Annotated in this window: 57 protein-coding genes and 3 tRNA genes (2 of these 60 cut by a window edge); 10 read left to right on the forward strand and 50 right to left on the reverse strand. The window is 32.1% G+C overall.

What is annotated here, in order from left to right; translation table 11 throughout:
* Window positions 1-128, forward strand: partial view of a tyrosine-protein phosphatase gene (locus tag ACQY6M_RS11265; protein ID WP_428741999.1) — the 3' end only. Its footprint begins 610 nt before the window's first position; 128 of the gene's 738 nt are visible here — the last part of the coding sequence; its start codon lies beyond the left edge, outside the window; the stop codon is at window positions 126-128.
* Between the two features lie 40 nt (window positions 129-168).
* Here the strand turns inward: ACQY6M_RS11265 and ACQY6M_RS11270 are convergent, their stop codons facing one another.
* The 13 genes from ACQY6M_RS11270 to ACQY6M_RS11330 form a co-directional block, all read right to left on the reverse strand.
* Window positions 169-2,544, reverse strand: coding sequence for a GumC family protein (locus ACQY6M_RS11270; protein ID WP_428742000.1), 2,376 nt, complete (start codon window positions 2,542-2,544; stop codon window positions 169-171).
* A gap of 7 nt (window positions 2,545-2,551) precedes the next feature.
* Entirely contained in the window at window positions 2,552-3,319 is a 768-nt protein-coding gene (locus ACQY6M_RS11275) for a polysaccharide biosynthesis/export family protein (RefSeq protein ID WP_428742001.1), read from the reverse strand.
* A gap of 28 nt (window positions 3,320-3,347) precedes the next feature.
* Window positions 3,348-5,252 (reverse strand): polysaccharide biosynthesis protein, encoded by a 1,905-nt coding sequence (locus ACQY6M_RS11280; protein WP_428742002.1) that lies wholly within the window; start codon window positions 5,250-5,252, stop codon window positions 3,348-3,350.
* A gap of 64 nt (window positions 5,253-5,316) precedes the next feature.
* A complete protein-coding gene (locus tag ACQY6M_RS11285) occupies window positions 5,317-5,832 on the reverse strand; it encodes a DUF2892 domain-containing protein (protein ID WP_428742003.1) in 516 nt (171 codons plus the stop codon).
* A 60-nt stretch (window positions 5,833-5,892) separates the two neighbouring features.
* Window positions 5,893-9,033 carry a cytochrome c biogenesis protein CcsA gene (gene ccsA / locus ACQY6M_RS11290; RefSeq protein WP_428742004.1) on the reverse strand — a complete coding sequence of 1,047 codons (3,141 nt, stop codon included), beginning with the start codon at window positions 9,031-9,033 and terminating at the stop codon, window positions 5,893-5,895.
* Between the two features lie 106 nt (window positions 9,034-9,139).
* Window positions 9,140-10,018 carry a phosphatidylserine decarboxylase gene (locus ACQY6M_RS11295; protein ID WP_428742005.1) on the reverse strand — a complete coding sequence of 293 codons (879 nt, stop codon included), beginning with the start codon at window positions 10,016-10,018 and terminating at the stop codon, window positions 9,140-9,142.
* Between the two features lie 6 nt (window positions 10,019-10,024).
* Complete coding sequence (scpA, locus tag ACQY6M_RS11300) at window positions 10,025-12,088, reverse strand: methylmalonyl-CoA mutase (RefSeq protein WP_428742006.1); 2,064 nt, start codon at window positions 12,086-12,088, stop codon at window positions 10,025-10,027.
* Window positions 12,081-13,427, reverse strand: coding sequence for a methylmalonyl-CoA mutase subunit beta (locus ACQY6M_RS11305; protein ID WP_428742007.1), 1,347 nt, complete (start codon window positions 13,425-13,427; stop codon window positions 12,081-12,083). The genes scpA and ACQY6M_RS11305 overlap by 8 nt, the downstream gene beginning before the upstream one ends.
* A complete protein-coding gene (locus ACQY6M_RS11310; protein WP_428742008.1) occupies window positions 13,427-13,744 on the reverse strand; it encodes an FtsB family cell division protein in 318 nt (105 codons plus the stop codon). Before ACQY6M_RS11310 ends, ACQY6M_RS11305 begins: the two co-directional genes overlap by 1 nt.
* The gene (gene udk, locus ACQY6M_RS11315; RefSeq protein ID WP_428742523.1) at window positions 13,744-14,349 is read right to left on the reverse strand and encodes a uridine kinase; all 606 of its coding nucleotides are present in this window, start codon (window positions 14,347-14,349) and stop codon (window positions 13,744-13,746) included. Before udk ends, ACQY6M_RS11310 begins: the two co-directional genes overlap by 1 nt.
* 97 nt (window positions 14,350-14,446) lie before the next feature.
* Window positions 14,447-14,520 (reverse strand) — tRNA-Thr (locus tag ACQY6M_RS11320).
* Window positions 14,521-14,671: 151 nt separating this feature from the next.
* Window positions 14,672-14,746, reverse strand: a tRNA-Pro gene (locus ACQY6M_RS11325).
* A 155-nt stretch (window positions 14,747-14,901) separates the two neighbouring features.
* A complete protein-coding gene (locus tag ACQY6M_RS11330) occupies window positions 14,902-15,132 on the reverse strand; it encodes a hypothetical protein (RefSeq protein WP_428742009.1) in 231 nt (76 codons plus the stop codon).
* Between the two features lie 366 nt (window positions 15,133-15,498).
* Between ACQY6M_RS11330 and ACQY6M_RS11335 the strand changes: the two genes are divergently transcribed.
* A complete protein-coding gene (locus ACQY6M_RS11335) occupies window positions 15,499-16,107 on the forward strand; it encodes a DUF1684 domain-containing protein (protein ID WP_428742010.1) in 609 nt (202 codons plus the stop codon).
* A gap of 30 nt (window positions 16,108-16,137) precedes the next feature.
* On the opposite strand, the gene ACQY6M_RS11340 is transcribed toward ACQY6M_RS11335, so the two are convergent.
* The 5 genes from ACQY6M_RS11340 to ACQY6M_RS11360 form a co-directional block, all read right to left on the reverse strand.
* The gene (locus ACQY6M_RS11340) at window positions 16,138-16,842 is read right to left on the reverse strand and encodes a crotonase/enoyl-CoA hydratase family protein (protein ID WP_428742011.1); all 705 of its coding nucleotides are present in this window, start codon (window positions 16,840-16,842) and stop codon (window positions 16,138-16,140) included.
* A gap of 73 nt (window positions 16,843-16,915) precedes the next feature.
* A complete protein-coding gene (gene crcB, locus ACQY6M_RS11345) occupies window positions 16,916-17,308 on the reverse strand; it encodes a fluoride efflux transporter CrcB (protein ID WP_428742012.1) in 393 nt (130 codons plus the stop codon).
* Window positions 17,309-17,447: 139 nt separating this feature from the next.
* Entirely contained in the window at window positions 17,448-17,996 is a 549-nt protein-coding gene (locus tag ACQY6M_RS11350; protein WP_428742013.1) for an SRPBCC family protein, read from the reverse strand.
* 51 nt (window positions 17,997-18,047) lie between these two features.
* Window positions 18,048-19,019 (reverse strand): DoxX family protein, encoded by a 972-nt coding sequence (locus tag ACQY6M_RS11355; RefSeq protein ID WP_428742014.1) that lies wholly within the window; start codon window positions 19,017-19,019, stop codon window positions 18,048-18,050.
* Window positions 19,020-19,036: 17 nt separating this feature from the next.
* Window positions 19,037-19,582 carry a DUF1599 domain-containing protein gene (locus tag ACQY6M_RS11360; RefSeq protein WP_428742015.1) on the reverse strand — a complete coding sequence of 182 codons (546 nt, stop codon included), beginning with the start codon at window positions 19,580-19,582 and terminating at the stop codon, window positions 19,037-19,039.
* Between the two features lie 80 nt (window positions 19,583-19,662).
* Here ACQY6M_RS11360 and folP point away from each other — a divergent pair, with 80 nt between their 5' ends.
* Both folP and cdaA read left to right on the forward strand, forming a co-directional pair.
* Window positions 19,663-20,481: a dihydropteroate synthase gene (folP, locus tag ACQY6M_RS11365; protein ID WP_428742016.1), complete on the forward strand. Its 819-nt coding sequence runs from the start codon at window positions 19,663-19,665 to the stop codon at window positions 20,479-20,481.
* 61 nt (window positions 20,482-20,542) lie between these two features.
* Complete coding sequence (gene cdaA / locus ACQY6M_RS11370) at window positions 20,543-21,325, forward strand: diadenylate cyclase CdaA (RefSeq protein WP_428742017.1); 783 nt, start codon at window positions 20,543-20,545, stop codon at window positions 21,323-21,325.
* A 46-nt stretch (window positions 21,326-21,371) separates the two neighbouring features.
* Here the strand turns inward: cdaA and ACQY6M_RS11375 are convergent, their stop codons facing one another.
* The 3 genes from ACQY6M_RS11375 to truA form a co-directional block, all read right to left on the reverse strand.
* Complete coding sequence (locus tag ACQY6M_RS11375) at window positions 21,372-21,839, reverse strand: hypothetical protein (RefSeq protein ID WP_428742018.1); 468 nt, start codon at window positions 21,837-21,839, stop codon at window positions 21,372-21,374.
* A gap of 71 nt (window positions 21,840-21,910) precedes the next feature.
* A complete protein-coding gene (locus ACQY6M_RS11380) occupies window positions 21,911-23,626 on the reverse strand; it encodes an ABC transporter ATP-binding protein (protein ID WP_428742019.1) in 1,716 nt (571 codons plus the stop codon).
* Window positions 23,627-23,676: 50 nt separating this feature from the next.
* Window positions 23,677-24,411, reverse strand: a complete 735-nt coding sequence (gene truA / locus ACQY6M_RS11385; protein WP_428742020.1) for a tRNA pseudouridine(38-40) synthase TruA — start codon at window positions 24,409-24,411, stop codon at window positions 23,677-23,679.
* A gap of 287 nt (window positions 24,412-24,698) precedes the next feature.
* Here truA and ACQY6M_RS11390 point away from each other — a divergent pair, with 287 nt between their 5' ends.
* Window positions 24,699-25,196 (forward strand): metallophosphoesterase family protein, encoded by a 498-nt coding sequence (locus ACQY6M_RS11390; RefSeq protein WP_428742021.1) that lies wholly within the window; start codon window positions 24,699-24,701, stop codon window positions 25,194-25,196.
* On the opposite strand, the gene ACQY6M_RS11395 is transcribed toward ACQY6M_RS11390, so the two are convergent.
* The 4 genes from ACQY6M_RS11395 to ACQY6M_RS11410 form a co-directional block, all read right to left on the reverse strand.
* Window positions 25,179-27,026 carry a tetratricopeptide repeat-containing sensor histidine kinase gene (locus ACQY6M_RS11395; protein ID WP_428742022.1) on the reverse strand — a complete coding sequence of 616 codons (1,848 nt, stop codon included), beginning with the start codon at window positions 27,024-27,026 and terminating at the stop codon, window positions 25,179-25,181. The genes ACQY6M_RS11390 and ACQY6M_RS11395 overlap by 18 nt on opposite strands.
* A gap of 12 nt (window positions 27,027-27,038) precedes the next feature.
* A complete protein-coding gene (locus tag ACQY6M_RS11400; RefSeq protein ID WP_428742023.1) occupies window positions 27,039-27,707 on the reverse strand; it encodes a hypothetical protein in 669 nt (222 codons plus the stop codon).
* Between the two features lie 291 nt (window positions 27,708-27,998).
* Window positions 27,999-28,652 carry a response regulator gene (locus ACQY6M_RS11405; protein WP_428742024.1) on the reverse strand — a complete coding sequence of 218 codons (654 nt, stop codon included), beginning with the start codon at window positions 28,650-28,652 and terminating at the stop codon, window positions 27,999-28,001.
* Between the two features lie 217 nt (window positions 28,653-28,869).
* Window positions 28,870-29,307: a DUF4293 domain-containing protein gene (locus ACQY6M_RS11410; protein ID WP_428742025.1), complete on the reverse strand. Its 438-nt coding sequence runs from the start codon at window positions 29,305-29,307 to the stop codon at window positions 28,870-28,872.
* Between the two features lie 200 nt (window positions 29,308-29,507).
* Between ACQY6M_RS11410 and rho the strand changes: the two genes are divergently transcribed.
* On the forward strand, window positions 29,508-31,130 hold the full coding sequence (rho, locus tag ACQY6M_RS11415) for a transcription termination factor Rho (RefSeq protein WP_428742026.1): 1,623 nt from the start codon (window positions 29,508-29,510) through the stop codon (window positions 31,128-31,130).
* A 48-nt stretch (window positions 31,131-31,178) separates the two neighbouring features.
* Here the strand turns inward: rho and ACQY6M_RS11420 are convergent, their stop codons facing one another.
* The 5 genes from ACQY6M_RS11420 to ACQY6M_RS11440 all read right to left on the reverse strand — a co-directional run bounded on the left by ACQY6M_RS11420 (window position 31,179) and on the right by ACQY6M_RS11440 (window position 35,196).
* A complete protein-coding gene (locus tag ACQY6M_RS11420) occupies window positions 31,179-31,727 on the reverse strand; it encodes a 5-formyltetrahydrofolate cyclo-ligase (RefSeq protein ID WP_428742027.1) in 549 nt (182 codons plus the stop codon).
* A gap of 6 nt (window positions 31,728-31,733) precedes the next feature.
* On the reverse strand, window positions 31,734-32,099 hold the full coding sequence (locus ACQY6M_RS11425; RefSeq protein WP_428742028.1) for an MmcQ/YjbR family DNA-binding protein: 366 nt from the start codon (window positions 32,097-32,099) through the stop codon (window positions 31,734-31,736).
* Window positions 32,099-32,710 (reverse strand): DUF4230 domain-containing protein, encoded by a 612-nt coding sequence (locus ACQY6M_RS11430; protein ID WP_428742029.1) that lies wholly within the window; start codon window positions 32,708-32,710, stop codon window positions 32,099-32,101. The genes ACQY6M_RS11425 and ACQY6M_RS11430 overlap by 1 nt, the downstream gene beginning before the upstream one ends.
* Window positions 32,711-32,922: 212 nt before the next feature.
* Window positions 32,923-34,593, reverse strand: a complete 1,671-nt coding sequence (locus ACQY6M_RS11435; RefSeq protein ID WP_428742030.1) for a tetratricopeptide repeat protein — start codon at window positions 34,591-34,593, stop codon at window positions 32,923-32,925.
* Between the two features lie 525 nt (window positions 34,594-35,118).
* Window positions 35,119-35,196: transfer RNA gene (locus ACQY6M_RS11440), tRNA-Pro, on the reverse strand.
* Between the two features lie 173 nt (window positions 35,197-35,369).
* Here ACQY6M_RS11440 and trxB point away from each other — a divergent pair.
* Window positions 35,370-36,308 (forward strand): thioredoxin-disulfide reductase, encoded by a 939-nt coding sequence (trxB, locus tag ACQY6M_RS11445; RefSeq protein WP_428742031.1) that lies wholly within the window; start codon window positions 35,370-35,372, stop codon window positions 36,306-36,308.
* Window positions 36,309-36,379: 71 nt separating this feature from the next.
* Here the strand turns inward: trxB and ACQY6M_RS11450 are convergent, their stop codons facing one another.
* From ACQY6M_RS11450 to ACQY6M_RS11545, 20 genes are all read right to left on the reverse strand, one after another.
* The gene (locus tag ACQY6M_RS11450; RefSeq protein WP_428742032.1) at window positions 36,380-37,000 is read right to left on the reverse strand and encodes an aspartyl/asparaginyl beta-hydroxylase domain-containing protein; all 621 of its coding nucleotides are present in this window, start codon (window positions 36,998-37,000) and stop codon (window positions 36,380-36,382) included.
* A gap of 102 nt (window positions 37,001-37,102) precedes the next feature.
* Window positions 37,103-37,225, reverse strand: coding sequence for a hypothetical protein (locus tag ACQY6M_RS11455; protein ID WP_428742033.1), 123 nt, complete (start codon window positions 37,223-37,225; stop codon window positions 37,103-37,105).
* Between the two features lie 65 nt (window positions 37,226-37,290).
* Window positions 37,291-37,812, reverse strand: a complete 522-nt coding sequence (locus ACQY6M_RS11460; RefSeq protein WP_428742034.1) for an STM3941 family protein — start codon at window positions 37,810-37,812, stop codon at window positions 37,291-37,293.
* Between the two features lie 2 nt (window positions 37,813-37,814).
* Window positions 37,815-38,306, reverse strand: a complete 492-nt coding sequence (locus ACQY6M_RS11465) for a hypothetical protein (RefSeq protein ID WP_428742035.1) — start codon at window positions 38,304-38,306, stop codon at window positions 37,815-37,817.
* Window positions 38,307-39,239: an arginase family protein gene (locus tag ACQY6M_RS11470; RefSeq protein ID WP_428742036.1), complete on the reverse strand. Its 933-nt coding sequence runs from the start codon at window positions 39,237-39,239 to the stop codon at window positions 38,307-38,309.
* Between the two features lie 230 nt (window positions 39,240-39,469).
* Window positions 39,470-39,691, reverse strand: coding sequence for a heavy-metal-associated domain-containing protein (locus tag ACQY6M_RS11475; RefSeq protein ID WP_428742037.1), 222 nt, complete (start codon window positions 39,689-39,691; stop codon window positions 39,470-39,472).
* A 133-nt stretch (window positions 39,692-39,824) separates the two neighbouring features.
* On the reverse strand, window positions 39,825-42,248 hold the full coding sequence (locus tag ACQY6M_RS11480; RefSeq protein ID WP_428742038.1) for a heavy metal translocating P-type ATPase: 2,424 nt from the start codon (window positions 42,246-42,248) through the stop codon (window positions 39,825-39,827).
* Window positions 42,249-42,334: 86 nt separating this feature from the next.
* Window positions 42,335-42,895: a helix-turn-helix domain-containing protein gene (locus tag ACQY6M_RS11485; protein ID WP_428742039.1), complete on the reverse strand. Its 561-nt coding sequence runs from the start codon at window positions 42,893-42,895 to the stop codon at window positions 42,335-42,337.
* A 78-nt stretch (window positions 42,896-42,973) separates the two neighbouring features.
* Entirely contained in the window at window positions 42,974-43,513 is a 540-nt protein-coding gene (locus ACQY6M_RS11490) for a hypothetical protein (protein WP_428742040.1), read from the reverse strand.
* 90 nt (window positions 43,514-43,603) lie between these two features.
* On the reverse strand, window positions 43,604-44,173 hold the full coding sequence (locus tag ACQY6M_RS11495; RefSeq protein WP_428742041.1) for a hypothetical protein: 570 nt from the start codon (window positions 44,171-44,173) through the stop codon (window positions 43,604-43,606).
* A gap of 747 nt (window positions 44,174-44,920) precedes the next feature.
* Window positions 44,921-45,931, reverse strand: coding sequence for an OmpA family protein (locus tag ACQY6M_RS11500; protein WP_428742042.1), 1,011 nt, complete (start codon window positions 45,929-45,931; stop codon window positions 44,921-44,923).
* Between the two features lie 65 nt (window positions 45,932-45,996).
* Window positions 45,997-46,371 (reverse strand): YdeI/OmpD-associated family protein, encoded by a 375-nt coding sequence (locus ACQY6M_RS11505; RefSeq protein WP_428742043.1) that lies wholly within the window; start codon window positions 46,369-46,371, stop codon window positions 45,997-45,999.
* Complete coding sequence (locus tag ACQY6M_RS11510; RefSeq protein ID WP_428742044.1) at window positions 46,371-46,793, reverse strand: VOC family protein; 423 nt, start codon at window positions 46,791-46,793, stop codon at window positions 46,371-46,373. The genes ACQY6M_RS11505 and ACQY6M_RS11510 overlap by 1 nt, the downstream gene beginning before the upstream one ends.
* Window positions 46,794-47,090: 297 nt before the next feature.
* A complete protein-coding gene (locus ACQY6M_RS11515; RefSeq protein ID WP_428742045.1) occupies window positions 47,091-47,519 on the reverse strand; it encodes an META domain-containing protein in 429 nt (142 codons plus the stop codon).
* Window positions 47,520-47,528: 9 nt separating this feature from the next.
* Complete coding sequence (locus tag ACQY6M_RS11520; RefSeq protein WP_428742046.1) at window positions 47,529-48,527, reverse strand: PliI family lysozyme inhibitor of I-type lysozyme; 999 nt, start codon at window positions 48,525-48,527, stop codon at window positions 47,529-47,531.
* A 249-nt stretch (window positions 48,528-48,776) separates the two neighbouring features.
* Complete coding sequence (locus ACQY6M_RS11525; protein WP_428742047.1) at window positions 48,777-50,585, reverse strand: acyl-CoA dehydrogenase family protein; 1,809 nt, start codon at window positions 50,583-50,585, stop codon at window positions 48,777-48,779.
* A gap of 45 nt (window positions 50,586-50,630) precedes the next feature.
* A complete protein-coding gene (locus tag ACQY6M_RS11530) occupies window positions 50,631-50,993 on the reverse strand; it encodes a four helix bundle protein (protein ID WP_159493710.1) in 363 nt (120 codons plus the stop codon).
* Window positions 50,994-51,032: 39 nt separating this feature from the next.
* Window positions 51,033-52,223: an acetyl-CoA C-acyltransferase gene (locus ACQY6M_RS11535; RefSeq protein ID WP_428742048.1), complete on the reverse strand. Its 1,191-nt coding sequence runs from the start codon at window positions 52,221-52,223 to the stop codon at window positions 51,033-51,035.
* 4 nt (window positions 52,224-52,227) lie between these two features.
* Window positions 52,228-54,633: a 3-hydroxyacyl-CoA dehydrogenase NAD-binding domain-containing protein gene (locus ACQY6M_RS11540; RefSeq protein WP_428742049.1), complete on the reverse strand. Its 2,406-nt coding sequence runs from the start codon at window positions 54,631-54,633 to the stop codon at window positions 52,228-52,230.
* Between the two features lie 28 nt (window positions 54,634-54,661).
* On the reverse strand, window positions 54,662-55,108 hold the full coding sequence (locus ACQY6M_RS11545; RefSeq protein WP_133537296.1) for a MarR family winged helix-turn-helix transcriptional regulator: 447 nt from the start codon (window positions 55,106-55,108) through the stop codon (window positions 54,662-54,664).
* A 189-nt stretch (window positions 55,109-55,297) separates the two neighbouring features.
* On the opposite strand from ACQY6M_RS11545, the gene ACQY6M_RS11550 reads away from it, so the two are divergent.
* The 3 genes from ACQY6M_RS11550 to ACQY6M_RS11560 all read left to right on the forward strand — a co-directional run.
* Window positions 55,298-56,227 carry an ABC transporter ATP-binding protein gene (locus ACQY6M_RS11550; protein WP_428742050.1) on the forward strand — a complete coding sequence of 310 codons (930 nt, stop codon included), beginning with the start codon at window positions 55,298-55,300 and terminating at the stop codon, window positions 56,225-56,227.
* Between the two features lie 4 nt (window positions 56,228-56,231).
* On the forward strand, window positions 56,232-57,554 hold the full coding sequence (locus tag ACQY6M_RS11555; RefSeq protein WP_428742051.1) for an ABC transporter permease: 1,323 nt from the start codon (window positions 56,232-56,234) through the stop codon (window positions 57,552-57,554).
* Between the two features lie 68 nt (window positions 57,555-57,622).
* Window positions 57,623-57,671: the 5' end (the start) of a mechanosensitive ion channel family protein gene (locus tag ACQY6M_RS11560; RefSeq protein WP_428742052.1), read on the forward strand. 797 nt of this gene lie beyond the right edge of the window; 49 of the gene's 846 nt are visible here — the first part of the coding sequence; its start codon is at window positions 57,623-57,625; its stop codon lies beyond the right edge, outside the window.

The following is a 57,671-nucleotide window of genomic DNA, read 5'->3' on the forward strand; positions in this document are numbered from 1 at the left end:
GTTTATATGATTTTGTAGGAACAGATACACATCATCATAATCATTTAAAACTTTTACAGAAGATTGGAACTGTAAAAACCAAGAAGCAAATTGAAAACTTATTAGAAAATAATAAAAAGTTCAAATAAAAAAGGAAGCTGTTAAAGCTTCCTTTTTTTGTTATTTATATTAACTAAATAGTTTTTTATACCAAGGTTTGCCGTCATCTTCTGCCACACCATAGCCATAGCCGTAACCATAGCCATAACCATAACCATAACCTCGTTTTAAATCAGTGTCATTTAATATAATAGCTAAGTTTGGTAATTTTTTATCCTTATATAAGGTTTCGGGTATCATTAGCATACGTTTATCCAAATAATTTGCTCTAGCAACATACAACACAATATCAGCATATTTGGCAATTAATAAGGTATCGGTAACCAAATTTACAGGTGCGGTATCGATGATTACATAATCATATTGCGATTCTAACTCAGCAAATATTTCTCCAATTTTATCCGCCATTAACAATTCGGCAGGGTTAGGAGGAATAGCTCCAGAAGAGATAATATCTAAACTAGGAATTTCATCAATAGAAAATTTTAAAGAATCTAAGGAGATATTATCATTAGAAATAAAATTAGTAATTCCTTTTCTATTAGGTATTTCTAAATACTCAGTAATTTTAGGAGCTCTCAAATCCATTCCTGCCAAAACTACTTTTTTGCCAGATAAAGATAAAGAGGCTGCTAAATTGATTGATGTAAAAGATTTACCTTCTCCACTTGTGGTTGAAGTGACAAAAATAGTTTTAGCTTTATTTTCCCCCTTATTAGGTAACATAAAGTCAAGATTTGTTCGTATCAATCTAAATGCTTCAGCAGTACTAGAACGAGCATTTGTGTTAATAACAATCTTTTCTTTCGTTTCTGAATGAGGAATATCACCTAAGAAAGGAATTGAAGTTAAATCCTTAATATCTTTTCTAGTATGAACTTTTGTGTCTAGTAAATCTCTTATATATATATAAATAAAAGGAATTATTAACCCTAATAATAAAGCAGCTAAATATATAATTTTTCTTTTGGGACTAACAGGAATGTCAGGTCCATATGCTTTATCGATAATTTTAGCATTTGGTACTGCCGTAGCTGTAAGAGAAATAGCTGTTTCTTCTTTTTTCTTTAATAAATATGAGTATAAACCAGCTATAATTTCTTGTTGACGAGCAATGTCTAAAAATTCTCTTTCTTTATTTGGAATTGAGGATATTTTTGAGTTAAACCTATTCGCTTCACGTTGTAAGCTATTTACTTTTATTTGTAAAGAGTGGACAGTGTTTTCAAGACTTCTTTTTAAAGAACTTTTTAAGCTTGATAAGTTTTCCTGTATATCAATAAGGATCGTGTTTTTAGCACCAGCACTTTTCTCTAAACGTTTTTGTTGTGCCAAAAGTTGATTATATTCATTAATTGAAGTAGCAATATTACTATCCGATAAACCTAAGTTAGCAGGTAAATAATCATCATTGTCTAGTTCTTTATTTAAAGATTTAGCCAAACTTAATTCAGTGCTAGCTTCAATTAGTTTTTTACGATTTTCTGTATTGGTTTGAAGTACTAATTGTGCTTCAGATTCAATATCGGTAATGTTGTTTTTGTCTTTAAAAGTTTCAACATTATCGTCCAATTTTCCTAGTTCTTTAGCAACATTACTTAAACGATTAGCGATGAAATCATTGGTTTTTTCTGAGACTTCTTTTTTGTCATTTATTGCATCTAAGTTATACTGTCTTACTAGCTCATCTAGGATATTTTCAGCTTTTTCTTTAACCGAAGATTGTAATGATAATCTTAAAACACTAGATTTTTTGCTAATAGGAGAAATATTAATGTTTTTTTGATACCCATCAATAATTTTATCAATTGGGTTTATTAAGATTTTGATATTCTTGTTTGTGCTTTTTTTATCAAAACCTTGGCTTTTTACAATTTTAAAATTACCGAGGGAAGCATCATTTATTAGTTGATTAAATAAGTTTTCAGAAATAGTATTTCCTTCACTATTTTTTAAACGAAATTTTTCGGCAGACAAAATCTCAATATTGATGATAGTGTCTAATTCGTTTAATCTTTTTGAAGTAGAATCAATTTTAACAAAAGTAATAGGTTTGTTTTCGTAAATTTCAGATTCTTTAATTCTACCTTCTGTAAGGTATTTGATATTTAAATCTAGTTTTTGAATAACATCATTAATTAGTTTACGAGATTTTATAATTTCTATTTCATTATCAATGTTCTTACTAGATCCTCCAACTATACCTAGGTCTTCAAATGCAGCTAACTCATCTGAAATACCCCCTTGTTTATCATTCTTTATTAAGATAGTGGTGGATGCACTATACACTGGTGTACTATATCTTAAATACAAATATGCACTTATTATAGCGATTAAAATACCTAAAGCAAACCATTTCCAATGAATTAAGTACTTTTCTAACTCAGCCCTAATATTAATAGTATCGTTGTTATCTATTTGAGGAGAATATTGTTCGTTATTCATAGCAATATTATCTTGTAAGAATTGAAATTAATGAAATAATCACGGATCCTAAGGAAATAAAGAGTCCTGTGTTTTTATTGTAAGCAGCATCCTGTGAAGTTGCTTTATTTGGTTCAACATATACCACATCGTTCTGTTGTAAATAATAAGCAGGAGAATTAAAAATTTTATTAGAACGTAAATCCAATTTATAACTTTTAATTTGATTGTTCTCTTCTCTTTTAACTTCAATAGTCCTAATTCCTGACATATTTAAATCACCTGCTAAACCAATAGCTTCTAAGACAGAAATACGCTCATTAGGAATGGTAAATCTTCCTGGATTTTTTACATCACCTAACACAGTAACTGAAAAATTGGTGATTTTGATATTAATAGTTGGATTTTTAATATAATCGGGTGATAGTCTGTTTTTTAGTAAGTTAATCGCTTCCGTTCTCGATAATCCTGCTAATTTTATTTGTCCTAAAACAGGAAAGTCAATAAAACCATTACTATCTATTAAATAAGATTGCTGTTGTGGTGTTCCAACCGCTCTATCTGTAGTAGCAGAAAAGGTGACAGCAGGAAGGTTAAAAGGTTTAACAGCTTCTAGGTCTAAAGCAGAAATTGTTATCTGAAGTAAATCGTCTGGCTTAAAAACAGTTTTATAAGAGGTATTAGTTTTTGATTGGTTAACTTCATCATTTTGAAAATATACAATATCTTTTTTTGATGCACATGAAGTTATGGTTAGAATAATAATAGCTAAAACAATTTTTGTAACTCTTTGCATTGATTATTTTTTTGGCGAAAGTACTAATTTAATTTTTAGAAGAAATATCTAATTTTTCGTAGATAGAATTGTTTGAAATATATTCAGGAACAATTTCTTTGATAAGTCGTACTGTTTTTTGGTTATTATGATTTTGGTTGGACATGCACAACTCTTCTATTTTATAACTAATATATATATAATCTATAGGCTGATTTTTAGCAATCATGATTTTTTCATGGTATGTAGGAGTTGTATTTTCTCCATTTGCTAAAAGTTCTTCATAGAGTTTTTCTCCTGGACGTAGTCCAGTAATCTTTATATCGATATCTTCTGGAAATTGTAAGCCTGATAGATGAATCATTCTTTTTGCAACGTCATAAATTTTAACTGATTTTCCCATGTCAAAAATGTAAATTTCACCACCATTCCCCATTGTTCCGGCTTCCAAAACTAATCGGCAGGCTTCTGGTATCGTCATAAAATAGCGAGTAATATCTTTATGAGTAACTGTTAAAGGTCCTCCATTTTCAATTTGACGCTTGAACAAAGGAATAACAGATCCATTTGAGCCCAAAACATTACCAAAACGTGTAGTGGTAAATTTAGTAGTGTGACCTGTTGAGTTACTCAAGCAGCTAATATACATTTCTGCTACTCGTTTTGTAGCCCCCATAACATTGGTAGGATTTACAGCTTTATCTGTTGATACCATTACAAAACGTTCAACATGGTGTTTTATTGATAAATCAGCAATGTTTTTTGTTCCGCCAATGTTAATTTTTACGGCTTCATAAGGACTCATTTCCATTAAAGGAACATGTTTATACGCAGCTGCATGGAATACCTTTTGAGGTTTAAACTCTTCAAAAATCTGATTCATTCGTATTTGATCTCGTACATCAGCAACAATAGTTGTAAAGTTTTTTCGTCCTTGTTGTATTAATTCTTGTTGTAGATCGTACAAAGGAGATTCAGATTGATCAATTAATACTAAGTGTTTATGATTATAGAAACTTAATTGCCGTGAAATTTCAGAACCTATTGAGCCAGCAGCACCAGTAACCAAAATAATTTTATCATTAACATCTCTCTTTACAATCGGATTGTCTATAGAGATAGGTTTTCTATCGAGTAAATCCTCAATTTTAACCTGTTTTATTTGGTTGGCTTCTAAATCGCCATCAATCCATTTTGATAACGGAGGAACAATCTTTACTTGAACTCCTAAGATTAATAAACGGTCTGTTAAGTATAAAAGTTTTTCAGACTTGATGTTTTGAATAGAAATAATAATTTCATCAATCTTTTTACTGTTGATGAATTCTTTGTTTATTCTCTTTCCTTCGTAGATTTTTATCCGATCTAATTTTTTTCCAATTTTTTTAGGGTCATCATCCGCAAAACCAATTATTTCATATTTGTTTTTTGTATCTCTATTTAAAGCCCCATAGGTTATTAAACCAGAATCTCCAGCACCGTATATAAGAACATTAGTAATAGAGCTTAATTCGGTAGAAATAATTTCGTAAAAAGCTTTAAAAACAAATCGACTAATTACCAAAACAAGAATAGAAATCAAATAATGGATAATTATTATTGACTTAGGAATTGTAAAGGTTGGAAAAATTCTAAAAAAATTATTGATTAAAACAATACTTGCAGTAATGGTCGAGAGTAACGTTGCGCCCACAAAAACATTAAAAGCATCTCGTGTTCCTGTATGTCGAATAATACCTCTATAAGATCCAACAGCAAGGAAGCTCACAAATGCAACTATGGCTATAAAAGGGAGTTGGTAATATAAGTTGTCAAAGTCAAAGTTTAAACTAGCATTAAAACGTACAGAATACGCTAAAACAAAAGATATACAAACTAAAATGATATCTATAATTAATACTAACCATTTAGAAGTGTGCTTGCTTAAAGCTTTTAAAATTAAACTTTTAATCATTAATTTTTTTGTTAGCAACTAAAGTAAAGTTACGAAATAATAAAGAGAACTTGTAAAAGAAGAATTAAATCTTCTTCATCTGTTGTTTCATCATTTGCATCTGCTCTTTAAGCATTCCGTGCTTATCTAATTTTTTAGCTTCAGCCATTAAGGTTGTAGCTTCTCTTTTTCTACGTTTTGTCATGGCTATTCCCGCTAATTGTAACTTAGCCATTGCTAAATCGTGATCCATAGCTAAACCCAATTTAACAGCTTTTTTTAAATATTTTTCCGCTTGAGTTATATTAGTTTGTGATAACATAATACCGTGCAGATAATTGTAATACCCTTCTTGTTTTATAGTTAACGCAGCAGTTGGATTTTTAATATATCCTAACCATTTTTGAGCGCCTTCAAAATTTTGCTTACGTAATTGTAAAAAGGCTAAAAGAATAAATTCGTTTTTGAAATAAAATAAAATGAAAAGTCCAGCTAGCAAAAGTATTGATATTCCATTCATAATATGTCCTTGTATAAATTCATATACAGACCATGCGGTTACTAAAGCGGCTAAAACTAATTTTATATTTTTATTGAACATAGTTGTTTTTTCTTCTTATCGGTTTGCAAAAATACATTTTTTTAACAGAAAAAGTAGTAACTATTTCTTGTAATACTTTTTGTTTTTGAACCAAGCTAAAATTCCTATAATGGTTACAAAAACAACTGAATAATATACTGATGTTGGAGTAATTACTTTATCACCACTAGCGTACGAGTGTAAGCCGGATAAATAAAAGTTTACTCCAAAGAAAGTCATCATAATAGAAGCATAGGCAATTATTGACCATAAGTTAAAAGTAAATCTACTTCTTAATCCTGGAATTAAACGCATGTGTAAAACAAAAGCGTATATCATAATTGAAATTAAAGCCCAGGTTTCTTTAGGGTCCCATCCCCAATAACGTCCCCAACTTTCATTTGCCCACATACCACCTAAAAAGTTACCAACGGTAAGCATTGTTAACCCAACAGTTAACGCCATTTCATTAATAACGGTAAGCTCTTTAATGTGTAGTTTCATTTTCTTTTTATTCTTTTTATTGGTCAAAATAATTAAGAATAAAGTAAAGATTCCTAAAATCATTCCCATAGAAAAAGGCCCATAACTTGAAACAATTATTGATACATGCACATATAACCACCATGAATTTAATACAGGTTGCAAGTTGGCAATTTCTGGGTCTAACCAATTTTGATGAGCAAACATTAAAATAATAGAGACTAAAAATGTAGTAGCAGCAATTGTTAAGGATGATTTCTTACCAAGAAGTAAACCAAACAACATTGTCGCAAAACCAACAAATATGATAGATTCGTATGCATTACTCCATGGAGCATTTCCGCTTATATACCATCTGGCAGCTAAACCTAGTGCATGAAAGACAAATAAAACAATTACTACGGCAATTAATCCTTTTACAATAGTATTAACCCAAGGTTTGTTGTTGAAGATTTGTAAGAAAACAAACACAATTAAAAGTAAGCTAACATATCCGTAATATTCAGAAAGCCTCACAAAAACATTTAATTTGTTATATGCAATTTCTAAATCAATTTTGTCTTTGCTAGGAATAACTTCTGCTCCAAATTTTCGTTGGAATTTTTTAATTCCGTCTAAAACTTTGTTCGTTTCTGTATAATCTCCCGATTTTTTTGATGCTTGCAATAATTGTAAATACACAGGTAAAGATTGACGAACAAAAACAGAATCTGTTCCTTTAAAATTTGCCTGTAACGTTTCTGGTTGAGAAACCCATTTGTTGTTTTCGTCATTAGGTATTGGGTATATACGTAACATTCCACCTCCTAATGCTTGTGATAATAACCAAACTCTGCGTTCAATTTTTATAGCATCTTGTTCAAATTTATTTTGAATTTTTTTCTTTTGAGCATCAACAACTAGTGGGCTAATTTTTGAAGAATTCCCATCGTAAAAATCTATAAAACGAGCATATTTAGCATCTTTAGGTAATCCTAGTAGTTCTCGTATTTGTGTGTTTCCTCTTTCTAAGTATATACAAGGGACATTTACCCATAACATAGGGCTTTCAGTAATAGAAAGTAAAACTTGACTAGGATCCATACCTTTAAATTGATCACCGTGAGTTACTTTTCTAACAAATTCAGAAGCAAAAGTATGTGCTGGTTTCATGCGCCCGCCTGTATCTTGGATAACAAGAGAGCTAAATAAATCAGCATGTTCTTTAGCCACTTTGTTTGCTTGCAAAATAGAATCTATTTGCGCTTCTGTAATTTGTTTTGGTTGGTGAGAATTGTGTTGCCCAAAACTTACTAAAGAAAATAGCAAAGCAATTACAGATAATTTGGCTTTTTTGTTACGAATTTTCACCAACGATTGTTTTAGGTCATCAAAACGAGTGCCTCTTACAAAGAAAGAGCTAATAAGGCCAAAGAATAATAAGAAGTAACCAAGATAGGTAATAGATGTTCCCCAAAAATCGTGGTTAACAGAAAGATGTGTTTGTTCGTGTTGACCATCAATTTTATAACTAGACTGGAAAAATTTATAACCCTTATAATCTAAAATATGATTCATGTAAATTCTATAATCAAAGGTTTCGTCTGGAGCAATTACGGTAATTTCACTAGCATAAGCAGCAGCACTTTCAGATCCTGGATATTTTTCTAGTTGAAAGTCATTTAGTTTAATACTGAAAGGTGTTTTTCTTAGTTTTGCTCCATACCAAGCTCTAAAGTTTAAGTCGCCTATGCTGAATTGTTTTGTTCCGTCAACATTGTATTGCCCTCCAGTTAATTCTATACGTTCAGTTTTTCCTTCAGAAGTAACATCAAAAACGACCATATCAAACTTTTTTTTGTCTTTTTTACCACTAACTGTTTTCACTTCTCCTTTTACAGGGTATTGAGGAACTACAAAAGGTAAACCAGATACATTGTAAAGTGATCGTAGTTTAAAGTTTTGAATAGTATCTTTTTTTACAAAACCTTTTTCTTGTGTAGCCATTACCTGAAAGTTTCCTTCAGATTTTGTGGTAATTTTTAAAGAGTCATTTCTTTTAAATATATTAATGTTAGCTCCACTTTCTTCAGAGTTATAACCAACTAATATATTATGTATATTTTGTACTGTTCCACTTTTGATATAATGTTCGTGTCTACTGCCACTTGAACTTTCTACAAATAGAATGTGTTCAGTACCGTTTTCATCTTCAATAAACTTTTTTTCAACCCAAGGGATATAGTTTATTAGATTAAAGTCAATTTTATAATTTATACCTTCTTTTTTTGGTTGAAAGTATTCAGTAAAGTTTGCTGAATTTGTTCCCCAAGCAGATAGTAATAGTTTATTGTTTGTTTCTTTTTGAAATTCATTATTGTCAATGACAACATTTAAGTAATTGGTGTCGGATAAAAAAGTATTAGTAGTTTCCCCTTCATCAATAACCATTAAACCTTCATAACTAATATATCGAGTAATACCTGCTCCAATTATAATAAATAAAAAGGCAACGTGAAATAATAGTACCGACCATTTTTCTTTTTTATATAATTGGTATCTGAAAATATTTCCAAAGAAGTTTATAACAAAGAACACCATAATTAGTTCAAACCACCAAGTGTCATATATTAGTGCTTTAGAAGTTTGTGTTCCGAAATCATTTTCAATAAAAGTGGCAACTCCCATGGCGATGGCAAAAGCAAAAAATAACACAGCCATTAAACGGGTAGAGTAGAGGGTATCTAAGATTTTTTTCATTAGTTAAATCTGCTAAGTGTAAAACGACGCAAATTTACGGATTAAAGCTTTAATCACCCTATGAAATCCATCATTTTTAAGAAGTTAATTGTTAAAATTAAAGGTGTTATTTGCCAATTTTTTCACCCATTTTAACAAAGGTTTCCATTTTGTTTTTGGTATTGTCTAAAATATCTTGATCAATAGTAATTTTAGAGTTGTTTACTAAAATAACAATAGTAGATCCGCCAAAAGCAAAATACCCCATTTCATCACCTTTTTTTACAGGTGTGTTGGGAGTGTAAGTTTCTATAATGCTTCCTACCATAGTAGCTCCAACAGGGGCAATTAAAATATCTCCTTTGTCTTGGGTCGTCATTTCACAGTATTCACGTTTGTTTTCGCAAAAGACCTTAGTGAAGTTAGAGGCTAATGCATATGGTGATACAGAGAAATAACTTCCTTTAATTTTAGTCATCTCAGAAGGAATTCCATCATAAGGAAAATGGTATCGATGATAATCGTTGGGAGCTAATCGTAATATAATTAAGGAAGAGTTTTGATATTTTTTAGCTAGTTCCTTGTTTCCTAAAAACTCCTCAAGTGTAAATTTTCGTCCTTTAATAAAAAAATCGTGAACATCAGCTACGTTTTTAAACGCAAGCATTTTTCCGTCACCAGGAGAAACAAAACCGTTTTCGATTTCTCGAGCACTTGGTTTTAGTTTTCGATAGAAAAAATCATTGAAAGAAATATAATCTTCAGAAGGTCTTTCAGCTTCGTTCATGTCTATTTGAAGCTCCCTGACGAAGTTGTTTATCTTATTAATAGAACTAGGTTTGTTCATTAGTTTTCCGTACCAAGATGATAAAAACTTACGTTTTACCAAGGGTAATAAAGCCATTTTTCCAAACGGATTGTTGTATAGCAGTTTTAAATACCCTTCTCCTGGAGGGGTTTCGGTAATAATTTTACCTGATTTTCTATCAATGAATTTTATTTGCATAATTTTTTATTCCTCAATACTATCAATTAAAATAGTTAACATATCTATAGCGGCTTGCGCAATTTTAGTTCCAGGGCCAAAGACACCTACAGCACCAGCGTCAAATAGGAATTGATAATCTTGTGCGGGAATTACACCACCAACAATAACCATGATATCTTCACGTCCATATTTCTTAAGTTCAGCAATTACTTGTGGAACCAATGTTTTATGTCCAGCAGCTAAAGATGAAATTCCTAAAATATGTACGTCGTTTTCTATAGCTTGTTTGGTAGCTTCTTGTGGTGTTTGGAACAATGGGCCAATATCTACATCAAAACCTAAATCGGCATAACCTGTTGCTACCACTTTTGCTCCACGATCATGACCATCTTGTCCTAATTTGGCAATCATAATTCGAGGACGACGTCCTTCTAATTCAGCAAACTTATCGGCTAACTCGGTTGCTTTTTTAAATAACTCATCGTCTTTTATTTCTTTACTATACACGCCTGAAATGGTTTTATGTACTGCTTTATGACGTCCGAAAACAGTTTCAAGAGCGTCTGAAATTTCACCTAAAGTAGCTCTATTTCTTGCAGCTTTTACAGCTAAATCTAATAAATTTCCGTCACCTGATTTAGCAGATTCAGTTAAATCGTTCAAAGCTTTGTCGACTTCAGTTTGATTTCTTTTTGATTTTAATTCATTCAATCGATTGATTTGTGATTGACGAACAGCTTCGTTATCTACTTCTAAAATATGTAAAGGGTCTTCTTGTGCTAGTTGATACTTATTAACGCCAACAATTACATCCTGACCACTATCAATTTTTGCTTGTTTTTTAGCGGCAGCTTCTTCAATACGCATTTTCGGAATACCTTTTTCAATAGCTTTGGTCATTCCGCCTAATTCTTCAACTTCCTGAATTAATTCCCAAGCTTTGTTGGCAATTTCTTTGGTGAGTTTCTCTACATGGTAACTACCTGCCCAAGGATCAACAGTTTTGGTAATATGTGTTTCTTCTTGTAAATAGATTTGCGTATTACGAGCAATACGTGCAGAAAAATCAGTAGGTAAGGCGATTGCTTCGTCTAAAGCATTAGTATGTAAACTCTGAGTTCCTCCAAAGGCAGCAGCCATTGCCTCGATGGTAGTTCTGGCTACATTATTAAAAGGATCTTGCTCTGTTAAACTCCATCCACTAGTTTGACAGTGGGTTCTTAATGCTAGTGATTTTAAATTTTTAGGATTGAACTGTTTAACCATTTTCGCCCATAACATTCTTCCTGCTCGCATTTTGGCGATCTCCATAAAATGATTCATTCCAATAGCCCAGAAAAAAGATAAACGAGGAGCGAAAGTATCAATATCCATTCCTGCTTCCAATCCTTTTTTGATGTATTCCAATCCGTCAGCTAACGTGTAAGCTAATTCAATTTCGGCAGTAGCACCAGCTTCTTGCATATGGTATCCTGAAATTGAAATAGAATTGAATTTTGGCATATTTTCAGAAGTATATTCGAAAATATCTGCAATAATTTTCATTGATGGAGTAGGTGGGTAAATATAGGTGTTACGCACCATAAACTCTTTTAATATGTCATTTTGAATTGTTCCTGATAATAACTCAGGAGCGACACCTTGTTCTTCTGCAGCTACAATATAGAAAGCTAAAATAGGTAAAACGGCTCCGTTCATAGTCATAGAAACCGACATCTTATCTAGTGGAATTTGATCAAATAAGACTTTCATGTCTTCAATTGAATCAATAGCTACTCCTGCTTTTCCAACATCACCTTGAACGCGTTCATGATCAGAATCGTATCCTCTGTGAGTAGCTAAATCAAAAGCTACAGACAGCCCTTTTTGACCAGCAGCTAAATTTCTGCGATAAAAAGCATTACTTTCTTCAGCAGTTGAAAAACCTGCATACTGACGAATGGTCCAAGGTCTACGAACATACATGGTAGAGTAGGGACCACGTAAATTAGGAGCAATACCCGCAACAAAATCTTCATGTTTAAAAGAGTTGTTTGCTTGTACTTGGTTTTTAGGTAACTGTATGTTTGATATGTCTTTTCTACTCATCTTGTAAACGTTCTTGTTCTAGCTTTTCAGCTAGTCGTTTTTGAATAATTGGCTGAATCAAGGTCTTTTCTTTACGTGCTTCCAGGAAAGGAGAAACTTCTAAATCTTGTTTCATTTTATCATTCTCATTCTGAATTTTATTAGTGCCTAGTAAGACTAATTTTCCAGAGTTGAATAATTCTTGCTCTCTATTAGCAGATTCTTTAATTTTTCGTTGAATAATGCCTTCTTTAAGTTGTTTTAAAAAGCCACCACCTTGTTCTATTTGTTTAAAGATTTCTAGCGCTTTTTGTGCTAGTTGTTGTGTAATGGTTTCAATATAATAAGCTCCTTCAGCAATGTTTTGAGCTTCTGCTAATTCACTTTCTTGTTGCAGTATCAATAATTGATTTCTTGAAATGCGTTCACCAAACTCATTTGGTTGGTGGAATATTTTGTCATATGAACTATTTGCTACAGTATTTGCGCCTCCTAAAATGGCACTCATGCACTCAGAAGTTGTGCGAAGCATATTTACATTATAGTCATATATTGTTTTGTTTCGTCTGCTAGGTTCAGCAAAAATATGAGCGGTTGTATTGGTGTTGTATTCTTTTAATAAAGAATCCCATAAAATTCTAAAAGCTCTTAGTTTGGCTATTTCAAAAAAGTAATTACTTCCTACAGAAAAATTAAAATGGATGTTATTAGCGACAGAACTTCCGAAGTGATTCAAATACTCATTTGCATGTGCTAAAGCATATGCTAATTGTTGTGTAATTGTAGCTCCGGCGTTTTGATAAATTGAAGCATTGACACAAATAGCATTTTTAGTTGCTTTTACTATTTCATCTAGTTGAGTATGGTCATTTTTAAGATTTGAATACCAGTTTCCAGAGCTTGCTAAATGACCAATAATATCTGTGTTAAAGTAACATTTGCTTGAGTTGATAAAACTAGATGCCTCTTTGATAAATTCAGAAGATAGAAAATCTAATGAAAAATAGATTGTGGTATTTTCTGTGTCAAACCCATTTAATAAAGTTTTGTAATCGAACTCTTTTTTTGCTAAAAACTGGATTGATGAAGCACCTCTTTTAAGTGAGTCAATAGCAAAAGCGTTGGCTTTTTTTTCATCGTCAATAAAAATTGACTGACAAATAGCAAAGCCTTTTTTTGGAGTATTAACTTTTGCGTTAGTTCTGTCTTCTTTAGTGTAAAAAGGTCTTACAGTAATACCTTCTTCGGTTTTCCATAATAACGTTTCGTTATAATCGGCTCCCTTTAGGTCTACTTGTATCTGTTGTTTCCATTCAGCAGAACTAACACCTTGAAATTCGTCAAATAAATAATCGCTCATTACTTTTTTATGGTATCAAATTCTATAATATAAATATCTTCATCATCTTTCTTCATTAAGTATTTTTCTCTTGCGTAGCGTTCTAGTTGAAGAGAGTCTTGGAGTAGCTGTATTGTTTTTTTATCTTTTTGAATTTTCTTTTCATGATAGTCTATCCAGCTTTTTAACTCATCAATTTCTTTGTTGAACTCTCTGTGAGTAAGGTAAGAATTTTCATCAAAAAAAAGCATCCAAACCACAAATACAGTTAGTATAATAACATAAATGTTAGTGGCAATTTTAAAGGACGGTTTATTTTTTATTGATTTAAAATTCATTATAAACGGTCGTTGATTACAGTTCTTACAATATCAATAGCAACAGTATTGTACCTGTCGTTAGGGATAATAATATCTGCGTAATTTTTAGTTGGTTCAATGAACTGTTGATGCATAGGTTTTAATGTAGTTTGATATCTATTTAAAACTTCTTCAACATTTCTTCCTCGTTCTTTAATATCTCTTCGAACCCTTCTTATTAATCGTTCGTCTGCATCTGCATGTACAAAAACTTTAATATCACACAAGTTACGAAGTTCCTCGCTATTAAAAATTAAAATTCCTTCAATAATAATAACTTTACGTGGGTGAGTTTTTATAGTGTCTTTGGTTCTGTTGTGAGCAACGAATGAATATACAGGTTGTTCAATTATGTCTCCGTTTTTTAATTCGGTTAAATGTTGAACCATTAGATTGAAGTCAATAGCTCTTGGATGGTCGAAATTTATTTTTGTGCGTTCTTCGTAAGTAAGGTTGTCTGTTTGTTTGTAGTAAGAGTCTTGAGATATAACACAAACTTCATCTGCTGGAAGTTCGTTGATTATCTGGTTTACTACTGTGGTTTTTCCGCTTCCTGTACCTCCAGCAATACCAATAACAAATATATTTTTCATTAAGTTTATGTAAAAATAGTGTGTGACAAATTTAGCAAAATAAGCGCATAAAAAAAGCGCTAACTTTAGTTAGCGCTTTTGGCTTTAGAGCCGATGGAGGGACTCGAACCCACGACCTGCTGATTACAAATCAGCTGCTCTAGCCAGCTGAGCTACATCGGCGTTTTCCTTAAAAGCGTGGCAAATATATAATGTTTTTTAATACTGCAAAAACTTTTTTTTACTTTTTTGAATAAATTTTTTCACTGTTTTTTTTAAGTGATTGATTTATAGTTTGTTCTTGGTAAAGTTTTTTTGTAGAAAAAATAAAAAGTCGGGATGAGTGGATTCGAACCACCGATCTCTGGTCCCCCAGACCAGCACTTTAACCGGACTAAGCTACATCCCGATGGTGCAAATATATTTAAAAAAGAAAAAGTTCTAAGTAAATTACTTAGAACTTTATCAAGAATAAATATTATAATGAGAGCGATAGTTTGAGTTAAAGAAACTACTATCCATTATTCATATTGTTTAATAACGGAATAAATACACGATTTATTGTTAAGCTGTTAAAGGTTTTCCTTTTAAACGTTTTTCTATACGTTGTTTTACAGCGGTTAATCTTTTCATAATGTCCATTAGGGCACTATCCTTGGTTTCTTTATAGACCTCATTAATCTCTAAAATTAAAGCTTTTGCTTCTCTAGAGGCTAGTATTCTATCGCTAGTAGTCACAAATTTGAATTTTCTGTTTTCAAATTCTTCTGCTTTATTTATTAATTCTGAATTCATAAAATATTTACCAATTTTTAAATTAAAATTATCTTTTAGGTTCGTCTGGTAATTGACTTGACTTAGAAGATTTTTCCCTAAAATAATTGGGGGGACAAATATAGGCGAAACTTTTAGGTTACTAATAGCTTATTTAATCAATTTGTTTTATTAATGTATAAGTTTTTTTTATGTGTTTACAAAATCTTCTTTGCGATCAATTATAGATTTAATCGATAAGATTAAATATAGTGATTTTTGGTTGTTATTTAAAATTTATTAGCAAAATATTAACAGTTTTGGCTGGTTCGTTTAATGATTTCTTAATGAATACCAGTGTTTTACTAAGAATACAGTATTTTTGTATGTAATTGTAAATAAAAAAATATGCAAAAAATATTGTTGTTAGCTTTTGCTATTATGTTTTTATCATGTAATAGCCAAGGTAAAAGAAGTGTTCAAGGAAAGTCGGATTTTCAAAAGAAAATGAATGCTGAGTTTAAAGATGCGTCTACTTCTCCTTTGACAAAAAAGGGATTAAAAAACTTCAAAGGGCTAGAGTTTTTTCCTATTGATAATAAGTATAACGTCAAAGCTAAATTAACAAGAACACCTGATGCACCAACTTTTAATTTCCCTACAACTACGGATAGGGTAGTGGTATATCAAAAATATGGGGTAGTGTCGTTTGCTATTGATGGTGAAGATTATGAATTAGCAATTTATCAAAATGAAAACCCTAAACCAGAATATCAAGATTACTTATTTTTACCTTTTTTAGATAATACTAACGGGAAAACTTCGTATAAAGGAGGAAGGTTTATAGATGTGTTAACTACTGATGTGGCTTCTGATGGTACATTGATGATTGACTTCAATAAGGCGTATAATCCTTATTGTGCTTATAGTGATCGTTATTCGTGTCCTATTACTCCAAGAGATAATTATTTAGATACTGAAATTAAAGCCGGTGTTATGGCTTACAAGAAAGACTAAAAATAAAAATCCTGCTGCTGCAGGATTTTTTTATTTTGATGGAGGTGTTAAACCTTCTTTGCAATCTTGTTCAATAGCTTCTTGTAATGAAGTTAAATATGGTTTTCTTACTTTTAATTTTGTTTCAGTATGTGCCTTTTTATTCAATTTTGAAAACATTTCAGCAATTTTAATAGCAGTAGGTAACAGGTGCTCTTGTGGAACTACTTTGTCTAAAAATCCAGCAGTAACAGCATCTTTAGGGTTGTATATTTCTGAGCAGTTCACGCTTCTTTCAAAGTAAATAGGTGTTAAACGAGCTTTGGCTATCTCGATACCAGCATTGTGCATGGTCATACCAATCATTACTTCGTTTAGCCCAATCTTAAAATCTCCTTCAACACCTAATCTGTAGTCTGTAGAGAGTAATAAAAAAGCTCCTTTTGCAATTGCGTGTCCAGAACAAGCAGCAATTATAGGAAAAGGAAAAGAAAGCATTCTGTATGATAACTTAGAACCTTTAGTTACTAGTTCTAAAGCTGATTCAGGAGATTGAGTCATGCTTTTTAAATCGTAACCGGCAGAGAATATTCCTGATTGACCAGTTAAAATGACTGGTTTTTCTTCTTTTTCTGCTTGATCTAAGTGGATGTTTAAAGCATCAATTACTTCATGAGAAATAGCATTGGCTTTTCCATTGGTAAGTGTAATAATTACATGATTATCTGTCGATGTATATTGTATAAGTTCGTCCATTTGTTATATATGTTTAACTCAAAAGTGAGGGTTTAATATTTTAAGAGTTGAATTAAGTCAAAGCTTTTTCAAATTAAATACCCTTAGGGGTAGCCCAAAAGTAATTGACTAAAAAGATTCCTGCGAACACAGCTAAAAAACCTAGTATGAAACTGGCTATGGTGTAAAATGCAAAAGAAATAAAATCTCCAGATTTTAAAAACACATGAATTTCATATGCAAAAGTTGAAAAAGTGGTAAATCCACCACAAAAGCCTGTAGCTAATAATAAAGTATAGTTTTGGTTTAATGCTTGATTTTTGGCAGCAAGTCCTAAAATAAAGCCAATAAGTAAACTTCCTAAAATATTGGCGGTAAAGGTTCCGTATGGAATTCCTGTTTGCGGGCTATTTAAAAATTTTCCAATTAAAAATCGAAGGACGCTACCAATTCCACCACCTATAAAAACTAATAAAAATTGTTTCACCAAAATTGTTTTAAGTTAATAGCTTTTTTTCTTGTAGAGAATTTGAAAGAATTACTCTAAAAGAGTATTATGTGCTATGCGAAAATAAGAAAACCTCACAAACTTTGTGAGGTTTTGGTTTTATAATCACAATCAAGAATTATTCTTGTTGTGAAGAAATTGTTTCTAATATTATTTTTTCGAGATTGTTGAGTCCTTTTTCTTCCATAGGACCTAACATGTTATCCCAACCTCCAGACATAGCTGCAAAAAATTTAAACCCAAAAGGAGAATTTTCAGCTTTCATTCCCCAGGTTACTTTTGTACCATTAGAAGTCTCTTCAAAATACCAGTAAATATCACCAGGTTCATTGTCGGTAAAAGATATTTTTTGGTTTATGGATTTGTTTGGAACTACAGCTATAGTTTCCATTTTTCCTGGACCATCTTTACTTGTCCAGCTGTCAGAAGCTCCAATGCCTACTGTTTTCTCTCCATATGTAACAACAATAGTACTGTCTTCATCATGCCAAGGTCCCCATTTTTCCCATGTTTTTATATCGTTTACGGTATTAAATACATGGCTAATTGGAGCGTCAATAATTTTACTTCTGCTAACATCATAATTACCAGAGAAGCTGGCTACATAAATTAGTGTTAATATAAATAAGGTAACTATCAGTAATAAAAAATACTTTATAAATTTCATCGCTTTAATTTTTTGGTTGTATTGTAAAATTACTGATTTTTAATTTGTTATCTATAATTTTATGTCATCTGCATCTGTCCAGTTCCATTTTCCTACAATAACTCCATTTTTAACAGTAACAATACCAGGGTTGGCTCTTATTACTGTTTTTAAAGCAGTTTCATCACAAAAACCAAAAGTATAAGGAAGTCCAAACTCTTTTTGTGTAGTTTCTAAATCTTCTATATATGAAGCTGTTAGTACATATATTTCATACCCTTGGTTTTTAGCTTTTTCAGCAGCTTTAGCTACCTCAGCAATACCTTCTTTTTTTGTCTTTTCAAAATTGTACATAATGATTAGCATTGCTTTTTCGTTTGCTAACATTTCTTCCAATTTGTCACCATCATCTGTGCTAATTTCAAAGTCGTGAATAGGAGGTATTTCATCACTTCCTTCTTGATATTTCATCCCTTTGGCAATGTCAGTTCCTACAGCATAAGCTCTAAAATCAATAATAGGTAAATGTTGTAAAACATAATACACTATAATTAGTGATATAAACACAGCAGTATAAGAAGATAAAGAGGCAATCTTATTTGAAATAAGAGGTTTGATGTGTTTTAGTCCAAGGATTAGAATTACAATAAATATCATAAAAATAACATTCTTGTAAAAAGTTTCCTTTGGAGTAAGTTTTAAAGCGTCACCAAAACACCCACAATCGGTAACTTTATTATAAGTATAAGAGTACCATGTTAAAAATAAAAAGATAAGGTTTAAGCTAAATAAACTCCAAACAGTAAATTTAGGTTTGAATCCAACTAAAAGCATAACACCTAGTGCTAACTCTGCAACAATTAAAAGAATAGCAAAAGGTAATGTATATGGGATTAAGAATTCTAAATTTAGAACACCTTCACTAAAGTATTCTTGAAATTTATATTGAGATCCTATTGGGTCTACTAGTTTTACAAATCCAGAGTAAATAAAAAGAAGTCCTACAAGTACTCTTGAAATATGAGTTAAAATTTTTAAAATCATACAGGGGTGTATTTGGGTTAATTATCTGATTCCGAAAGATGAATCATGGCAAAAATAGCATAATTAATCATATCTTGATAATTTGCATCAATTCCTTCTGAAACTAAGGTTTTACCTTGATTATCTTCAATTTGTTTTACACGAAGTAGTTTTTGTAAAATTAAATCGGTTAACGATGAAACTCGCATATCTCTCCATGCTTCACCATAGTCATGGTTTTTATTTTCCATTAACTCTTTGGTGATTTTTATATGTTTATTGTATAAATCTGTAGCTTCTTTTGTTGTTAAATCAGGTTGTTCAACAACTCCTAATTCTATCTGAATTAACGCCATTACCGAGTAATTGATAATGCCAATAAATTCTGATTTTTCTCCTTCATCAACTTTTCGCTCAGTATTTTCTTGCAGTTGACGAATTCGTTGAGCTTTGATAAATATTTGATCGGTTAATGAAGGAAGACGTAAAATTCTCCAAGCACTACCATAATCACTCATTTTTTTAATAAATAAACTTTTACATTCTTCAACTACAGCATCATACTGTTTCGAGGTTTCTTGCATCTTTCTTATTTAAAAGTATTCGACCAAAAATAGTAAATATTACAAGCTTTTCGTTTATTTTTACTTAGAAATTTAGAGTGATGACGATTAACTGCAAAGGAACTTTAATAGATCTAACTAAGCCTAAGGTTATGGGGATTTTAAATGTAACCCCAGATTCTTTTTTTGACGGAGGAAAGTATAAAAATGAACATGATATACTAGCACAAACAGAAAAAATGTTAAACGAAGGTGCAACTTTTATTGATGTTGGCGCGTATTCTTCCAGGCCTGGAGCAAAACACATTACTGAAGAAGAAGAGTTACAAAGAATGCTTCCTGTTGTTGAGTTATTGATGGAACATTTCCCTGAAATCTTAATTTCTGTGGATTCTTTTAGAAGTAGGGTAGTGGAAGAGTCAATAAATGGAGGAGCGGCTATTATCAATGATATTTCTGGAGGGAAAATGGATGAAAAAATGTTTGAAATGGTAGCAAAACTCCAAGTACCATACATTATGATGCATATGCAAGGAACCCCACAAAGCATGCAGCAAAATCCGCAGTATGAAAATGTAGTTACTGATGTGATTTCTTTCTTTGCTGAACAGCTCTTTAAATTACGTCAGTTGAAAGTGAATGATGTGATTATAGATGTTGGTTTTGGCTTTGGAAAAACAATAGAACAAAACTACGAGTTACTTAAAAACTTATCGTTGTTTAAAAATTTAGAAGTTCCTATTTTAACTGGTGTTTCACGAAAATCAATGTTATATAAACTGCTAGGTACTACACCACAAGAAGCTTTAAATGCTACTACAGTTGCAAATACCATCGCATTATTAAACGGAACTCAAATTTTAAGGGTGCATGATGTTAAAGAAGCAGTTGAAGCCGTTAAGATTGTAGAGCAGTTGTAATAAAATGCTTACATTTACTTGTTCAGTTAATTCTAAGCATTAAAAAACTTCAAAAAAATTAATGAATCTAGATTTTATCGACTTTTCGTTTTTGGATGTGTTAGATATTTTTTTAGTAGCTGTGTTACTTTATTATATCTATAAATTGCTAAAAGGAACAGTAGCTATTAATATTGTTATAGGTATTGCGCTTATTTTTTTAATATGGAAAATAACACAAGCATTACACATGGAAATGCTTAGTGGCATTTTAGGCTATTTGCTTTCTGGTGGAGTTATAGCTTTGATTATTGTATTTCAGCAAGAAATACGAAAGTTTTTGTTAATGATTGGAACCACTAATTTTTCTACAAGAAGAGGTTTTTTAAATCAGTTAAAATTTTTGAAAACTGAGATTCATTCAGAAATAGATATAGAAACTATTTTGAAAGCTTGTGTCAATTTATCAAGAACAAAAACAGGAGCATTGCTTGTAATTGAAAAAACTAACAATCTTGATTTTTTGATTAATACAGGTGATAAAATGGATGCGTTGGTAAATGAAGCAATTATAGAAAGTATATTTTATAAAAATAGTCCGTTACATGACGGAGCTACTGTGATACGTGATAATTATATTATAGCCACCCGTGTGGTATTACCAGTTTCAGACAGTACTAAAATCCCAGCTCGTTTCGGTTTGAGACATCGAGCTGCAATTGGAGTAACAGAAAAAACAGATGCTATTTGTTTGCTGGTATCAGAAGAAACAGGAGAAATCTCATATATTAAAGATGGAGAGTTTGTGTTGTATAAATCACTTGAAGAACTCCATAGAAAATTAGAAAAAGATGTTATGGCATAAAAAAAGGCTCGCTAAACGCGAGCCTTTTTATTTTTTTGTCTCAAAATTATTGAGCAGGAGCCATTTTAGATTGAATAGCAGTCATTACGTTATTGAATTTTGTAGCAGCTTCTTCGTCTAAATTAGCAACGATTTCTTTTGCTTGAGCAGCTAATTCAACACCTTTTTTAGCTAATTCAGTGTTTTTAACAACATCTCCTTTTGCTTCGATATAATCTTTAGCATACTCAGTGTAAGATTGTAAGTATTCACCTACTTTAGCATCTTCAAATTCAGGAATTTCAATACCTTCAATTGCAGATTTTACTGTTTCAGCAGCATTTTCTACAGCGTCAGCAGCTTCACCAGCAGCTTCTTCAGTAGCCTCAACAGCTTCACCAGCAGCTTCTTCAGTAGCTTGAGCAGCGTTTTCTACAGTTTCAACAGTTGTTTCAGTAGCATCTTTAGCTTCTTTTTTACATGATGTTGCTAATAATGCACCAACAACAAATACTGATAAGATTACTTTTTTCATCGTTTAATTGATTTTTAGTTTTTTAGATTGAATAACAAATGTACTATTTTGGACGACTTATACAAATTTATTTATAACACCGTCTCACTATTAAACTGTTTTTCGTACAAATTCTTATAATAACCCTCATCTTTTTTTAATAATTCGTTATGATTTCCCTTTTCAACTATACGACCTTTGTCCATAACTATAATCATATCAGCCTTTTTAATGGTAGCTAAACGATGTGCAATTACTATAGAAGTTCTGTTTTTGGTAATCTCATCTGTAGCATATTGGATCATTTGCTCGGAGTGTGCATCAACAGATGAGGTAGCTTCATCTAAAATTAAAATACTTGGTTTGCTAACATAAGCACGTAAAAAAGCAATTAATTGACGTTGACCAGAAGAGAGCATACCTCCACGTTCTTTTACATTATAATCATAATTGTTTGGTAAACTCATTATAAAGTTATGGATACCTATTTGTTTGGCTGCTTTTTTAACCTCGTCTAGAGAAATGTTTTCGTTTTTTAAAGTGATATTGTTAAAAATGGTGTCAGAAAATAAAAATACATCTTGTAGTACAATAGCTACTTTTTGACGTAAAGAAGTAATGTCGTAATCTTGAATTGGAATACTATCAATACAAATTAAGCCTTTATTTATTTCATAAAAACGACTGATAAGATTAATTATAGTTGATTTACCAGCTCCTGTGGCTCCTACTATGGCTATTGTTTGTCCTTTTTCAACATCAAAACTAATTCCTTTTAAAATTTCTTCATCTTTTATATAGCTGAAGTGTACATCTTTAAAACTGATATTTCCTTGAATATTTTCTGCAGAAATAGTTCCGTTTTTATCAATAGAACTTTCAGTATCAATTACATCAAATACACGTTCGCCTGCTACAATTCCCATTTGTAATTGGTTGAACTTGTCTGCTATTTGTCGTAAAGGCCTAAATAACATTTGAGACATTTTTATAAAACCGATAATTGCAGCAACACTTATATTTTTATCTGCAATAACTTGCAATCCACCATACCACACAATCAATCCAATAGCAATTGAAGAAAGTGTTTCTGCAACAGGGAAGAAGATAGAGTAGTACCATACAGTTTTTACATGAGCCTTTTTATGTTTATTGTTTATCTCGGTAAAATTTTGATACTCAATTTTTTCTCGATTGAAAAGTTGTACAATCTTCATTCCAGTAACTCTTTCTTGTACAAAACTGTTAAGGTTAGCTACTTGGTTACGAACATCTTGAAAAGTTGATTTTATGGCTATTTGAAATAGTTTAGTAGCATAAATTAGTACGGGCAATGTTGCAAGAGCAATTAGAGCTAATTTCCAATTCATGAATAACATTACCACTATTACAACTAGCATTAATAGTATGTCGCTCACAATCATAAAAACTCCTTGTGTAAAAAAACTAGCAATGGTTTCTATGTCAGAAACCACACGAGTCACCAATTTTCCAACAGATGAATTATCAAAATAACTCATCTTAAATTCTAAGATTTTTCTGAAGGTTTTAGCTCTAATATCTCTAATAATATGTTGGCCTACCCAGTTGGCATAATAGATAAAGCTGAATTGAAAAAAAACTTGAATAAGTAAAACAACCAACATGGCCATAGTAAAGTATGATAGTCTTACAAAGTCTTTATTTGTAGTGAAATCATCTATTGCGGCTATTAATATAATTGGATTAAGTATTGCAAACCCAGCTAATAGAATGGTTGAAACTGCGGCAATAATAAACCGTATACTGTATCTTTTTGCAAAACTCATAAGTCGTGCAAAAATTTTAATATCGAATGCTTTTCCTGTTGCTTTACCCACTATATATAATCGTATATTACTTTAGTTAAAAATAATCCTTTTGCTGGAACTGATACCCCTGCATTGCTTCGGTTTTTACTTTCAATAATTTTTTTAAAATCATCAATAGTAATTTTACCTAAGCCTACTTCAATTAAAGTACCAACAATGGCACGAACCATATTTCTTAGAAATCTATTGGCGCTAATATGAAATGTTAATTCATGCCCGTTTAACACCCATTTAGCATTGGTTATGGTACAGTTAAATGTGTTGACATCTGTTTTTACTTTCGAAAAACATTCAAAATCTTCATATTGATATAAAATTTCAGCAGCTTGGTTCATCAATTCTATGTTTAATTTTTGATGGTGTAATTGCCAAGAGGTTTCCAGTAAAAACGGATTTCTCCCTAACCAAATTTTATATTCATAACTTCTACTTGTTGCATCAAACCTAGCGTGTGCATCCTTATGAACTTGTTGTACGTTTATAATTACTATATCATCAGGTAAAATAGCATTGAGCTTGTACGCAAAATTATCGTTCAGAGGATAATCGATGTCAAAATGAGCATACATTTCAGAAGCATGTACGCCTGCATCTGTTCTACCTGCTCCTACAATATTTATTTCTTGCCTAAGAATAGTGCTTATAGCAGTGTTAATTTTTTCTTGAATAGAAACAGCATCAGGTTGAACTTGCCATCCGTGATAGTTTTTTCCGTTGTATGCTAGCTTAATAAAATACCTCAAAAAGTACAAATTTTTCAGATAGCTAAATTATGAAATTCTAAGATGAAATAGAGAAGGGTATTAGTTAAAAAGAAAATTACTTTTATTAACATATGTTAACGCATTGTTTGTGTGTTTATATTACATTTGACCCCTATTAGTTTAAACGAACGAATAAATAATCTGTTTAGTTTCAGTAAAAGATAATAGTGAAATTCCCCTTTCATTAAATTTCCCCTTATTCTAAAGAAATCCATGATGTTATATTATGGATTTTTTTTATGTAATAATTTTTTAGCTTTGTTTTAATGAAAAAAATCCTTCTTCTTTCCGATACACATAGTTTTATAGATGAGCAAATTTTAAAGTTTGTAAAACAAGCTGATGAAGTTTGGCATGCTGGAGATATAGGGGACTTAGAAGTAACGGACTCTATAAAAAAACTAAAACCTCTTAGAGCGGTTTATGGAAATATTGATGATAAAGATGCTAGAGCCGAGTTTCCCTTAGATAATAAATTTGTTGTTGAAGGAGTTTCTGTTTGGATTACTCATATAGGGGGGTACCCGAATAAATATCATCAAAGAATTAGAGAAGCGTTAAAAAATGACACGCCTCAACTTTTTATTTGTGGACACTCACATATTTTAAAGGTTCAATATGATAAAAAGCTAAACTTATTGCATTTAAATCCTGGAGCAGCAGGAAAACATGGTTTTCATAAAGTGAGAACAATGCTCAGATTTGAGTTAGTTAAAGGAGAAGTAAAAAATATGGAAATTATAGAATTAGCTAATCGAAGTTAGTCTAATGTTTTTCTCCTTCTTAAGAATAGGAACTATAATCTTGATAGAAGTACCTGTATTTTCTTTCGATTTTATAGTTAATTTTCCATTCATTACATGAATTCTAGCTTCAATTTGATTTAACCCAATACCATCAGAGAAAGAAGAAGACGAGGTAGAAAATCCTACCCCATCATCTTTAACGAGAACGGTTAGTTGATTATTCTCTTCTTTCAAGTTTATTTGAGCATGTTTGGCTTTACTATGCTTAAGAATGTTGTTAATTAGCTCTTGGATAACATTAAAGATTTTGATTTCAAATTCTTGATTATACCTGCTTATATTTTGAGCCGAAACTTTAAAGGTTAATTCACTGTTAGAATATTTTTTAGCAACATCTTTAATGGCGTATTCTAAACCAAATTTTAATAGAATAGATGAAACTAAGTTGTGTGATAAGTCTCTAACTTTTTGTGAGGCTTCAGAAATAATAGCCTGTGTTTTTTGTATTTCTTGAGAGCTTTCTCCATCAAATTGTTTTTTTGTGGCAGATAAATGCATGTTGGCAGAAGATAGTAAAGCGCTAACATTGTCGTGTAAAATTTCTGCGATAAGTTTACGTTCTGTTTCTTTTCCGTCTATTGTTGCATTTAATATTTTAATTTGTGCTTCAGACTTAAGTTTCTCAATATTTTGTTGCTGTATAAGTTTACTTTCAGATAACTTAAGGCGTAAGTTTCTTTGACGAAGTTTGTAGTTGTATACGATTACACCAGAAACAATTAAAACAAGTAAACTTAATACTCCAAAAAGCATAGAAGTTTTGGCTTCTTGAGCTTCTTTTAATTTTCTTTGCTCCTCGACTAGTGCTGTTTTTTCTTTTTCAAGATTTTCTTTATGGTTTGTTTCAATTTTTAAGAGAATGTCTTTCATCTCAGCTTCTCTTAAACTATCTCTTATATTGAAAGATTTGTCAAGATAATTGTATGCTTGATACTTTTTTTGGTTATACATTGCCCAAGAAATATTGTCATAAAAGACTTCTTTAAACCGGAGAGATTTTCCATCTTTATTTTTTTCTATCAAGTTTATAGCTTTCAGGTAGTATTGGCGAGCTTTTTCGTATTTGTTTTGTTCTAAGTAGACACTAGCAAGACTAGCAATAGATGCTGCTTGAGAAATTTTATCACCAATGTTCTTTTTTATTTCAATAGCTTTAAGTGCATACTCTTCAGCTTTATCAAAATCTTTTTCTTTTGAATAAAAATATAAGTTGGAGAGGTTATTAAACGCTTTAGCTTTTACAAATAATTTATGTTGATCAACTATATTTAATTTTATAATCTTATTGTAATAATATTTAGCGCTATCGCTTTTAGCTAATTTATGGTAAACAGAACCAGTTTTAAATAATAACTCAACATAATTTGAGTCAATTTTTTTTAAAGCATTATTATAGGCTTGTGGTTTATCATTTATTTCTGTTTCATAGAGCTCCAATGAATTTTTGTAATATTTCAAAGATTTCTCATAGCTTCTAGTTTTTTCAAAAATGTCCCCAATAAGCGTATATGTTAAAATGCTTAATTCAGTTGATCCATTTTTTGTACTTGTGTCTAGTAGAACTAGTCCTTTTTTCAGAGCTAAAGAGTATTCGTTTTTTAAATATAAAGATCTAATTAATTCATATCCACGAATATCTATGCTGTCTGTGTCTTTTTTATATTGTTGATAATAATATGAGGAGTTTTGTAAATTAGATGACTGAGTAATCGCATAGCTTTTGTGAGAGGAAGTTAAGATAATTCCCCAAATAATAAAGAAATGAATTAATTGTAATCTAATAAACATATGTATTTGTATTTAAATCACTTCAATTATTTGTCTAGGTCTTTTTTCAATGTAACTTAAATCATCTTCAGTTCTAGCAGAAGCTTTATGGTTAACAAAATCTAATTTTAAAATATTATTAGGGTTCATTTCTAATTGTCTTGAAAATGTTTTTTGTAGAGCTTCTCCACTAGCCAAATGTACTTCATAAGTTTCCAATTCCTCATTGTAAACAAAGTCTGTAGTTACATTATCGTTAACAGTAAAATTTAATTGGTAAGTTCCATCTCCATTAGCAGTAACACTATATGAGTTCAGGAATTCTGTTACTCCTTTAGCAAAGGTAATGTTTTTATCTTCAACATAAATCTTAGTTCTTTTACCGTTGTTAGCTTCTAGAAAACCGATTTTTAAATGATCATTATCAATAGAAAAATCATTTGAATGTTTTGTAGCAGTTTTTTGAGCTGTTTCTGCCAAGATTATTTCTTTTGAACTATCAATATTCGTAACAGTAGTAACATCCGTATTGCTAGAAGTATTGAAATCGATAGAATAAGCACCGTTGGCATCTCTTTTGAGAGTATAAGATTGTAGTAAACTTTCAGGAGTACCGTCTATAACTTCAGTGTCATTATTCGAACAAGAAGCAAACACAATACTTAGAGTTAATGCAAGGAAATAAGGAGCGACTTTTTTCATGATTGACAGTTTTAAATAAGTTATTATTGGTTTATTTAAAAAAAAGCGATGTACTAACGATAGGGTTGAGATTAGGGAATCTCTTGGGGGATAAAGAAAACAAAATGAAGGGGTTTCCTATTTATAGTGTACTATGTTTGATTAACAGCGTACATCGCTAATTTTTTATATGTTTAGTAGTTAGGAAAGCGATGCATGTATAATGTATAGTCTCCAGGGGATACAGTATATAGATTCGGGGGACTTTTTTCTTATCTTAGGGGATAAAGAAAAAAATGAGGGGTAACATCTTTATACTATATTGTTTCTCACGGCATACATCGCTAAACCTACTACGTTTTTTACTTTCAGTTTTTTGTATAAATTACTTCGATATGTTTCAACTGTTTTAAGACTGATATTTAATTTTTCTGCAATTTCATTTGAACTTTTTTCTTCAGCGATTAACTTTAATACAGCAATTTCCCGCTCAGTTAAATCTTCGTGTACAAGCTCTGCTTCTATCGTTTCTTTAGAATCAGAAGCATATAGCTCTAATAATTTTACTTTAATGTCTTCACTAATGTATTGTATTCCATTATGGACAACTTTTATAGCGTCAATAATTTGTTCATTAGCACGACTTTTGTCAACAAAACCATTAGCTCCTAATGCTATCATTTCTTGAACAAGTTTTGGGTCGCTTAAACTAGAAAGTATTATCGTTTTAATTTTTGTGTTACGTTGTTTAAACGTTTTTAAAACTTCAATACCATCCATTTCAGGCATATTAATATCTAAAACTAACACATCGGCTGTGTTTTTAGAAGACCAGTTAATTACCTCTCTTCCTGTTAAAGAATATCCCTCAACTTTAATATCGTCTTCAGTATTTAATAAAGCTATGACTCCGTCTATTAAGATCTTGTGGTCATCTGCTATGTGAACTTTAATCTTGTAATTCATGGTTATTTACAGTTACAAATCTATAGTATAAAAGCGTTGTCTACAATACACAGTATCCCTATTTGTTTTCTTGTCGACTCAGGGATAACCCTGAGTTTTCTTTAACATTTCTTTAACATTTTGACGAAAAGGTCCCGGAATATCTGTGGGTAACAAAAATAAAAAACCGGGAGAGAACTCCCGGTTTTTTCGCACTAAATATACTAAGATGTTAGGTTTATCGTAATCTATCTACAGATTTTACAAGATCTTCATCCTTCTTAATGGCTTTATTTGCTAAAACTACTAGCAAAATAACAATGACAGGAAAGAACATCCCAATACCTTTCTCAGAAACAGCAGCTTCTCCAGATAATGTTTGTGACAGATATACCAATAGCCCTAATAAAAAAAGGTTTATCAATATGTTTAAACGACCTAGTACAAATTGTAATTGACGATTTTTAAATAAAAATAAACTTACAATAGATACTAGGGCTGAAATAAAAAATAACATAGGAACACATTTTTCTAATAGCGAATTACTAGAAAATAAATCTAAAATGTATACAGTAGCATTTTCTTGCGAATTGTTCCAAAGACTAAATAAAAAAGTTAGTCCCCCAGAGATAATTCCTGCAGCTAATAGATATATAGATTGTATTCTTTGTAACATAATTTTTTATCGGGTAGCAAATGTAATACTTCTTTTTTTAAAAAGAAATACTAGAAGTTAAAATATTTGTATATATTTGCCTTACATGTAACCGCACAAATTATTATATAGCCCCTATATAATTAGCACTCAAAAAAACTTAACAAAATCAAAATTCTTTAAAAAACTAAAAGAATTTGAGTAACTTAATAATTTGACGAATGTTCGAGATTTCGGAATTAAAAACTAAAAAACTATCTGATTTACAGGATATAGCAAAAACTATAGGATTAACGAAAATAAGTCAGTTAAAAAAATTAGATTTAGTATACAAGATTTTAGACGCACAGGCTGAAGCTAGTGCTCAAGAAGCTAAGCCAAAAAAAGAAAAGCCTAAAAGAAAAAGAATTACTAAAACTGATGAAGGAGAAAATATAGCTACTGATAAAGTTGAAAATATAGCTACTGATAAAGTTGAAAATCAAGAACCTATTAAAAGTGAGGATAAACCTCTAAAGGAGAAAGTTATTCAACAGAAAGAGGTAAAGAACGTTTCAGAGAAAAAAGTTGAAGAAAAGAAGCCGACTGGAGAAGAAAAGAAGCAGCATCCTCAAAAACAACAAAATAAGCAACCTCAGAACAGAGGGAATAAACACAGCAATAAAAATCAGAACACGAATAAGCATCACCACAAGAGTGGTAATAAATACCGTGATCCTGATTTTGAGTTTGATGGAATTATTGAAAGTGAGGGAGTGTTAGAAATGATGCCTGATGGATATGGTTTCTTACGTTCGTCTGACTATAACTATTTATCATCTCCTGATGATATTTACGTATCACAATCTCAAATCAAATTATTTGGGTTAAAAACTGGAGATACTGTTTTAGGTAATGTGCGACCACCAAAAGAAGGTGAGAAATATTTCCCTTTAATCCGCGTATCGAAAATCAACGGATTAAATCCAAACATTGTTAGAGATAGAGTATCTTTTGAGCACTTAACACCTTTATTTGCTGAAGAAAAATTCAATTTAGCTGAAAAAGGAAGTTCCTTGTCAACTAGAATTATCGACTTGTTTTCTCCAATAGGGAAAGGACAACGTGGTATGATTGTAGCTCAGCCAAAAACAGGTAAAACAATGTTATTAAAGGATGTAGCTAATGCAATCGCAGCAAATCATCCCGAAGTTTATCAGATTGTTTTATTAATAGATGAACGTCCTGAAGAGGTTACTGATATGCAACGTAGCGTTCGTGGTGAAGTAGTGGCTTCTACTTTTGATGAGCCAGCTGAAAAGCACGTGCGTGTTGCAAATATTGTATTAGAGAAGGCTAAACGTTTAGTAGAATGCGGGCACGATGTGGTAATTTTATTAGACTCAATTACTCGTTTGGCAAGAGCTTACAATACGGTAGCGCCTGCATCTGGTAAAATTTTATCGGGAGGTATTGATGCAAATGCTTTACATAAACCAAAGCGTTTCTTTGGAGCGGCTCGTAACATAGAAAATGGAGGTTCGTTAACTATTATTGCTACAGCACTTACTGAAACAGGTTCTAAGATGGATGAGGTTATCTTTGAAGAATTCAAAGGAACTGGTAATATGGAATTACAATTAGATCGTAATATATCTAATCGTAGAATTTATCCTGCAATAGACTTGATTAAGTCGAGCACACGTCGTGATGATTTATTATTAGATGATAAAACAGTACAACGTATGTGGGTATTACGTAAATACTTAGCTGATATGAATCCAATTGAAGCAATGGAATTTATCCAAGATAGAATTAAACGATCGTTAAACAACGAAGAGTTTTTGATATCAATGAATGGATAATCATTAACATATATAGTAATAAAAAATCCCGCTCAATGCGGGATTTTTTTATTTTGGATAGATAACCATTTCAAGAGGAACATCAAATTCGTGTATATCTTCAATTTTTTTGATAGGAGGGAAAAAATTAAGCCCTATGGTTCGAGTATCTTCTCTGCATTCGGATAAAAATCGATCGTAAAATCCTTTGCCATAACCAACTCGGTAGTTTTCTTCATCAGAAATTAACAAGGGGACAAAAACTAAATCGATATCTTTTACAAGGGCTTCTTTTGCATTTATAGGTTCAGGAACTCCAAATTTATTGAGCTCTAATTGAGTGTCTTTCTCAAAATAAAAATGAGAAAGGGTATCATCTTCAAAATTACAACGACTTACAATAATCTTTTTTCCTTTTTCTCTAAAGAAATTAATAATTGGTGTTGTGTCTATTTCATTAAACTTTCTCATAGACAAAAACAAATGCACGTTACTAATATTATCTGTGTGAAGTTCAAAAATCTGTAGATAAATACTTTTTTGTAATTGCTCTTTTTCTAAATCGGTAAGCGCATTTCTTTTTTGCTTGTATAGCTTTCTAAGTTCTAATTTTATCATGTTTAATTACATTGATTTTAGCTCTTCTTGTAGTTTTTTAGTTAATCCTTTTACCACAAGTTCATAGGAATGATCTATTAATTCATACGCAAAGGCATCAGAAACATCATGATTTAAAGTAACCGTGTTCCAATGTATTTTACTCATGTGATATCCAGGATTTATACTTTCATATTCTGCACGTAATTCCTGGGCACGTTCAGGATCACATTTTAGGTTAATTTTTGTTTCTCCTTGTTCCCAATCGTCAAGTCCAACTAAAGCATACATTTTTCCCATCACTTTAAAAACTAAAGTAACTTCGTCGAAAGGGAAGTGTTCGGTTACACCTTTTTTATTAAGACAGTAATTGCGTAATTCTTCAATATTCATTAGTCAATAAAATTTTTATTAGTTTCTGGAATTTCTAAAGTAGTATAATCTAATTTCCAGCCAATGGTTTCTACTAGGTTTTGCATTAAAGTAATTGCTTCTAGGGCTTCTTTATTGGCTGTTTGCATTAAATTACTTTCAGGTATTTTTTGAAGAATATGTTCTTTCGCTTCTTTATTCACTTCTGTTAAATCTTCTGAGTTGAACTTATTTAGTAATCCGTTTTGGATATCATAAAAACGCAAATCAGGTTCAATAGAAAAAACTTCAGGTTTTGGAAACTCTGATAAAACTAAGGTTTTTGTTTTGGTGTTTGTATGCATTTGAATTTTTCTAAAATCAAAACCAATATGCACTTTAGCATTAATTATAATAATTGCTTTTTTCTTACTGGTTATTAATCCTAAAAACTTTTCCTTTGTGTTTTCGTGATGATAAATTTCAGCAAATTCTCCTTCTACAGTAATCAATTTAGATACTTTTTTAATTTTATCTAACAGTACAACAGATTGTTTTTCTGTCAAGTTTTTTCTACTGACTGAAGTGAATTTTTTAAAAATAAAAAACGAGATAATAGCCCCACCGGCTAAACCTAAAAAAAGTAATTCCATAAACACGAATTTACATAAAATCTTGTAGAGAATACTAATGTTATAATAGCTGTTTTATATATAAACACCTTGGTTTATGTTGTAAGCCAAGGTGTAGTGTATGTTTTTAGTTGTTGTAAAAATTATTCTTTGATAAGAAACATAGATCGTCGGTTCAATTGATGTTCTTGTTCGGTATATCGAATGTCTTTAAACTAAAAAATCCCGTATTTCTAGTAAACTACGGGACTTTTTAATTGTTTCTTCCTGTATTCGGTAGGGGTGAGTCCTGTATAGTTTTTAAATACGCGATTAAAAGATGTCTTACTTTTAAAACCAGCTTCATAAGCGATGGATAAAATTTTATAATCACTATATGTAGGATCTTTAATTATTTTTTGAGCTTCATTAACTCTGTATAAATTTATAAACTGATAAAAATTTTGATCAAAACAAAGATTTAAAACTTCAGAAAGATGATGCTTATTCATGGAAAGTTTTGAAGCTAATTCGGACTGGTTGATGTCAAAATCCAAATAAGGTTTTTCATTTTCCATGTAATCTAATATTTGTTCCATATACTGATTTCTATCTTGTTCTGTTAAAGAAGAATTCTTGTATTGTGCTATTGTGTTTGAGTTTTGTTCTTTTTGGGTAGCAAATTCTAGCATTTTATTTTTTAAAACTTTATTTTCACTAACAAGCAAAGCATTGGCTTCTTTAAACTGTTCATGATTAGCTTCAATATTTTTCTTTTTTCGAATATAAATAAACAACAAACTACCCATAAGTATTACTATGAAACTACTGAAGATAAGTGCTTTATTTTTTTTATTGTCTACATCTGTTAAAGACTCCAGTTGCGATTTAATAACTTTTTTTTCGGTATTAGCATCGTGTTTCAAATCAAGCAAAGCAGCTTTTGATTGTTCTTCTAATAGGGTTTTCATTATTGAAGCATAAAGCTCTTGCTCATTATTAGAGTTTTTAAAATCACCCAATAATTTATAAGCTTTAGCTAAATATTGGTGAGCTTCCTTTTTAAGTTTGAGATCTTTTCTATCTATAGCTATATTTAACACTTCTTTTAAGTAGGGAATAGCTTCTTTTGGAGCGCTTTTCTTTACATAAGCCATTCCTAGGTTTAGTAATGAAACAGGTCTTTTGTCCAATGAATGCTGTTCAGAGTAAGCTAACGATTCCTTAGCGGCTTTAATAACATCATCCCATTTTTCCTGTTGAATATAAGAGTAACCGATGTTGTCGAGTGCAGTAAGAACAGCTCCAAAGTGTTGCAAACGTTCCCCTATAGTTTTTACTTTATGTAAATATGTTAATGCTTTTTCGTAGTCTTTCTTTTTAGTATAACTGTTTCCCAATCCATTATAGGCTGCAACCTTTATAAGGTCAGAAACTTGATTCTTTTCTGATAAAAGAAGTACTTCTTCCATGCAAGAAATCACCTTGTCTGTATTGTCTATTTGACTATAAACATTGGCAAGATTAACTAGGATATTGATTTTAGTAACCTCTTTGTCAGAGGTTTTTTCGTTAAGATCCAAAGCCCTATGGAATTGTTCTAGTGCCTTTTCATAAGAGTCAACAACATTGTAGTAGATACCATGGTTAATAATAGCTTTGATTTCTAATTTTTTAAGGTTCAGTTTTTGGGAAACTATGAGTGCTGAATCGTTATATTTTTTAAAAGCTTCATAGTTCGCATTATTATAGGTCTTTCCAGATTTATCTAGATAACTCCTGCAATCGTCTTCAGTCTTATTAAAATCAGATAGCTTCTTGTCTTGTGCTTTTGTAGAAGAGATAAAGAAAAAAAAACTACCTATTATAATTTTTAAAATATTTTTTTGGAGGAATGATTTTGATAAAAAGTTGTAGTTAAACATTCTTTTTAATAGAGTTTAGTTAAGTTAGTATTGGGGGTAATCGTTTTAAAAAACAAATGTAAAATGTTTGAAGCAATTCTTCCAAAAAATTATAAAAAACTAATTTTTGTCTTCTTTTCATTTAAAAATAAGTACCACTCACCAAGATGGTACATTTTACAAAAGGTTGATACTTATTATTGCAGCCAAAAAGATTAATTACCCTGAATGTATAGATTTATGAAAACAAAACTAACAGTATTATTTCTGTTCTTCCCTTTTTTGTTTGCAACCATACCTGATGCCAGTTTTGAGTAAATCTAGTAAATAAAACATATGCTCTATAATGGTGTAGGATGTTGTAACTCAAAATATTTGGCTAAAGTATAATGAAAAGGAAAATAGATTAGGTTGAGGAGGTTGTTAATGGCTTTCTTGACCTTTTCACTTTTTAAAAAACTCAAGTTGTACCTTTAGCTTATTTTAGAATATATAGAATTAGACAAAACAAAAAACCTGTAAATCTTTAGATTTACAGGTTTTATTTGGTCGGGGTGGCAGGATTCGAACCTGCGACCTCCTGCTCCCAAAGCAGGCGCGATGACCGGGCTACGCTACACCCCGATTAATTGGGATTGCAAATGTAGAAAAAAAATATAAATACAAAAGAAAAAATGATAAAAATATTCAAAAAATAGCATAACTAAAGGTTATGACTCAATAACCAAAATATATCTAGAAATGAGATGATAAAAACAAAAAAAAATTACATTTGTAACTTGAAAAAATTTTAGAAGATGGCAGAAAAAATTAAATGTTTAATTATTGGGTCTGGTCCAGCAGGATATACCGCAGCAATTTATGCGGCAAGAGCAGATATGAAACCAGTTATGTATACAGGAATGCAAATGGGAGGGCAGTTAACAACAACTACTGAGGTTGATAACTTTCCAGGATATCCAAAAGGAACTGATGGTACAGCAATGATGGAAGATTTAAAAAGTCAAGCTGAACGTTTTGGTACCGATGTTCGTTTTGGAATGGTTACTAATGTTGAGTTTTCTGAAAAAGAAGGTGGTGTACATAAGGTAACTGTAGATGAGACTACAGAAATTGAGGCTGAAACAGTTATTATTTCTACAGGAGCAACTGCTAAATATTTAGGAATAGAGAGTGAACAACGTTTAATAGGAGGTGGAGTTTCGGCTTGTGCTACTTGTGATGGTTTCTTTTATAAAGGACAAGAAGTTGTGGTAGTAGGGGCAGGAGATACTGCTGCTGAAGAAGCAACTTACTTAGCAAATATTTGTAGCAAAGTAACCATGTTAGTGCGTAAGGATTTTATGCGTGCTTCTAAAGCAATGCAACACCGTGTCGAAAGAACTGAAAATATCACCGTACTTTTCAATACAGAAATTGATGAGGTACTAGGAGAAAACGTGGTTGAAGGTGTACGCGCTGTAAACAATCAAACAGGAGAGAAAACAGAAATTCCTGTAACAGGGGTGTTTATCGCTATTGGACACAAACCAAACACCGAGTTATTTAAAGGAGTGTTAGATATGGATGAAACAGGATATTTAATTACCAAAGGAAAATCTACGAAAACTAATTTACCAGGAGTTTTTGCAGCTGGTGATGTACAGGATAAAGAATACCGTCAAGCAGTTACTGCAGCAGGTACAGGATGTATGGCAGCTTTAGATGCTGAGCGTTATTTAGGAGCGTTACATTAAAAAGTACAAAATATAATATTAAAAAGGTTACATATTCATGTAACCTTTTTTGTTTTATAAGATTAGTTTTTCTAACTCATGTTTTGCCCACTTTCTTTAATAATTTGTCGAATCCAATCGTTAGGAATCACATCTATGGTAAGATTTATACGTTCTTCATCTCCGTTATTTATGACTTTATGAGGATCCGTAAGTCGCATATACCAACATTCGCCTGGTTCCATTAATACAGGAGTGTCATTTAAATAAAAAGTTACATCCTTATTGTTAAGAATAGGAATGGTAAGACGAATCACTGATTTTTCAATTTCTAAGCCCAAAGTAGGATCCGTATGTTCTTTTACAACCGAATGAGGGGCTAGTCGGAGTATTCGAACTAAAGTTACGGTTGTATTTTCTTTGAAAAAATCAACTACTTGGGTTAGGTATGGAGATTTTTCTAATGCAGCTGTATCTAGCCAATCGGTCCAAGAGCCATCAGCATAGTCTTCAGCAGGTGGAGGAAACGGTAACGAAGTATCAACCAAATGAGCAGGTGAACGTAAAGGAATTACATTGTAGTACTCAAAACTGTCTAGTTGTAATGCTCTTGCTTCCTCTAGCATTTGTGAGGTTTCAAAATTAAAAGGAAGTTGAATGCGATCACCAAATGTATCATTAATTGGTAAGGTGGTGGTGTCTTTCTTTTGCATACGGTAGTTTTTATAAAAGTTTTAGGTTAGTTATAGTATAGTTTTAGCTAGTTTTCATTTTTATCAATGGTAAATGTAGCGGTGAGTCCAACACTAAAGTTTCTAGGCAATATTTTCTCGGATGTTAACCGATACATAACTTCCTCCAGGTGTTGAAACGTTTGGTAATGTATAATTAAGCTTTTCTAAGTTTTTTTTAGGAATCATTTTGTTCGTCTTTATCATTTATAAAATTGCTGGAACTTCTAAGGAAGTATTTGATTGAAAATTCATGGAAATAAGAAACAGTTTTAGCTTATTTCAGGCAACATTTTTATCAGCTCTGTTTTAGTGTTTTTATCTGCTTTTGACATTTGAAGGATGAATTGTGTAAGCTTAATTTCATCAATCTTTTGAATTTGACCTAAATGGATGTTCAACTCCTGAGCGCCAATAGCTTCATTTAATTTTGCAACATTTTTGTACAGTTTCCCTTTTTTTCTTGATGGTTTATATTTTTCATCAATTATAAGGCAAATGAATTTTTGTCCACTAATATTAATAGGGTAAGCATCAAGTATTAATTCCCAATTAATAAAGTCGCTACTAGTACTTCGATCATAGATTCCTATTTCATTGATGATAATTATAGGTTTTGTATCGAGTAGATTATAAATACCTAAAGGATAAGCAAGTCCAAAGAACCCGATACCACTCCATCCAAGAATTGAGTTTTTCTGAAGTAGCCAAATGCCACCTAACACAAAAATTGAGCATAATAGCATCATGCTAATAGCTCTTTTTTTAGATTTATAAAGTTTTATTTCAGTCATTTTTATTTTCTTTTTTTACTTAGTTGTTTTCGTAAAAATCTTACCCAAAAGTTCCATTGGGTATTTTTCTTGTGTTCTGAAAAATGGTTTTCTAGTTTGTCAAAACCGTCCTCAATTAGAGCATTGTGTAAAGAACGAATAGCGAATAACCAAATTAAAGTTCCTTTTCCAACCGTCTTCATATCAATAGTGTGGGTAATTTCGGTTTGCTCTTCCGATAATTCACGAATTTCAAACTTATGAATTCCATTAAATCCACTAGGTTTTAAAAATCTAAATTGGATTATTTCATTGGGAGTGTATTTTTCTACCGAATATCTTATGGGACCGTGACCTCCTTTAGCACTTTCTTGAATTCCAGCTTTAAATTTCATTGGAGGCCATTTTTCTTTTGGCCAAATTTTATCATTTTCAGTCGATAAGGTTTTTAATAAAGCTGTTACTATATCTTTTGGCTGCTGTATCGTGCGTTTATGGATGTTTAATACGTTCAATTAGTGGGTTATTTGAGATTTCGACTCTTGTTTGTGCCTACATTCCAATATTTCAACAAAATTATTTATAAACTCAATTGTATATTTTCCGTCAGGATCTAAATTAGGATCTAGAATAGTGATTTCAATTCCAACTGCTTTTTTGCTTAATAGCAATGGAGTCAATAACTCCTTAAGTTCTTTATAGCTAAGACCATCAACTTTTCTACTGTCAACTGCAGGCATAATTTTATCGTTCAAAACATCAACATCAAGATGAATAAAAAATCCATCTAAATTACTTTCCTGTATAAGTTCTAAAAATTGATTGGCAGTTTTTGCAAGCCCATTGCTTCGTGATTTTTGTAAGTCGAAATACTGTATGTCCGATTCCAAAATCGGACGTACATATGTTGGATCGTATTCTCTGTTCCCTACACAAAACACATTCTTTTCCTCGAAGTAGGGTTTCTGATTGTAAATATTGGTCAGTTTATCGTGTCCATAACCTGTAACAATTGCTAAATCCATTCCTGCAGCACCACCAGTTTGCGACAGTTCAGGAAACATAAAGTCCGTATGTCCGTCAAGGAAAAAAAGTCCGTAGTTACCTTTTTGTTTTAAGGCAATAGCATTACCAATGAGTATGCTACAATCACCTCCTACAATTAGTTGAAAAGTATTTTCATCTAACCTATTGAACAGTACTTTACTTTGTTGAATTGCGTATTCAATTATTTTGTCTGCATTTCTAACACCTGATTCAACATCCAGATCCATTGTATATTCAGGTGGTTCAATTCTAACAATATGCACAGGATTGATTTTTTTATGAAAACCGTGTTTATGTAACCAATCAGGAAGTTTTTTAACACCGGGTTCAATGTCAAAATCAGTTTTTTTCAAGCCTAAATTTGTAGGAAACTCTAATATATTAATTTGATTACTGTTCATTTTTCAGTTTGCATTAATATTTCAGTTTGCCTTTCCAATTCTGACAGTGTTTTCTCATAGCAAAAAGAAATTTTTAAAGAGTTTTAAAAATAAGAGAAGTATTTAAAGAATCAAAATAAAAATATCATTTCAAAGGAGAAACAAAAGAGGGTTTTTAAACTGATTTTAAAAGAAAAAAGCAGACTTCTAAGAATAGAAATCTGCTTTTTAGCATTGCATCAAGAGTTATTTTATACCAAAGGAGTTGCTTTGAATCCTTTACTTTTTATAATAGCAATTACTTCTTCCTCAGTAATTCCTTTCGAACTTACGGTGAGAATTTTATCTTCATTGTTAGTGTCTACATTCCAATGACAGATACCCGAAGCATTGTCTAAATCCAATTGTATTTTTGAAACACAACCTCCACAGTTAAGGTTGGTTTTAAACTGTAATTCTTTATTGTTATCCATTGTTTTTAAATTTATTGGTTATTCTAATACTGCAAATTTCAGCACAATTCTCTTGTTTGTTTTTGTATAATTTTGGAATTAATTTATGAAATTTACTCATTAAATGAGCTTTAAAAATTACCAACACTTGAGTCTAAGTATTTTTATTTTTCCACTTTAATCGTAAACTATTGCTCACCACACTTACACTACTCATAGCCATGGCTGCACCAGCAATCATTGGGTTGAGTAAGAAACCGTTTACTGGATATAAAATACCTGCTGCAATAGGAATACCAATCAGGTTGTAGATAAATGCCCAAAACAAGTTTTGCTTAATGGTAGCTACTGTTTGTTTAGACAATTTTATAGCTTGAGGTATTTTACTAAGATCTGATGAAATAATGGTCATTTTAGCCACGTCCATAGCAATGTCGCTACCTTTACCCATGGCAATACTAACATCGGCAGTCGCTAAGGCTGTACTATCGTTAATACCATCACCCACCATCGCAACAGTTTTTCCTTGCTGTTGCAATTCTCTCACAAAATCGGCTTTGTGTTGTGGTAATACTTCAGCTTTGTAATGTTTGATACCCGTCTCTTCAGCAATAGACTTAGCTGTGGCTTCATTATCACCTGTAAGCATGTACAACTCAATATCCATCGCTTGTAATTCTTTAATTGCCTGTACCGATGTTTCTTTAATTTTATCAGAAATGGCAAGTACAGAAAGTGCTTGTTGACTATTGGCAAACCAGATAACGGTTTTAGCTTGTTTTCCCCATTCGTCAGCTTGTTGTAAAAGAGCATCGGCTATGGTTATGTTATTTTGAGTTAGCAGTTTTTTATTCCCAACAAAAAAGGTTGCTCCGTTATAATCAGCTTTGGCACCTTTCCCAGTAATACTGTCAAAGTTAGATAATTCAACAGTTGATAGTTCACCCAAATGTTTTACCACAGCTTCGGCTAATGGATGTTCCGATTTTTTTTCAATACTTAAAAGAATATTTTGAGCAGAGTTATCATTGTCTAACCAATGAATATTAGCAACCTGAGGTTTTCCTTCTGTAATTGTCCCTGTTTTATCTAAAATAATGGCATTTACTTTTTTAGCCAATTCAAGACTTTCGGCATCTTTAATCAAAATACCTTTTTCGGCGCCTTTACCCACACCTACCATAATCGCGGTTGGGGTAGCAAGTCCTAAGGCACAAGGGCATGCAATAACCAACACCGTTATAGCAGCTAACAAACCTTGTACCACTCCATTATCGCCTCCTAAAATCAACCAAATTATAAAGGTTATGATCGCAATACCCATCACTACAGGAACAAAAATACCTGCAATTTTATCTACTAATTTTTGCACAGGGGCTTTACTACCTTGTGCATCTTGTACCATTTTGATGATTTGCGCAAGCATGGTTTCTTTTCCTACCTTAACGGCCTTGAATTGGAAACTCCCTTTTTGATTGATAGTGCCTGCAAACACTTTTTCATTTTTATTTTTCAATACAGGTATAGGTTCGCCACTCAACATACTTTCATCTACAAAAGAACTACCAGTGGTTACAATTCCATCCACCGCAATTTTTTCTCCTGGTTTTACAAGGATAATATCATCGGCAATTACCTCTTCAATAGCGGTTTGTTTTTCGGTTCCGTCTGCTTGTACCACAATAACCGTTTTAGGTTGTAACCCCATTAATTTTTTAATAGCAGAAGAGGTATTTCCTTTGGCTTTTTCCTCTAATAACTTACCTAATAAAATAAATGCAATAATTACTGCGGCAGCTTCAAAATACACATGCGCTTCTAATCCTTTGGCTTCCCAAAATTCAGGGAATAGCATATTAAAGACACTAAATAGATAAGCAATTCCCGTACTTAAAGCCACCAGTGTATCCATATTAGCAGAACGGTGTTTAGCTTGTTTCCATGCATTGATATAAAAGTCTTTACCAAACCACATAACTACAGGTGTAGCAAATGCCCACATGATTGCATTGGCATAGGGGATATTTGTTAAAAACATTCCGATGGTCACTACAGGTAACGAAAGGATTACCGACCAAAGAGTTTTGGTTTTTAATTGTTTGAACTTTTTTTCATGAATAGCTTCTAAAGTTTCCTGTTGAGAGGTTTCATCTTCAATTAACAAGTCGTAACCCACACCTTGCACTGCTTTTTGCAGTTTTAAAGCATTGGTCATATTTGGAAGATATTCAACGGTAAGGTTTCCAGTGGCAAAATTCACATTAGCATTGACAACACCGGGTTCGTAGCTAACAATACTTTCGGCACTTCCAGCACAAGAAGCACAGGTCATACCCAATACTGGGAATACTTTTTTAACGACGGTAACTCCATAGCCAAGATCTTTTATGGCATTGACTGCTTTGGAAAGCACCTCTTCGTTATTTATAGTAATAGCGGCTCTTTGGTTGTTGAGTTCTACTTTGTGGGTGGTAACCCCTTCTACACGTGAAAGTCCTTTTTCAACGATTAATGCACAGTGTTCACTTTCTACCCCTTCTAAAGGTAGGTAAATTATATCGTTATTATTTGTTGCCATTTTTTTGTTGTATTAATTGTACAATACAAAGTTGACATTAATATACAGAAAAATTATTGTGGAATTTTGGGATTGATTTATAAGATTTACACTTTGTCTAACGGTTTTCGCTTATCCTCACGGATTTTTTTAAAATGACTAGGAGTGAGTCCTGTAACTTTTTTAAACTGATTGCTTAAATAAGCTACACTTGAATAGTTTAAGCGGAAAGCGATTTCACTTAACGACAATTCGTCGTACACCAATAGTTCTTTTACCTTTTCTATTTTTTGAGCAATAAAATATTTTTCTATGGTAGTGCCTTCTACTTCTGAAAATAGGTTAGATAAATAGTTGTAATCGTGATTGAGTTCCTTGCTCACAACCTCAGATAGGTTGGTTTTGGCATCGTTATCTTGATGATGTACCAAATTGATGATTACATTCTTTATATGCTCAATAATGCGACTTTTTTTATCGTCTATGATTTCAAAACCTAGGTTGAGTAATATGTTGCCTAATTGCTCTTTTTCTTTTGTTGTAAGCTCTTTTTCGAGTGTAACTTCTCCTAATTTGATGTTCTTTACACCCAAACCTAATTTGTCCAATTCATTTTGAATGACTAGAATACAGCGGTTGCAAACCATGTTTTTGATAAAAAGTGTCATCTTATTTTTCTAGTATCTATATTTTGTAAAGATAAAAATCTATAAGAAAGGAAGTAGGTGCGAAAGAATAACATTTTATTATTCTTTACTTTTTTTTCTATTGTAATTAGTGTGTTTAAAATCTTCATTTTCTGTTATGAAGAAATTATAAATTGTACTAGTTGAAGAAAAGTCATCTTTCTGGGTTGATGTGCTAATTACATATGTCATAGTTGAACCTTGATAGACTTTGTAAAAAGCATCATCATCAATATATGAATCATAAATTTTTCCTTTCCAGTTTTTTATTTGAGTTATGTACTCATTATACTTTTCTTTTTCGTGTATTTGAATATTTAATCTATTTGGATAATTTTCATTACCAGAAAAATATAACATTAAAAAGGATTCAGCTTTATTACTAAAGTTCGATTTGTTATATGCAAAACTCAATCCACCGTATTTGTCAGAAGTTGGAGATTTAGCATTTATTAAACTCCAGTTTCTCTTTGTTAAATATTCTTCAGCTTCGGCGATATTCTTTTTTCTGACAGATAATAATTGTTGAAGTGACAAATTCTGTGAACTTGCAGGGGTTGCTATTGAAGCAAATAAAATTAAAATTAAATTTTTTTTCATTTTCGGTTTTTCTTAAAGCTACACAACAGTTCTACATTATGAAGGTTGGTACATCGAGTGTAATCGTACGCCATTTTACGCATGTAATAGTTAGTAATCTTTAATATACTCTATTATTAATTCAGGTTCTTTATCCAAGAAATCCTCAAAACTCACATCTTTTGAAAACGCTTTGCTCGTATATTTTTCTGTTTCTTTAAGAAACTTTCGTGGTTCTACAATTTCAAATACGTGAGAAGTGAAATATCTTTGTAATGCTTCCGCATGATGTAGGTAGGTCTTGGCATTATCTTTATCAAAAAGCCTATATGAAAAAACCAAGAAATCAAGGTTTAAGTTTCTAAATCCTTGATATGCTTTTGGTTTATCACTCCCATATGAAATTCCGTTGGTAACATTAGGAAAATAAAATCTTCCTAATTCAATCTTTGCAGATAAGGTTGAAAGTAAATCGATTTTTAAATCCTTGTTAGGAAAATCATTTTGAGCTTCTAGTTTAAGTCTTATTAGAACTTGATTTGTTTCATCATACCATTTCAATATTTCACTTCTATATTGACTATGTAGTTCATATTTCTTAGTACTTGACATATAAGCGTAGACTAAAGCTACTGCAGAAAGTACTAAAGAACCTATTGCGATATAATCACTGGTTTGCATTGTATTTTCAATTAGCTATAACTTTTTTATAAAAGCGCATTTAGTATTTGTTAAATTACTGTAAAATAAGTTGTTATATTTGCATAAAACCGTAAAAAAAGTAAGGTTTTTCCGTGTTTTTTTAGTAAATAAAGGGTGTTTGTGTTATAGATAAAGAGATTTCTCACCTTCGTTATACTCCAGTTCGAAATGACGTTTTGTGTACTATACTTCGTGAGATAACCACGTCGTTACTACTCCTCGTTATGACGTTATACGAGAGTGAGATTTAGCTACGCTGAACCTAGCGGTTTCTCACTTTTGTTATACTCCAGTTCGAAATGACATTTTGTGTATTATCTTTCGTAAGATAACCACGTTGTTGTTGCTCCTCGTTATGACGTTTTATTTATCGTCATTGCGAACAATAGTGAAGCAATCTTTGCATTTGTAACTAAAAGTAAACAAATTACTTCGTTATTCTTCCTAGTAAAGACGTTGGTAGCGTTTTGTCATTTCGAAGAAGGTACGACTGAGAAATCTTATAAAATAGAGTTACTAATTTTTATTTAGTTATGAGAAAGATTTAGCTACACTGAACCTAACGATTTCTTGTCGCTCATAAAATTGCTCTGTTGAAATGAGGTTTGGTATGCTATACTTTATGAGATAACCACGACGTTGTCACTTCTCGTTATGAGATTTTTGTTTTGAGTTTTTATGAAGTAACCACGTTGTTATCTCTTTACATCATAGTTTTTTATCGTTTTATTTACCAGAAATTTTAATTAACTCAACTCTTCTGTTTTGTGCTTTTCCTTCTTCCGAACTGTTGTCGGCAATAGGGTTGTTTTGTCCATATCCATGGGAGATTAAACGATTTTGATCAATCCCTGCTATAATAATTTCATTTTTAACAGTAGAAGCTCTTTCTTCTGAAAGTTTTAGGTTATGACCTTCGTTTCCTGTATTATCGGTATACCCGTTAATTTCAATTTTCATATCGGGTAAATTTTTTAAAACCGTTACTATTTCATTTACAGCAGAAATACCATCTGGTTTAAGAGTTGCTTTATCAGTATCAAAATTAATGTGTAAAACAGACTTCCCTGTTTCTTCTAAATCTTTTTGAATTTTATCTGATTTAATGAATTTAATGGTCTGTTCAAATCCTTTTTCTTGAACTATTTGGATAGAGATACCACCATATTTTGCTTTGTCGATTGCTATGTAAACATTACCATCATTTTTATGGATAGCATAAGTTATGATGGGATTGTTGTAAATGTCAATGCTTCCGTCTAAACCAGCATAAGTACATAGGTTTATATATTTTTCTTTTCTTTCACCTTCAAGTTTTCCTTCAAATACCTTTATTCCACCAGCTTTTTGGATAGCGTCTTCGTAACTTTTAAGGAGATAACGATTGCTGATTTCTTTGTTACCTTCTTCGTCTTGTTGAACATATGCACAGAATGTTTTTCCTTCGACTTCGAAAATGTCATCTGGAGTTACAACAACAATAAAATCAAAGTCTTTTGGTTTTACGTTATTCATGTATTTTGTACCCTCAGGAGCTGAGAAAAAAGGAAAATCTCCAATATTTTCTTCTGATATTGGTAATTTATTGATGTCGAATTTTTCTGCTTGCTTTTGTTCTACATTGTTGTTTTCAGTAACCGTAGTTTTTTCTGATTGAACGGTTTCGTTTGACTCTTTTTTTTCTTTACAGGCTATTAATGAGAGAGTAAAAATCGCTAATACTATAAGTTTCTTCATTGTATTTTTTTGTTTTTAATTATAATTGATATATTTATTAGGAGGTAGGCAATTGTGTTTTTTTGCTATAAATTTTTCCACTTGCCTTTTTCTTTCGCTATTGCTATATGTTTACGTCCATTCTCTGTCATTAGTCCTTGTTCAATCATTCGTTCTGCACGCTCAATATTTCTATCGCTCCAATTACTCCTTTTTGGATTTCGAGGTGTAAATGTTAAATAGTAACTTTCATTATCACGTTTTTTGCAAAGACTATCAATCCAACCAAAACAAACAGCTTCTTCTGTTGCGTCAATTAAACTAACACATTCTTTTGTACTGTTTTTTTTGTGAAGAATAAGCCAAACGTTTTTTTCGGTTTCACAATTTTTTTCCAACCAATTTCGCCATTCTTTTCTTGTTTTAAAATAAACAGCGGGTTTACCGTCTTTCATTTCCATTATTCCGCTGTATTTGTCTTTAAAGTTTCTAAATAGTGATTATTGGTCATAATTCCGAGAATATTACCAAATGGATCAATTACAGAAGCTGTTACGAATGCCATTTTTCCGCCACTTCTGTCAATAATGGGTTCGTATAATTTTGCTCCTTTTGAAATTAAAAGGTCAAGTGTTTTTTGTAATTCATCAACATGCCAATAGGCAATGGCTCCACCAATTTCTTTCGTTGAACTTTTAGGGGCGTACTTTTTATCAATAATTCCAAGTTCATGTTGATAATCACCAAGTCGAAATTCCGAGTAGCCAGGAACATTAAAATAAGGCTGCATTCCTAAAATTTCGCTGTACCAGTTTTTTGCTTTTTCGTGGTCGTCTGCGTAAAAACTAATTGTTGATAATCCACGCAATTTTATTTGTTCCATATTATCTTTTTGTGTTTCGGAATTTATGATAAAAGGACTGAAAAAAAATGCAGAAATCCGTAATTGAAATAAGGTTTTTCCGTAGTTTTTAGCATGTTATATTTCGTGAGATAACCACGTCGCTGTTGCTCCTCGTTATGACGTTATTTTATGATAAAAATAAAAACCTCATGCCGTAAAGTACGAGGTTTCGTTTTATTAGAAATTGTGATTATTTAGTTCGAAATGACGGTCAAAGTGTTTTGTCATTTCGAAGAAGGTACGACTGAGAAATCTTGTAAATTAGAATTACTAATTTTACTCAGTTAGGGTTATTTTTTTATAACGCATCATTGGTACGTCGTCCATAAGCAAGTTTAGCTTTCCTTCTTCGTCATAACTGTACTTGTTTATTTTTTTTATGGTTTTTAAAAACTCTTGTTCTCCTTGTCCGCAATACATCATGGTTGTTGGTCCAGCTTCTCCAAAAGAAATAGCATTTTCTTTACCTAATGTAAATTCAGCAGAGTATCCGTTACAACCGTCATTTCCCATGACTTTCATGGTTTCTTTATCAAAGGTAAGTTGAGGTTTTTTGTTAGGGAATAGTCCATCAAAAGCAATTCTTGGTCCAGAAATATATTCTAACTCCCAAGTAGTACCATATAATTGTTCACTGGTATCTTTTTTGGTACACGACACGGTGATTAATAGAATTGTAGCAAATAAAAATGTTAGTTTTTTCATAATAATTATTTAATTGTTAGTGTTAATAATAGTTGCATTTTTTATTACAAATTTTCTTGAAGCTTCCCCATCAATCATATGATAAATAATTTGTCTAACACCACCTGTAGGGTTGACATTACTGTCTTCTTCTTTATAAATAGGGAAGTGTTGTGTTAGGGTGGTTTCAATAAGAGTAAATCTATCGTGTCCCATATATCCCTTACTCAATTCTTTATTTTCAGTAATAGGAGGGAAGTAGATTGAACTCATCGATTTTTTATTATTTACCGAAAACCCAATAACATTTCCATAGCTTCCACTTCCACCAGATTGGGTGTAGATTAGTACTTCGGGAGAACCATCTGAGTTTAAATCTTCTATTTCAGCATCTACAACGCTTCCGTCAATAATTTGAGTAAAAGGTGTATTGTCTATCTCTAATCCATAAGGAGCGACGGTTAACTCGGTTTCTATATCATTCCTTTTTGTGGTAATATTAAAACCAATTCCTTGTAAGTTTAAATGTTTGTTGAAAATGGTCTTGTCTATTTGTGTTTGGTCTAGATCTTCTTCAATTTTATGATAAGTGTCTGCAAGACTTCCACCTCCTGAACAATAAAAGTTTAGGATACTGTTATCTTCTTCGCTTTCAGTAGCAATTGAAATTTGTTTGTCTTTAAAAGAGAAAAGTATGGTTTTTCCATCTATGATAGATTTGTAAGTGCTATCATTTTCTTTTTCAGCAAGAGCATCAAAAGTACAGGTTGGCTTTTTCTTGTCTGCACGTGAACGAACAGTAATTTTTAACTCATCGTTTATAGAAGGCTTCACAGCCACCGACACCCAATCGTATCCTTCGTCTCTCTTTTCATATGCTGAAGAAACGTAGTTTCCTACAATATTGTTTAGAGAGGCAATTGTTTTTGGAGTAGTATTGTCTTTTTGACTTGTTTTTTGTGGCTCATTTTTACAGCTAAGAAATGCTAAAAAAGCCATTCCTAATAAAGTTGCGTTTAGTTTTATCATGCTATTTTGTTTTCATAGAAATTGATTCAATAAATATACCATTAAATATATAAAAAAAGGTTTTAAGAAAATCTTATGACTCTTAGAGTAATCACAAAAAAAAAAGACCGTCAAAACCTAATTTGACGATCTTTTAAACAAACAACTAAATTCTAAAACCTATAAAAGTTGAAGAAATTTTTTATTCAATAGTTAGTTCATCTGTAATAAAACTAACTATGAAACTAATCTAATCTATCCAGAGAATTATTAGAAGCAGTATTTATTTTCTGCTTTTAATTTCTCTGCAATTATGTCACGTAACTCTACTACGTTAGGGTAGTTAGTGTATTTTGTAAAACGCTTTAATCCCATTAACATCATACGTTGCTCATCACCTTCAGCAAAAGAAATAATACCTTCTCTTGCACTTTTAGTGATAATTTCTACAGCATTGTATAAGTATAATTTTGCCATCGCAATCTGTTCTTTTTGAGCTGCTTCACCAAAACGCTTCGCGTTCTTTTCAGTTCTTAAAATTCCAGATTCTGCCATGTATATTTCAATTAAAATATTTGAAGCAGCCGTTAATAATTGTTGGTGTTGCTCTAACTCAGGACCAAACTTTTGTAAAGCAGCCCCAGCTACCATTAAGAATACTTTCTTTAATTTAGCGATGATCTCTTTTTCTTCTGAGAATAGTTCAGAATAATCTGGAGTATCAAAAGAAGGAATTCCCATTAATTCATTTTGAACTGCCATTGCAGGATTTAATAAATCTACATGACCTTTCATGGCTTTTTTAACTAACATTCCAACTGATAATAAACGGTTGATTTCGTTAGTTCCTTCGTAAATACGAGCAATACGAGCATCTCTCCAAGCAGCTTCCATAGGAGTTTCTTCAGAGAATCCCATACCTCCAAAAATTTGGATTCCTTCATCAGCACAGTTTTGTACGTCTTCAGAAACTGCCACTTTTAAGATAGAACACTCAATAGCATATTCTTCAACACCTTTTAATTCAGCTTCTTGGTGTGTGTTTCCTTCTGATTCACGAATTGCAATTCTATCTTCGATGTTTTTAGCAGCTCTGTACGATGCAGACTCACCAACATATGCATTGGTAGCCATTTCAGCTAATTTCATTTTGATAGCTCCAAACTCAGCAATAGGAGTTTTAAATTGCTTACGCTCGTTTGCGTAGTTTACAGCATGTGTTACAATTCTTCTTTGAGAATCTAAACAAGCTCCTGCTAATTTAATACGACCAACGTTTAAGGCGTTCATTGCAATTTTGAATCCACCACCACGTACAGATAACATATTTTCAACAGGAATTAATGTATCGTTGAAAAATACCTGACGAGTAGAAGAGGCACGAATACCTAATTTGTGTTCTTCTTCTCCTAAAGTTACTCCGTTAGGATTGTTTTTATCATACTCTAAGATAAAACCAGTAATGTTTTTATCATCTTCGATACGAGCAAAAACGATGAAGATTTCAGCAAAACCAGCATTCGAAATCCACATTTTTTGTCCGTTAATTTTGTAGTGTTTTCCGTCTTCAGTTAACTCAGCAGTAGTTTTACCAGAGTTAGCGTCAGATCCTGCTCCTGGTTCTGTTAAACAGTAAGCTCCGAATTTTTCACCCATTGCTAATGCAGGAACATATTTTTGCTTTTGCTCTTCAGTACCGTATAAGGTAATTGGCATGGTACCAATACCCGTATGTGCACCAAAAGCAGTACTAAAAGATCCTGTTCCACTAGAAATATAATCACATGTCAACATCGTAGAAACGAATCCCATTCCTAATCCGCCATAAGCTTCAGGAACAGCTACACCTAAAAATCCTAATTCACCAGCTTTACGCATAGTTTCTTCAGTAAGTGCGTAATCTTTTGCTTCGAAACGAGGTTTATGGGGAATGATTTCACGGTCGTTAAATTCTTTAACCGCATCACGCATCATTGTTTGCTCTTCTGAAAAATCTTCAGGAGTAAATATATCTTCACATTTTGTTTCTTTTACTAAGAACTGTCCTCCGCGTAAAAGATCTTTTGTTAATTCTGACATCTTTATTAGTTTTAAGAAAAGAGAAAATAGAGAATAGAAAAAAGACTAGGTAAGAGTATTTTGAAAACTCATTGTCATTCTTTGGAATTCTTCTATTTTTTCTTCAAGTATTGTTAATGTTTCTTGGTTAATATATTTTCTGTGAAAAGCAACTAATAACTGTGTGCCTAGTTCAAAAGAAGAACCTAAAGCAATGTTTAAATAGTTGCTAAACGACTTATTGGTATTTGCCGAACCTTCCGCAATATTACTGGGCATAGAAACAGAGCATCTGCTCATTTGAGAAGACAAATCATAACGCTCATGCTTTGGGAATTCTACTAGTACATCAGAAATGTCATTTGCAATTTCTAATCCTAGTTGCCAAATTTTTAGATTTTTATAATTATGTCTCTTACTAGTACTCATTAAAAGTCTATTCTCTTTTCTCTATGCTCTTTACTCTTACTAGCTAAGGAATTCAAAAATACCAGCAGCACCTTGACCAGTACCTACACACATGGTTACCATTCCGTATTTACCATTCATGTTACGCTTACGCATTTCATCAAATAACTGAACAGATAGTTTACCACCGGTACATCCTAATGGGTGACCTAAAGCAATTGCTCCACCATTTACGTTAATGATATCCGGATATAAACCTAATTCGCGGATAACAGCTAATGATTGTGAAGCAAATGCTTCATTTAGTTCAATTAATTCAATATCACTTTGTTGTAAACCTGCTTGTTTTAATGCTTTTGGAATGGCTGCTACAGGACCAATACCCATAATACGAGGTGGTACACCTGCTGCTGCATAACTTACTAAACGAGCTTCTGGCTGAATACCTAACTCTTTTACCATATCTTCACTCATTACCATTACGAAAGCAGCTCCGTCACTAGTTTGTGATGAGTTACCAGCAGTAACAGAACCATTAGCAGCAAATACTGGACGTAAACTACCTAAGGCTTCTACGCTAGTTCCACGACGTGGACCTTCGTCTTTAGTAACTGTATAATTTCTTGTGGCACGTTTTCCGTTGGCATCAATATAAGTTTCTTCAACATTGATTGGTGCTATTTGGTCTTGAAAACGGTCACTATCTAAAGCTTTTAAAGCTTTCATGTGTGATTCGTAAGCGAACTGATCTTGATCTGCACGAGAAATGTTGAATTGTTGTGCTACTGCTTCAGCAGTATTTCCCATTCCCCAATAGTAATCCTCGTGACCAGCATTTACGATATCGTAGTTCAATTCTGGTTTAAAACCTGTCATTGGCACTGAACTCATACTTTCTGCTCCACCAGCAATAATACACTCTGCCATTCCAGATTGAATTTTTGCTACTGCCATACCAATAGTTTCTAATCCTGATGAACAGAAACGGTTTACGGTAACTCCAGGAACATCTACAGAATCTAATCCGATTAATGAAATAATTCTTGCCATGTTTAATCCTTGAGAACCTTCAGGCATTGCGTTACCAACAATAACATCGTCGATACGCTTTACGTCGAATTCAGGCAGTTGAGTCATCATATATTTGATGGTCTCAGCAGCTAATTCATCAGCTCTTTTAAATCTGAACACACCTTTTTTAGATTTCCCTACGGCGGTTCTATATCCTTTTACTATATATGCTGTTTTCATTGTTTTAGTTTCTTAATGGTTTACCAGTTTTTAGCATGTGCTGAATACGCTCTAACGTTTTGCGTTCTGTAGTTAAACTTAAGAAAGCTTCACGTTCAAGGTCTAATAAATACTGTTCAGTAACTTTTGTTGGTTCTGATAAATCTCCTCCAGCCATTACATAGGCTAGTTTATTTGCAATTTTCTGATCATGTTCAGAAATATATTTAGAAGCTTCCATAGAATCTGTTCCTACTAAGAACATACCTAAAGCTTGCTTACCTAATACTAAAACATCTTTACGTTTTACTGGTTGTGTATAACCTGCTTCTGCTAATAACACAGCGTGTTTTTTAGCTTCAGCAATTTGACGATCCTTGTTTACAACAACAACATCTTTTCCTTTTTGTAGTAAGTTTAAATCGTAAGCTTCGTGAGCTGAAGTAGCTACTTTAGCCATACCGATAGTTAAGAAGTGCTCTTGTAATACATTTAATTGAACATCACCAGTGTGGAATAAGTCTTGTGCTCTTAACGCCATTTCTTTTGATCCACCACCACCAGGAATTACTCCAACTCCAAACTCTACTAACCCAATGTAGGTTTCAGCAGCAGCAACTACTTTATCGGCATGTAATGATAATTCACATCCTCCACCTAAGGTCATTCCGTGAGGAGCAGCAATAGTAGGAATTGCAGAGTAACGCATACGCATCATCGTATCTTGGAAATACTTGATAGCCATATTTAACTCGTCGTACTCTTGCTCAACAGCCATCATAAAAATCATTCCGATGTTGGCACCAACAGAGAAATTAGCCCCTTGATTACCAACAACTAATCCTTGGAAGTCTTTTTCAGCTAAATCGACTGCTTTGTTTAATCCAGCTAAAACATCACCACCAATAGTGTTCATTTTAGATTGGAATTCACAGTTTAAGATTCCATCTCCTAAATCCTCAATCACCACACCAGAGTTTTTGAAAACTTCGGTAGTTTTACGAATGTTATCTAAGATGATAAATGAATCTTGTCCTGGCTTTTTAACTTGTGCTTTTGCAGGGACATCGTAGTAGTAAGTAGCACCGTCTTTAACTGTGTAGAAAGATTTTTCTCCTTTAGCTACCATTTCAGTAACCCAAGCAGCAGGCTCTTTTCCTTCAGCTTTCATTAATTCGATACCTCTTTCAACTCCAACAGCATCCCAAATTTCGAAAGGACCATTTTCCCATCCGAAACCTGCTTTCATGGCATCGTCAATTCTATATAATTCGTCAGAAATTTCTGGAATTCTATTTTGAACGTACGCAAACATTGCTGCAAAGTTCTTACGGTAGAATTCACCCGCTTTATCTTTTCCGCCAACTAATACTTTAAATCGGTCAATTGGCTTGTCAATTGTCTTGGTTAATTCAAGGGTAGCAAATTTTGCTTTTTTAGACGGACGGTATTCCATCGTATCTAAATCTAATGCTAAAATTTCACGTTTCCCTTCTGCATTGGTTGTCTTTTTATAGAAACCTTGCTTAGTTTTATCTCCTAACCATTTGTTTTCCATCATCGTGTTGATGAAATCTGGTAACTTAAATAAGTCGTGAGCTTCGTCGTTTGGACAGTTTTCATAAATACCGTTAGCAACGTGTACCAATGTATCTAATCCAACTACATCAACAGTACGGAAAGTAGCTGATTTTGGACGCCCAATAACTGGACCTGTTAATTTATCAACTTCTTCAACAGTTAATCCTAATTCTTTTACTTGGTGGAATAAAGACTGTATTCCAAAGATACCAATACGGTTACCAATAAAAGCAGGAGTATCTTTAGCTAATACAGAAGTTTTTCCTAAGAATTTAGAACCATAGTCCATTAAAAAATCAGTTACCTCTTGTTTACAGTCAGGTCCTGGAACAACTTCAAATAATTTTAAATAACGAGGAGGATTAAAGAAGTGCGTTACCGCAAAGTGCTTACGGAAATCTTCACTTCGTCCTTCGTTCATAAACTTAATAGGAATACCAGAAGTGTTGGTAGAAATTATAGTGCCTGGGGTACGGTATTTTTCAACTTGTTCGAAAACACTTTGTTTAATATCTAAGCGTTCAACAACTACTTCCATAATCCAATCTACATCTTTAATTTTGTGTAAATCGTCTTCAAGGTTTCCAGTAGTAATTCTATCTGCAAATTTTTGGTTGTAGATAGGTGATGGTTTTGATTTCAATGAAGCAGCTAAAGCATCATTAACCAAACGGTTACGAACTACTTTGTCTTCTAAGGTAAGGCCTTTTGCTTTTTCTTTGTCGTTAAGTTCTCTTGGAACAATGTCCAATAATAAGACTTCAACTCCAATGTTAGCAAAATGAGATGCAATACCTGATCCCATGATACCTGAACCAATAATTGCTACTTTTTTAATTCTTCTTGCCATTTGTTTGTTGGTTTGTTTTTATACAGTTTTAATCGATATCATCATATATCAATTTGTCTGTAATTAGTTTGTTTATCGTTGTAGTTACTTTAAAAAAAGTTTCTAACTCTTCTTCAGTAATATACTCTCGTACTTTATTATTGAATTGATATACATGCCCTTTCGAAACCTCACGCATCTCCTTACCAAAGTCGGTAAGTTTTAAAATGACACTTCTTCCATCATTTGGGTTTTTCTCTCTTGATATTACTCCTTTATCTTCCATAGTTTTAAGTAAACGAGAAAGACTAGTAGGCTCCATTCCCATTAGTGGCCCTAAAGCTGTTGAAGGAGTACCGTTTTCAAAATCTATATTCAATAAAGCAAAGGCGGTAGCCATAGTGCTATCGTGCTTCGCAGCTTGCTCATTATACATTTTAGCTACAGCTTGCCATGTAGCTCTCAACTGGTGATCTATTGATTTATCCTTATCCATCGATGCCAAATATATAAAAATTTATTATGCACGCATAGTATTCTTAAAAAAAATTATGCATGCATAATAAAAATAATGTAAATTTTAAGTGTAACGTTTTTGTGGTATGGCTATCTAATACTTGTAAATTTATGTAAGTTTGTAAGAATTTTATGTTACAAAAAGTTAACTAATTATCAAATTAAATCAATGAGTAACTTATTAGAAATTAACAATGTTGTAAAGCGTTATGGTGATTATACTGCATTGAATAATGTGTCTATGCATATACCAAAAGGGAGTGTTTTTGGATTGTTGGGTCCAAATGGAGCAGGAAAAACATCTCTTATTAGAATCATCAATCAAATTACGATGCCTGATGCAGGTGAGATTATTTTAGATGGAGAAAAGTTAGCACCACATCATATAGAACACATAGGATATTTACCAGAAGAACGTGGTTTATATAAGAGTATGAAAGTAGGGGAGCAGGCATTGTACTTGGCTCAATTAAAAGGTTTGAGCAAATCAGAAGCCAAAAAGCGTTTAAAGTATTGGTTTGATAAGTTTGATATAGGTGCTTGGTGGAATAAGAAGATAGAAGAGCTTTCTAAAGGAATGGCACAAAAGGTGCAGTTTATTGTTACCGTATTGCACCAACCTAAACTATTGATTTTTGACGAGCCTTTTTCAGGATTTGATCCTATCAATGCGCAGTTAATAGCCAAAGAAATTTTACAATTGCGTGATGAAGGAGCTACCATAATTTTTTCTACACACCGTATGGAAAGTGTAGAAGAGATGTGTGATTATATTGCGTTGATTAATAAATCAAACAAAATTTTAGACGGAAAATTGGTAGATATTAAGAAAGAATTTAGAACCAATATTTTTCAGGTAGGTTTGGCAACTTCTAGGTTAAAAGAAGTAGAAGACAAACTGAAGCAAAATTTCGAAGTGTTACCAGCTGATTTTAAATTGTTAAACGAAGGATTAAAGTTGAATGTAAAATTGACCAATGGAAGTTCTCCTAATGATTTATTGTCATATTTAGCTTCACAAGGAGAAGTGCAACATTTTGTAGAATTAGTGCCTAGTGCTAACGATATTTTTATTCAGGCAATACACAAAAACAGCTAATTAAATGAAGAAGTTACGATTAATTATAGAACGCGAATTTATTGCTAAAGTTAGAAATAAGTCGTTTATCGTTATGACATTTTTGAGTCCTTTATTAATGATTGGTATGGGGGCTTTAGTTATTTTCTTAATGAAAAAGAATGACGAAAAAGTTAAAAAAATAGTATACGTAGATGAGTCTGGAAAATTTTCTAAAGATGTATTTGTAGACTCAAAAACTATAAAATATCAAGATTTTACGGCTTTAGGGATTGAAGATTCAAAAAAGAAAGTAGAAGAAGGTGATTATTATGGAGCTTTATACATTCCAAAACAAGATAGCTTAGAAATACTAGCAAAATCGATAGAGTTTTTCTCAAAAGATTCACCAAGTATGTCTATTATGGAAGGCTTAGAAGATAAGATAGATAAAGTATTACGTCATGAAAAGCTGACAAGCTTTGGAATTGATATTGCACATATTGAAGAGTCTAAAATCTCATCAGAAATTAAAATGTTGAATTTTTCTGGTGAAAAATCATCAAAATTAATCAACGGATTAAAGATAGGTGTTGGAGCCATAGCAGGGTACTTGTTAATGATGTTTGTGATGATATATGGTACTTCGGTTATGCGTAGTGTAATTGAAGAAAAAACGAGTAGAATTATCGAGGTAATTGTTTCTTCAGTTAAACCTTTCCAGTTAATGTTAGGAAAGATTATAGGAAATGCTTCTGCTGGTTTGTTGCAATTCTTTATTTGGGGAATTTTATTCTTAGTATTTAGTTTTATAGCATCTTCTTTCTTTGGAGTTGATATGATGGATGTGCAAACGGCTAAAGTATCTCCAGAACAATTGGAAGCTATCCAGCAAACAGCAACTGATAAAGGTGAAATGATAGTTCAGGAAATTTTTAGGTTGCCTTTAATAAAAATGTTCTTCTTGTTCATTTTCTATTTCTTGGGTGGATATATGTTATATAGTTCTTTATTTGCGGCGGTAGGAGCTGCGGTAGATAATGAAACGGATACTCAACAATTTATGATGCCAATTATGTTGCCATTAATTTTAGCGGTATATGTTGGTTTTGCAACGGTAATTAATGATCCTCACGGACCAGTATCTATTATATTTTCATATATACCATTTACCTCGCCAATCGTTATGTTAATGAGAATACCATTTGGAGTAGCTTGGTGGGAAATAGCAATCTCTATGTTGTTATTAATTCTTACTTTTATGGTAATAGTATGGATTGCCGCAAAGATTTATCGTGTTGGTATTTTAATGTATGGTAAGAAGCCAACCTATAAGGATTTATGGAAGTGGATTCGCTATAGTGGATAATTCTTAATATTATCCTAAAGTGTTTAATTTGAATTACATCTGACCAATAAAAAAATGAGAGTTAGTAGATGAAAGAAATTATAAAGCAAATAACCGATTTTTTAAATTATAGAATAC

The sequence above is a fragment of the Tenacibaculum sp. genome (assembly GCF_050290165.1).
GTDB lineage: Bacteria > Bacteroidota > Bacteroidia > Flavobacteriales > Flavobacteriaceae > Polaribacter.

Bases quoted from the DNA above. Each gene is read 5' to 3' on its own strand.
- ACQY6M_RS11455 (WP_428742033.1), bottom strand. From the start codon at position 37,225: ATGATAAAGACGAACAAAATGATTCCTAAAAAAAACTTAGAAAAGCTT.
- ACQY6M_RS11275 (WP_428742001.1), bottom strand. From the start codon at position 3,319: ATGCAAAGAGTTACAAAAATTGTTTTAGCTATTATTATTCTAACCATA.
- ACQY6M_RS11505 (WP_428742043.1), bottom strand. From the start codon at position 46,371: ATGGAAATGAAAGACGGTAAACCCGCTGTTTATTTTAAAACAAGAAAA.
- ACQY6M_RS11495 (WP_428742041.1), bottom strand. From the start codon at position 44,173: ATGCAAACCAGTGATTATATCGCAATAGGTTCTTTAGTACTTTCTGCA.
- ACQY6M_RS11485 (WP_428742039.1), bottom strand. From the start codon at position 42,895: ATGACACTTTTTATCAAAAACATGGTTTGCAACCGCTGTATTCTAGTC.
- ACQY6M_RS11545 (WP_133537296.1), bottom strand. From the start codon at position 55,108: ATGGATAAGGATAAATCAATAGATCACCAGTTGAGAGCTACATGGCAA.
- ACQY6M_RS11340 (WP_428742011.1), bottom strand. From the start codon at position 16,842: ATGGACGAACTTATACAATATACATCGACAGATAATCATGTAATTATT.
- scpA (WP_428742006.1), bottom strand. From the start codon at position 12,088: ATGAGTAGAAAAGACATATCAAACATACAGTTACCTAAAAACCAAGTA.
- ACQY6M_RS11280 (WP_428742002.1), bottom strand. From the start codon at position 5,252: ATGATTAAAAGTTTAATTTTAAAAGCTTTAAGCAAGCACACTTCTAAA.
- ACQY6M_RS11480 (WP_428742038.1), bottom strand. From the start codon at position 42,248: ATGGCAACAAATAATAACGATATAATTTACCTACCTTTAGAAGGGGTA.
- ACQY6M_RS11525 (WP_428742047.1), bottom strand. From the start codon at position 50,585: ATGTCAGAATTAACAAAAGATCTTTTACGCGGAGGACAGTTCTTAGTA.
- trxB (WP_428742031.1), top strand. From the start codon at position 35,370: ATGGCAGAAAAAATTAAATGTTTAATTATTGGGTCTGGTCCAGCAGGA.
- ACQY6M_RS11530 (WP_159493710.1), bottom strand. From the start codon at position 50,993: ATGAGTACTAGTAAGAGACATAATTATAAAAATCTAAAAATTTGGCAA.
- ACQY6M_RS11435 (WP_428742030.1), bottom strand. From the start codon at position 34,593: ATGTTTAACTACAACTTTTTATCAAAATCATTCCTCCAAAAAAATATT.
- ACQY6M_RS11470 (WP_428742036.1), bottom strand. From the start codon at position 39,239: ATGAACAGTAATCAAATTAATATATTAGAGTTTCCTACAAATTTAGGC.
- ACQY6M_RS11520 (WP_428742046.1), bottom strand. From the start codon at position 48,527: ATGATAAAACTAAACGCAACTTTATTAGGAATGGCTTTTTTAGCATTT.
- ACQY6M_RS11330 (WP_428742009.1), bottom strand. From the start codon at position 15,132: ATGAATTCAGAATTAATAAATAAAGCAGAAGAATTTGAAAACAGAAAA.
- ACQY6M_RS11550 (WP_428742050.1), top strand. From the start codon at position 55,298: ATGAGTAACTTATTAGAAATTAACAATGTTGTAAAGCGTTATGGTGAT.
- ACQY6M_RS11540 (WP_428742049.1), bottom strand. From the start codon at position 54,633: ATGGCAAGAAGAATTAAAAAAGTAGCAATTATTGGTTCAGGTATCATG.
- folP (WP_428742016.1), top strand. From the start codon at position 19,663: ATGACGATTAACTGCAAAGGAACTTTAATAGATCTAACTAAGCCTAAG.
- ACQY6M_RS11510 (WP_428742044.1), bottom strand. From the start codon at position 46,793: ATGGAACAAATAAAATTGCGTGGATTATCAACAATTAGTTTTTACGCA.
- ACQY6M_RS11515 (WP_428742045.1), bottom strand. From the start codon at position 47,519: ATGAAAAAACTAACATTTTTATTTGCTACAATTCTATTAATCACCGTG.
- ACQY6M_RS11420 (WP_428742027.1), bottom strand. From the start codon at position 31,727: ATGATAAAATTAGAACTTAGAAAGCTATACAAGCAAAAAAGAAATGCG.
- ACQY6M_RS11355 (WP_428742014.1), bottom strand. From the start codon at position 19,019: ATGATTTTAAAAATTTTAACTCATATTTCAAGAGTACTTGTAGGACTT.
- ACQY6M_RS11310 (WP_428742008.1), bottom strand. From the start codon at position 13,744: ATGAATTTTAAATCAATAAAAAATAAACCGTCCTTTAAAATTGCCACT.
- ACQY6M_RS11350 (WP_428742013.1), bottom strand. From the start codon at position 17,996: ATGAAATTTATAAAGTATTTTTTATTACTGATAGTTACCTTATTTATA.
- ACQY6M_RS11500 (WP_428742042.1), bottom strand. From the start codon at position 45,931: ATGAAGAAACTTATAGTATTAGCGATTTTTACTCTCTCATTAATAGCC.
- ACQY6M_RS11460 (WP_428742034.1), bottom strand. From the start codon at position 37,812: ATGACTGAAATAAAACTTTATAAATCTAAAAAAAGAGCTATTAGCATG.
- ACQY6M_RS11380 (WP_428742019.1), bottom strand. From the start codon at position 23,626: ATGAGTTTTGCAAAAAGATACAGTATACGGTTTATTATTGCCGCAGTT.
- ACQY6M_RS11555 (WP_428742051.1), top strand. From the start codon at position 56,232: ATGAAGAAGTTACGATTAATTATAGAACGCGAATTTATTGCTAAAGTT.
- ACQY6M_RS11335 (WP_428742010.1), top strand. From the start codon at position 15,499: ATGCAAAAAATATTGTTGTTAGCTTTTGCTATTATGTTTTTATCATGT.
- ACQY6M_RS11360 (WP_428742015.1), bottom strand. From the start codon at position 19,582: ATGCAAGAAACCTCGAAACAGTATGATGCTGTAGTTGAAGAATGTAAA.
- ACQY6M_RS11475 (WP_428742037.1), bottom strand. From the start codon at position 39,691: ATGGATAACAATAAAGAATTACAGTTTAAAACCAACCTTAACTGTGGA.
- ACQY6M_RS11270 (WP_428742000.1), bottom strand. From the start codon at position 2,544: ATGAATAACGAACAATATTCTCCTCAAATAGATAACAACGATACTATT.
- ACQY6M_RS11410 (WP_428742025.1), bottom strand. From the start codon at position 29,307: ATGTTACAAAGAATACAATCTATATATCTATTAGCTGCAGGAATTATC.
- ACQY6M_RS11305 (WP_428742007.1), bottom strand. From the start codon at position 13,427: ATGAGCGATTATTTATTTGACGAATTTCAAGGTGTTAGTTCTGCTGAA.
- ACQY6M_RS11295 (WP_428742005.1), bottom strand. From the start codon at position 10,018: ATGCAAATAAAATTCATTGATAGAAAATCAGGTAAAATTATTACCGAA.
- ACQY6M_RS11405 (WP_428742024.1), bottom strand. From the start codon at position 28,652: ATGAATTACAAGATTAAAGTTCACATAGCAGATGACCACAAGATCTTA.
- ACQY6M_RS11285 (WP_428742003.1), bottom strand. From the start codon at position 5,832: ATGTTCAATAAAAATATAAAATTAGTTTTAGCCGCTTTAGTAACCGCA.
- ACQY6M_RS11490 (WP_428742040.1), bottom strand. From the start codon at position 43,513: ATGAAAAAAAATTTAATTTTAATTTTATTTGCTTCAATAGCAACCCCT.
- ACQY6M_RS11535 (WP_428742048.1), bottom strand. From the start codon at position 52,223: ATGAAAACAGCATATATAGTAAAAGGATATAGAACCGCCGTAGGGAAA.
- ACQY6M_RS11390 (WP_428742021.1), top strand. From the start codon at position 24,699: ATGAAAAAAATCCTTCTTCTTTCCGATACACATAGTTTTATAGATGAG.
- ACQY6M_RS11375 (WP_428742018.1), bottom strand. From the start codon at position 21,839: ATGAAAAAAGTAATCTTATCAGTATTTGTTGTTGGTGCATTATTAGCA.
- ccsA (WP_428742004.1), bottom strand. From the start codon at position 9,033: ATGAAAAAAATCTTAGATACCCTCTACTCTACCCGTTTAATGGCTGTG.
- ACQY6M_RS11450 (WP_428742032.1), bottom strand. From the start codon at position 37,000: ATGCAAAAGAAAGACACCACCACCTTACCAATTAATGATACATTTGGT.
- rho (WP_428742026.1), top strand. From the start codon at position 29,508: ATGTTCGAGATTTCGGAATTAAAAACTAAAAAACTATCTGATTTACAG.
- ACQY6M_RS11395 (WP_428742022.1), bottom strand. From the start codon at position 27,026: ATGTTTATTAGATTACAATTAATTCATTTCTTTATTATTTGGGGAATT.
- ACQY6M_RS11425 (WP_428742028.1), bottom strand. From the start codon at position 32,099: ATGAATATTGAAGAATTACGCAATTACTGTCTTAATAAAAAAGGTGTA.
- ACQY6M_RS11430 (WP_428742029.1), bottom strand. From the start codon at position 32,710: ATGGAATTACTTTTTTTAGGTTTAGCCGGTGGGGCTATTATCTCGTTT.
- cdaA (WP_428742017.1), top strand. From the start codon at position 20,543: ATGAATCTAGATTTTATCGACTTTTCGTTTTTGGATGTGTTAGATATT.
- ACQY6M_RS11400 (WP_428742023.1), bottom strand. From the start codon at position 27,707: ATGAAAAAAGTCGCTCCTTATTTCCTTGCATTAACTCTAAGTATTGTG.